General features: G+C 72.0%; 47 protein-coding genes and 4 pseudogenes (2 of these 51 only partly in view). 26 read left to right on the forward strand and 25 right to left on the reverse strand.

Translation table 11 applies throughout. The features are described from left to right. A protein-coding gene (locus ACVW19_RS27765) for a DUF2637 domain-containing protein (RefSeq protein WP_457462721.1) crosses the window boundary here: on the reverse strand, positions 1 to 491 show its 5' portion. The gene continues 553 nt to the left of window position 1, outside the view; only the first 491 of its 1,044 coding nucleotides appear in the window; the start codon lies at positions 489 to 491; its stop codon lies off the left edge, out of view. Between the two features lie 247 nt (positions 492 to 738). Next, on the reverse strand, positions 739 to 1,593 hold the full coding sequence (locus tag ACVW19_RS27770; protein WP_457462723.1) for a (2Fe-2S)-binding protein: 855 nt from the start codon (positions 1,591 to 1,593) through the stop codon (positions 739 to 741). A 191-nt stretch (positions 1,594 to 1,784) separates the two neighbouring features. Between ACVW19_RS27770 and ACVW19_RS27775 the strand changes: the two genes are divergently transcribed. Then, positions 1,785 to 2,648, forward strand: a complete 864-nt coding sequence (locus tag ACVW19_RS27775) for a GntR family transcriptional regulator (protein WP_457462725.1) — start codon at positions 1,785 to 1,787, stop codon at positions 2,646 to 2,648. Between the two features lie 16 nt (positions 2,649 to 2,664). Here the strand turns inward: ACVW19_RS27775 and ACVW19_RS27780 are convergent, their stop codons facing one another. Further along, positions 2,665 to 3,432 carry a hypothetical protein gene (locus ACVW19_RS27780; RefSeq protein WP_457462726.1) on the reverse strand — a complete coding sequence of 256 codons (768 nt, stop codon included), beginning with the start codon at positions 3,430 to 3,432 and terminating at the stop codon, positions 2,665 to 2,667. A gap of 239 nt (positions 3,433 to 3,671) precedes the next feature. Beyond that, positions 3,672 to 5,387, reverse strand: a complete 1,716-nt coding sequence (locus tag ACVW19_RS27785) for a PucR family transcriptional regulator (RefSeq protein WP_457462727.1) — start codon at positions 5,385 to 5,387, stop codon at positions 3,672 to 3,674. A 453-nt stretch (positions 5,388 to 5,840) separates the two neighbouring features. Here ACVW19_RS27785 and ACVW19_RS27790 point away from each other — a divergent pair, with 453 nt between their 5' ends. From ACVW19_RS27790 to ACVW19_RS27805, 4 genes are all read left to right on the forward strand, one after another. Further along, on the forward strand, positions 5,841 to 6,731 hold the full coding sequence (locus ACVW19_RS27790; RefSeq protein ID WP_202278551.1) for an FAD binding domain-containing protein: 891 nt from the start codon (positions 5,841 to 5,843) through the stop codon (positions 6,729 to 6,731). Beyond that, on the forward strand, positions 6,731 to 7,336 hold the full coding sequence (locus ACVW19_RS27795; protein WP_457462729.1) for a (2Fe-2S)-binding protein: 606 nt from the start codon (positions 6,731 to 6,733) through the stop codon (positions 7,334 to 7,336). Before ACVW19_RS27790 ends, ACVW19_RS27795 begins: the two co-directional genes overlap by 1 nt. Further along, positions 7,333 to 9,756: a xanthine dehydrogenase subunit D gene (gene pucD / locus ACVW19_RS27800; protein ID WP_457462731.1), complete on the forward strand. Its 2,424-nt coding sequence runs from the start codon at positions 7,333 to 7,335 to the stop codon at positions 9,754 to 9,756. Before ACVW19_RS27795 ends, pucD begins: the two co-directional genes overlap by 4 nt. Before the next feature lie 72 nt (positions 9,757 to 9,828). Next, complete coding sequence (locus tag ACVW19_RS27805) at positions 9,829 to 11,013, forward strand: XdhC family protein (protein WP_457462733.1); 1,185 nt, start codon at positions 9,829 to 9,831, stop codon at positions 11,011 to 11,013. A gap of 42 nt (positions 11,014 to 11,055) precedes the next feature. Here the strand turns inward: ACVW19_RS27805 and ACVW19_RS27810 are convergent, their stop codons facing one another. The 4 genes from ACVW19_RS27810 to ACVW19_RS27825 form a co-directional block, all read right to left on the reverse strand. Further along, positions 11,056 to 11,496, reverse strand: a complete 441-nt coding sequence (locus tag ACVW19_RS27810) for an SRPBCC family protein (protein ID WP_457462735.1) — start codon at positions 11,494 to 11,496, stop codon at positions 11,056 to 11,058. A gap of 80 nt (positions 11,497 to 11,576) precedes the next feature. After that, the gene (locus tag ACVW19_RS27815) at positions 11,577 to 11,834 is read right to left on the reverse strand and encodes a hypothetical protein (protein ID WP_457462737.1); all 258 of its coding nucleotides are present in this window, start codon (positions 11,832 to 11,834) and stop codon (positions 11,577 to 11,579) included. Between the two features lie 271 nt (positions 11,835 to 12,105). Then, positions 12,106 to 12,897: a S1 family peptidase gene (locus tag ACVW19_RS27820; protein WP_457462739.1), complete on the reverse strand. Its 792-nt coding sequence runs from the start codon at positions 12,895 to 12,897 to the stop codon at positions 12,106 to 12,108. Between the two features lie 205 nt (positions 12,898 to 13,102). Further along, a complete protein-coding gene (locus ACVW19_RS27825) occupies positions 13,103 to 15,979 on the reverse strand; it encodes an AAA family ATPase (RefSeq protein WP_457462741.1) in 2,877 nt (958 codons plus the stop codon). 363 nt (positions 15,980 to 16,342) lie between these two features. Here ACVW19_RS27825 and ACVW19_RS27830 point away from each other — a divergent pair, with 363 nt between their 5' ends. The 4 genes and pseudogenes from ACVW19_RS27830 (at position 16,343) to ACVW19_RS27845 (ending at position 20,405) form a co-directional block, all read left to right on the forward strand. Beyond that, positions 16,343 to 18,013: an AMP-binding protein gene (locus ACVW19_RS27830; RefSeq protein WP_457462743.1), complete on the forward strand. Its 1,671-nt coding sequence runs from the start codon at positions 16,343 to 16,345 to the stop codon at positions 18,011 to 18,013. A gap of 449 nt (positions 18,014 to 18,462) precedes the next feature. Further along, positions 18,463 to 18,994 (forward strand): annotated as a pseudogene (locus ACVW19_RS27835) (hypothetical protein). Between the two features lie 285 nt (positions 18,995 to 19,279). Next, the gene (locus ACVW19_RS27840) at positions 19,280 to 19,975 is read left to right on the forward strand and encodes a type 1 glutamine amidotransferase domain-containing protein (RefSeq protein ID WP_457462744.1); all 696 of its coding nucleotides are present in this window, start codon (positions 19,280 to 19,282) and stop codon (positions 19,973 to 19,975) included. Between the two features lie 124 nt (positions 19,976 to 20,099). Next, on the forward strand, positions 20,100 to 20,405 hold the full coding sequence (locus tag ACVW19_RS27845) for a muconolactone Delta-isomerase family protein (protein ID WP_457462745.1): 306 nt from the start codon (positions 20,100 to 20,102) through the stop codon (positions 20,403 to 20,405). 70 nt (positions 20,406 to 20,475) lie between these two features. Here ACVW19_RS27845 and ACVW19_RS27850 read toward each other — a convergent pair whose 3' ends face one another. Together ACVW19_RS27850 and ACVW19_RS27855 are read right to left on the reverse strand one after the other, a co-directional pair. Further along, complete coding sequence (locus ACVW19_RS27850; protein ID WP_457462747.1) at positions 20,476 to 22,227, reverse strand: MOSC domain-containing protein; 1,752 nt, start codon at positions 22,225 to 22,227, stop codon at positions 20,476 to 20,478. Positions 22,228 to 22,854: 627 nt separating this feature from the next. Further along, the gene (locus ACVW19_RS27855; protein ID WP_457462749.1) at positions 22,855 to 23,601 is read right to left on the reverse strand and encodes a hypothetical protein; all 747 of its coding nucleotides are present in this window, start codon (positions 23,599 to 23,601) and stop codon (positions 22,855 to 22,857) included. A gap of 264 nt (positions 23,602 to 23,865) precedes the next feature. On the opposite strand from ACVW19_RS27855, the gene gcl reads away from it, so the two are divergent. Continuing rightward, the gene (gene gcl / locus ACVW19_RS27860; protein ID WP_457462751.1) at positions 23,866 to 25,650 is read left to right on the forward strand and encodes a glyoxylate carboligase; all 1,785 of its coding nucleotides are present in this window, start codon (positions 23,866 to 23,868) and stop codon (positions 25,648 to 25,650) included. 247 nt (positions 25,651 to 25,897) lie between these two features. On the opposite strand, the gene ACVW19_RS27865 is transcribed toward gcl, so the two are convergent. The 4 genes and pseudogenes from ACVW19_RS27865 to ACVW19_RS27880 form a co-directional block, all read right to left on the reverse strand. Then, complete coding sequence (locus tag ACVW19_RS27865; protein ID WP_109378915.1) at positions 25,898 to 26,134, reverse strand: hypothetical protein; 237 nt, start codon at positions 26,132 to 26,134, stop codon at positions 25,898 to 25,900. Between the two features lie 309 nt (positions 26,135 to 26,443). Continuing rightward, a complete protein-coding gene (locus tag ACVW19_RS27870; RefSeq protein WP_457462753.1) occupies positions 26,444 to 27,337 on the reverse strand; it encodes a 2-hydroxy-3-oxopropionate reductase in 894 nt (297 codons plus the stop codon). A 66-nt stretch (positions 27,338 to 27,403) separates the two neighbouring features. Then, positions 27,404 to 28,261 (reverse strand): TIM barrel protein, encoded by an 858-nt coding sequence (locus ACVW19_RS27875; RefSeq protein WP_457462755.1) that lies wholly within the window; start codon positions 28,259 to 28,261, stop codon positions 27,404 to 27,406. A gap of 200 nt (positions 28,262 to 28,461) precedes the next feature. Continuing rightward, positions 28,462 to 28,584 (reverse strand): annotated as a pseudogene (locus tag ACVW19_RS27880) (CoA-transferase); the annotation flags it as partial. A gap of 399 nt (positions 28,585 to 28,983) precedes the next feature. On the opposite strand from ACVW19_RS27880, the gene ACVW19_RS27885 reads away from it, so the two are divergent. Together ACVW19_RS27885 and ACVW19_RS27890 are read left to right on the forward strand one after the other, a co-directional pair. Then, positions 28,984 to 30,471 carry a glycosyltransferase gene (locus ACVW19_RS27885; protein ID WP_457462756.1) on the forward strand — a complete coding sequence of 496 codons (1,488 nt, stop codon included), beginning with the start codon at positions 28,984 to 28,986 and terminating at the stop codon, positions 30,469 to 30,471. 6 nt (positions 30,472 to 30,477) lie between these two features. Continuing rightward, positions 30,478 to 32,055, forward strand: a complete 1,578-nt coding sequence (locus ACVW19_RS27890) for a DUF6056 family protein (RefSeq protein ID WP_457462758.1) — start codon at positions 30,478 to 30,480, stop codon at positions 32,053 to 32,055. A gap of 45 nt (positions 32,056 to 32,100) precedes the next feature. On the opposite strand, the pseudogene ACVW19_RS27895 reads toward ACVW19_RS27890, so the two are convergent. The 3 genes and pseudogenes from ACVW19_RS27895 to ACVW19_RS27905 form a co-directional block, all read right to left on the reverse strand. Then, positions 32,101 to 32,319: pseudogene (locus ACVW19_RS27895) on the reverse strand (class I SAM-dependent methyltransferase); the annotation flags it as partial. A gap of 99 nt (positions 32,320 to 32,418) precedes the next feature. Next, complete coding sequence (locus ACVW19_RS27900; RefSeq protein WP_457462759.1) at positions 32,419 to 33,501, reverse strand: TerC family protein; 1,083 nt, start codon at positions 33,499 to 33,501, stop codon at positions 32,419 to 32,421. 373 nt (positions 33,502 to 33,874) lie between these two features. Further along, the gene (locus ACVW19_RS27905; protein ID WP_457462761.1) at positions 33,875 to 35,257 is read right to left on the reverse strand and encodes an APC family permease; all 1,383 of its coding nucleotides are present in this window, start codon (positions 35,255 to 35,257) and stop codon (positions 33,875 to 33,877) included. A gap of 445 nt (positions 35,258 to 35,702) precedes the next feature. On the opposite strand from ACVW19_RS27905, the gene ACVW19_RS27910 reads away from it, so the two are divergent. The 7 genes from ACVW19_RS27910 (at position 35,703) to ACVW19_RS27940 (ending at position 39,999) form a co-directional block, all read left to right on the forward strand. Continuing rightward, positions 35,703 to 35,864 (forward strand): hypothetical protein, encoded by a 162-nt coding sequence (locus tag ACVW19_RS27910; RefSeq protein ID WP_457462762.1) that lies wholly within the window; start codon positions 35,703 to 35,705, stop codon positions 35,862 to 35,864. A 38-nt stretch (positions 35,865 to 35,902) separates the two neighbouring features. Beyond that, positions 35,903 to 36,154, forward strand: coding sequence for a hypothetical protein (locus ACVW19_RS27915; RefSeq protein ID WP_457462764.1), 252 nt, complete (start codon positions 35,903 to 35,905; stop codon positions 36,152 to 36,154). Then, positions 36,151 to 36,519: a helix-turn-helix domain-containing protein gene (locus ACVW19_RS27920; RefSeq protein ID WP_457462766.1), complete on the forward strand. Its 369-nt coding sequence runs from the start codon at positions 36,151 to 36,153 to the stop codon at positions 36,517 to 36,519. Before ACVW19_RS27915 ends, ACVW19_RS27920 begins: the two co-directional genes overlap by 4 nt. Positions 36,520 to 36,673: 154 nt before the next feature. Continuing rightward, positions 36,674 to 37,183 carry a 2-oxo-4-hydroxy-4-carboxy-5-ureidoimidazoline decarboxylase gene (gene uraD / locus ACVW19_RS27925; protein WP_457462768.1) on the forward strand — a complete coding sequence of 170 codons (510 nt, stop codon included), beginning with the start codon at positions 36,674 to 36,676 and terminating at the stop codon, positions 37,181 to 37,183. 14 nt (positions 37,184 to 37,197) lie between these two features. Further along, positions 37,198 to 37,608: a hydroxyisourate hydrolase gene (uraH, locus tag ACVW19_RS27930; RefSeq protein ID WP_457462770.1), complete on the forward strand. Its 411-nt coding sequence runs from the start codon at positions 37,198 to 37,200 to the stop codon at positions 37,606 to 37,608. 4 nt (positions 37,609 to 37,612) lie between these two features. Then, on the forward strand, positions 37,613 to 38,548 hold the full coding sequence (gene pucL, locus ACVW19_RS27935) for a factor-independent urate hydroxylase (RefSeq protein WP_457462771.1): 936 nt from the start codon (positions 37,613 to 37,615) through the stop codon (positions 38,546 to 38,548). 26 nt (positions 38,549 to 38,574) lie between these two features. Beyond that, on the forward strand, positions 38,575 to 39,999 hold the full coding sequence (locus ACVW19_RS27940; RefSeq protein WP_457462772.1) for an 8-oxoguanine deaminase: 1,425 nt from the start codon (positions 38,575 to 38,577) through the stop codon (positions 39,997 to 39,999). A gap of 15 nt (positions 40,000 to 40,014) precedes the next feature. Here the strand turns inward: ACVW19_RS27940 and ACVW19_RS27945 are convergent, their stop codons facing one another. The 4 genes from ACVW19_RS27945 to ACVW19_RS27960 form a co-directional block, all read right to left on the reverse strand. Further along, positions 40,015 to 40,716, reverse strand: coding sequence for a peptidoglycan recognition protein family protein (locus ACVW19_RS27945; protein WP_457462773.1), 702 nt, complete (start codon positions 40,714 to 40,716; stop codon positions 40,015 to 40,017). A gap of 131 nt (positions 40,717 to 40,847) precedes the next feature. Continuing rightward, a complete protein-coding gene (locus ACVW19_RS27950; RefSeq protein ID WP_457462775.1) occupies positions 40,848 to 41,732 on the reverse strand; it encodes a lysozyme in 885 nt (294 codons plus the stop codon). A 311-nt stretch (positions 41,733 to 42,043) separates the two neighbouring features. Beyond that, complete coding sequence (locus ACVW19_RS27955; protein ID WP_457462776.1) at positions 42,044 to 42,466, reverse strand: acyl-CoA thioesterase; 423 nt, start codon at positions 42,464 to 42,466, stop codon at positions 42,044 to 42,046. 58 nt (positions 42,467 to 42,524) lie between these two features. After that, a complete protein-coding gene (locus ACVW19_RS27960) occupies positions 42,525 to 43,151 on the reverse strand; it encodes a hypothetical protein (RefSeq protein WP_457462778.1) in 627 nt (208 codons plus the stop codon). Between the two features lie 130 nt (positions 43,152 to 43,281). On the opposite strand from ACVW19_RS27960, the gene ACVW19_RS27965 reads away from it, so the two are divergent. Continuing rightward, positions 43,282 to 44,073, forward strand: coding sequence for an IclR family transcriptional regulator (locus ACVW19_RS27965; protein ID WP_457462779.1), 792 nt, complete (start codon positions 43,282 to 43,284; stop codon positions 44,071 to 44,073). Between the two features lie 289 nt (positions 44,074 to 44,362). Continuing rightward, positions 44,363 to 45,691 (forward strand): MFS transporter, encoded by a 1,329-nt coding sequence (locus ACVW19_RS27970; protein ID WP_457462781.1) that lies wholly within the window; start codon positions 44,363 to 44,365, stop codon positions 45,689 to 45,691. Positions 45,692 to 45,833: 142 nt separating this feature from the next. On the opposite strand, the pseudogene ACVW19_RS27975 reads toward ACVW19_RS27970, so the two are convergent. Continuing rightward, positions 45,834 to 47,041, reverse strand: a pseudogene (locus ACVW19_RS27975) (pyridoxal phosphate-dependent aminotransferase). 91 nt (positions 47,042 to 47,132) lie between these two features. Between ACVW19_RS27975 and ACVW19_RS27980 the strand changes: the two are divergent. Continuing rightward, a complete protein-coding gene (locus ACVW19_RS27980) occupies positions 47,133 to 47,771 on the forward strand; it encodes a winged helix-turn-helix transcriptional regulator (RefSeq protein WP_457462782.1) in 639 nt (212 codons plus the stop codon). Between the two features lie 90 nt (positions 47,772 to 47,861). On the opposite strand, the gene ACVW19_RS27985 is transcribed toward ACVW19_RS27980, so the two are convergent. The 3 genes from ACVW19_RS27985 to ACVW19_RS27995 are packed head-to-tail and all read right to left on the reverse strand — an operon-like array spanning position 47,862 to position 51,554. After that, on the reverse strand, positions 47,862 to 48,692 hold the full coding sequence (locus ACVW19_RS27985) for a hypothetical protein (RefSeq protein WP_457462784.1): 831 nt from the start codon (positions 48,690 to 48,692) through the stop codon (positions 47,862 to 47,864). Beyond that, the gene (locus ACVW19_RS27990) at positions 48,692 to 49,972 is read right to left on the reverse strand and encodes a VWA domain-containing protein (protein WP_457462786.1); all 1,281 of its coding nucleotides are present in this window, start codon (positions 49,970 to 49,972) and stop codon (positions 48,692 to 48,694) included. The genes ACVW19_RS27985 and ACVW19_RS27990 overlap by 1 nt, the downstream gene beginning before the upstream one ends. A 55-nt stretch (positions 49,973 to 50,027) precedes the next feature. Next, entirely contained in the window at positions 50,028 to 51,554 is a 1,527-nt protein-coding gene (locus ACVW19_RS27995; RefSeq protein WP_457462787.1) for an IucA/IucC family protein, read from the reverse strand. A 100-nt stretch (positions 51,555 to 51,654) separates the two neighbouring features. On the opposite strand from ACVW19_RS27995, the gene ACVW19_RS28000 reads away from it, so the two are divergent. The 4 genes from ACVW19_RS28000 to ACVW19_RS28015 all read left to right on the forward strand — a co-directional run. Then, positions 51,655 to 53,220 (forward strand): IucA/IucC family protein, encoded by a 1,566-nt coding sequence (locus ACVW19_RS28000; protein WP_457462789.1) that lies wholly within the window; start codon positions 51,655 to 51,657, stop codon positions 53,218 to 53,220. Positions 53,221 to 54,561: 1,341 nt separating this feature from the next. Beyond that, positions 54,562 to 55,344: a CoA transferase subunit A gene (locus ACVW19_RS28005; protein WP_457462791.1), complete on the forward strand. Its 783-nt coding sequence runs from the start codon at positions 54,562 to 54,564 to the stop codon at positions 55,342 to 55,344. Between the two features lies 1 nt (position 55,345). Then, positions 55,346 to 56,005 carry a CoA transferase subunit B gene (locus ACVW19_RS28010; protein WP_457462794.1) on the forward strand — a complete coding sequence of 220 codons (660 nt, stop codon included), beginning with the start codon at positions 55,346 to 55,348 and terminating at the stop codon, positions 56,003 to 56,005. 180 nt (positions 56,006 to 56,185) lie between these two features. Continuing rightward, on the forward strand, positions 56,186 to 57,479 hold the 5' portion of the coding sequence (locus ACVW19_RS28015) for an extracellular catalytic domain type 1 short-chain-length polyhydroxyalkanoate depolymerase (RefSeq protein ID WP_457462795.1). Its footprint extends 263 nt past the window's final position; 1,294 of the gene's 1,557 nt are visible here — the first part of the coding sequence; it begins with the start codon at positions 56,186 to 56,188; its stop codon lies beyond the right edge, outside the window.

Below are 57,479 nucleotides of genomic sequence, written 5' to 3' on the forward strand. Positions count from 1 at the left end.
GACATGCCCGCGAAGAAGTGCGGGGCGCCCGCGTGTCCGATGCCCCGGGGAGCGTGCACCCAGTTGAACCAGGCCGCGGCGAACGCGAACGTCCACACGAGTATGCGGGAGCCGAGCGCCGCGTCACCGTGGCTCGCCTCGCGCACGGCGAGCACCGAGCAGAACATCGCCGCGCCGTCCAGACCGAAGGGGACGAGGTACTGCCAGCCGCCGGACAGGCCGAGGTTCTGCTCACCGAAGCCGACCAGGCCGTGGAAGGAGAGCGCCGCCGCCACCGCCGCACAGCAGAACAGCAGGACGTAGGAGACGGTGCCGTAGACGGCCTCCTTGCGCCTGCGGCGCTCCTCGCTGCGCTCCCAGGAGTCGTCCGCACTCGTGTCCTTGACCGAGGAGCGCTTGCCGCGTGCGAGCACCGCCACCGCCGCCAACATGCCCAGGAGCAGCACGGCGCCCGGAAGCAGCCAATTCAGCGATATATCGGTCAGTCTCATCTAGGGGTCCCTTGCATTGGGATAGGGCGTAACGCCCGCCATAGTGGCCCAATCCCGCCGTCCCTCAGGGGATTTCGGAGCAAGTGGCGGCCATCGAAGCGCGAGGGGACACCCAGGGCGTCATTCTGCTCGAACTGACGCTTGAGTCATGGGAGTTGGGTTCGAGTGAGACTACCCGTACGAGTGGTTCCGTGGAGGGTTCCCGCGATGAGTGAGGGAATTGTGAATCGCCTGTGACCTTCGGGCGTCAACTCGCCTTTGCCAGCTGCCTGGTGACGGCCTTCGCGCCCCCGCAGGTGCGCGGACAGGTGGCGCAGATGTCCTCGGGGCGCAGGGTGTAGAACATGCAGCAGCTGATCCGGTCCCGGGTGTGCGTCGGTTCGCCCTCCGGCCCGCTCACCCGGCGGAACCCCGCCGCGCCGACGTACGGCTTGGTCGCGCCGGGCAGCAGGAGTTCCAGCTCCCGCAGGGCCCGCTCCTCCTCGCCGAGCAGTTGGCCGATGTACCGCAGGCTCTCCACGATCTCGTCGGTCGCCATGCCCCACAGGGCGCGGCCGCGCCGCCGCATCCGCGGGCCGAAGCCCGTCAGGACGGGTCCGAGGTGCTCGGCGACGGCGGTTCGCACCTCGGCCCGCAGCGCCTCCTCGTGCGGGACCACGCGGGCGCCGGGCAGCGAGGCCGCCGGGTCGTCGGGAAGGCAGGCGAAGGTGTCCGGCCGTACGGCCATGCGGCCCACGGCGAGTCCGGCGGCGGTGCGGTCGAAGGAGACGTGCGTCACGGGGTAGCGCGGCACGCGGCGGTGCAGGAACCACGGCACGGTGATCAGCAGGCAGGCGGGCCAGGCGTAGCGGTGCAGGCCGAAACTGGCGACCACGTCCGGGCGGGCCCGCTGCTCGTAGTCCCGCAGTATCTGGTTCTCGTCCCAGTCCAGGAAGGCGTCCAGCGCGCTCCCGCCGTCCCCTTCGGCCAGGGCGTCGGCGGTGACCCAGGCGCCGTCCCGGGGAGTCTCCTCGCCGGGGGCGAGTTCGGTGACGGCGAGTGCCGGGAAGACCTCTGCCAAGCGGGCGTACGCGTCCGCGACGGCCGAACCGGGCACTGCCATGGGACCACCCCTCCACGTCTCGTCGAGCCGGACGGACGCCCGCCCGACACCGGGCCAATAAAGGTAAGCCTCACCTTACCCAAGATCGCCGGGATGTGAACCGGAGGGCCCGGTGCCCTTAAGGTGCTTGACGAGCGAGTGACAAGCCGCCGTAATGACCCCAAGTACCGATACATCCGGAGGAGGACCCGGTGAAGCAGGGCACGAAGGGCTTTGTCGGGGTGGACGACGCGGGGGCCGGGCAGGGAGGCGCGGGCAGGGCCAGGGTGCCCGCCCAGCCCGGCGCGGAGGACGTGGACCGGCGACGGAACCGGCCGCGAGGTGCGGGGACCGGCGCCGCCGCACCCGGCGGGACCGGGGTCGACGGCGTGCGCGGTGAGCACACGCACAGCGAACCGGCCCTTCCCCTGCCCCTGCCCCGACGGCCCGTCCAGCGGTCCTCCGTACGCGGGCAGATCCTCGCCGCGCTGCGCACCGCCCTGGTGAGAGGTGATCTGCGGCCCGGTGCGGTGTACTCCGCGCCGGTGCTGGCCGAGCGGTTCGGGGTCTCCGCGACACCGGTCCGCGAGGCCATGCAGCAACTCACGCTGGAGGGCGCGGTCGAGGTGGTGCCGAACCGGGGGTTCCGGGTCGTGGAGCGGGGCGACCGGGAGCTGGCCGAACTGGCCGAGGTCCGGGCGCTGATCGAGATCCCGGTGGTGCTGCGGCTGTCCCGTACGGTGCCCGCCGAACGCTGGGCCGAACTGCGCCCCCTAGCCGAGGCCACGATCCGCGCCGCCTCCTCCGGCTGCCGTGCCACGTACGCCGAGTCCGACCGCGCCTTCCACCGCGCGGTGCTCGCCCTGGCCGGCAACGAACAGTTGCTCCGGATCGCCGAGGACCTGCACCGCCGTGCACAGTGGCCCCTGATCGGCTCCGCCCCCGGGGCCGGGGGCGGAGCGGCACGACTGGTGGCCGACGCCCACGAACACACCGCCCTGCTGGACGCGTTGATCGCGGATGACCCGGACACGGTGCGGTCACTGGTGGAGGAGCACTTCACCGGGGTGGTCTGAGAACGTCGGGGCGCCACTACGCCGGGGCCACTCCCGGCGCCGGCGGGGCCAGTTGGCGGGACAGCCAGGTGGGGACCCCGCCGAGCAGGCGCAACAGGCGGCGGGCCTCCTCCCGCAGGCGGGACGCCTCCGGGTCGGTCTCCGCGTCGGCGAGGGAGACCAGGGCCGGGGCCGTGCCGACCAGATAGCCCAGCTCCTCGCGGATCCGCAGTGATTCGGCGAAGCCGTGCCGGGCCTCCGCCAACTCGCCTTCTCTCAGGGCGAGTCCGGCGAGGTGACGCCAGGTGCCGGAGAGCAGCAGCGGATCGGCGTGCGCGGTGGCGGCCGCGTGGGCGCGGTGGTACGCGGCGCGCGCCGACTGCGGGGACCGGGTCAGGTTCTCGGCGATCAGCCCGCGCCGGAAGTCCAGCAGCGCCCGCGCCGCGGCCCCCGGCGGGATCAGCGCCGCCGCGCGTCCGAGCGCGGCCCGTGCCTCGTCGGCGCGGTCCCGCACGCCGAACAGGGTGGCGGCGTAGGCCAAGTACCCGCGTTCACAAGCGGCGGCGCCCCGCTCCTCGTCGCTGTCGGCCAGCGCCTCGGCCGTACGCAGCGCGTCCTCGGCCTCCTCCCACCCCGCCTCGGTGTACAGGCACCGCTCCACCAGGAGCGACGCCCGCTGCAGCGCGGTGGCCGGGGTCACCGGCGTGAGCAGGGCGGCGGCGTCGACCCAACAGGCGCGTGAGCGCAGCCGCCATACCGCGGTCTGGAGAGGATCGTCACCAGCGGTCGTTCCGTTACCAGACATGGCGGTATGCGCCACGTTGCCCTCCCCGAGCACGCCTTCGAGCTGTTGAGTGGTGGCCGCATCTCAGCACGAACAACGGGGCCGGGCCAAGAGGGTGGGTGAAGGATTTCACAAAGTCATGGATCAACGGGCACGAACGGTCAACTCCCTGACGGCGCCCGCGAGTCCCGACCGGCGCGCGACTCCACCGCACGCCACCCCCGCCCCGGGCGGCCCCGGCTCCCGCCGGCGGCCCGCCGTCAGCTCATGCGGAGGGCCAGGAAGAAGTCCAGCTTGTCCTCCAGGCGGGACAGGTCGCGGCCCGTCAGCTGCTCGATGCGGCCCACCCGGTACCGCAGGGTGTTGACGTGCAGATGCAGCCGGGAGGCGCAGCGGGTCCAGGAGCCGTCGCAGTCCAGGAAGGCTTCCAGGGTGGGGATCAACTCGGCGCGGTGGCGCCGGTCGTACTCCCGCAGCGGGTCCAGGAGGCGGGCGGTGAAGGCCCGTCGTACGTCGTCGGGGACGAAGGGGAGCAGCAGGACGTGCGAGGCCAGCTCGTGGTGGCCGGCCGCGCAGACCCGGCCCGGACGGGCCGCGGCCACGCGCCGCGCGTGCCGCGCCTCCTCCAGTGCCCCGCGCAGCCCCTCCGCCGAGTGCACGGCCGCGCTGACCCCGAGCGTGAGCCGCCCGTCGCCGTCCAGACCGGCCGTCAGCGGGTCCCGTACGGACTCCAGCAGGGTCTCCGCGAGGATCCCGCTCTCGTCGGAGCCCTCGTGCTCGCCCGCCACCGCCGGCAGCGGGACGAGCGCGATCGCCTCCTCCCCGGTGTGTGCCACCGCGAGCCGGTCGGACTGCTCGGGCCCCGTCGACGCCGGGTCGACCAGGATCTCCTCGAGCAGCGCCTGCGCGGCCGGGCCGCCCTCGATCCCGCCGCCGTCCCAGTCGACGCGGGCCACGACCACCTGCCAGTGCGGCGCGGCCCCGAGTCCGGGCAGCAGCACCGGCGCCGCCACCCGCAGTCGGGCCGCGACCTCGGCCGGCGCGGCTCCCGCCTGCACCAGCTCCAGCACCTCGTGCGCGAGCCGGCGGCGCACCGTGCGCGCCGCGTCCCGGCGGTCCCGCTCGACCGCGATCAGCTGGGTGACGCCGTACAGCAGGTCCAGCCGTTCCTCGGCCCAGTCCCCGGCGTCCGCCTCGACCGCCAGCAGCCAGTCCGACAGCACCGCCCCCCGGCCGTCCGGGCCGTCCTGGGCCCCGGGGGCGTCCCGCCCGTCCCGCGGGGTCCGCGCGGAGTGCCCGCCGCCGCGCACCGGGAAGAGGCTGTACGTGGTCCGGTCGTCCAGCGTCACCCGGTGCGGTCCGGGCCGGCCGGAGCGCGCGGCCGCCAGCTGCTCCGCCGCGAGCCGTGCGCCCACGTCCGCGGGCAGCCCCGGCCCCGCCGCCTTCGAACCGGCGATCAGCCGCCCGGTGGGCGAGAGCACCCACGCCCGCAGGTCCAGGTCGGTGCCGAGCAGATCGAGCACCACGTCCGGACCGCCGCCCGCCGGGCCCGACGTCATCATCCGCCGGTGCCGGTCCACCACGGCCGCGAGGTCCCCGGCCCGCTCGCCGGACACCTTCCGCACGACGTGCTCGGTGACGGTCGCGAAGGCCACCGACTCGTGCACCGCGAACAGCGGCAGCCGGTGCCGCGCACAGGCCGCGATCAGGTCGTCCGGGATGTCGCCCAGCTCGGCCTCACCGGCCGCCAGGGCGGCGATCCCCGCCCGCACCATGCGCCGTACGAACGGTTCCGAGTCGGCGGGGTCCCGGCGCCAGGCCAGGCCCGTGAGCACCAGTTCCCCGCCCGAGAGATAGCGGCTGGGGTCCTTGAGGTCGGTGGTCATCACCCCGTGCACGGTGCGGTCCAGCTCGTCCTCGCCGCCGAGCAGCCTGAGGCCCAGCGCGTCGGTCTCCAGCAGTGCGCGCAGCCGCATTCTCGTCGCCGCCGTTCCTTTTGTCGATATGTACGTCGATATGTGCGTCGATGCCTACGATGGGCCGTGGGGAGGGTTCCGCGGTTTCGGTGCAGCGTCCGGCATCCGGCTGATCGGTTGCGGTCGGCCGGTTACCAGAAGAGCGCTCTCCGTGTCCTCCGGATCCGTTGTTCCTGGAGGAAGACATGGGAATCACTGAGATCGCCGAAGTCGTCGAGGTCGCTGAAGCCCTCCCTTCATATGAATCTACAAGATGACCGCGCTGGCCAGCCAACTCCTTCATGGCTTCCGTGACTGACCCGGGTGGAGCAACGGACGGTGTACTGAGGCGCACTCCGAGTGAATCCCCCATGGACGAGCCGGGCCCGCCGGACACGGATCGGCTCGATCCCGTACGACTCACGGGAGGAACAACCCGACGCGCACGACACGAGACGAAGAAGAGAGTCGGTCATGGACTTCCTTCGCCCAGCCAGCTGGGAGGAGGCGCTCGCCGCGAAGGCCGAGCACCCCACCGCCGTACCGATCGCGGGCGGCACCGATGTGATGGTCGAGATCAACTTCGACCACCGCAGACCCGAGTACCTCATGGACCTCAACCGCATCGGCGACCTCGCCGAATGGGAGGTCGGCGAGGACACCGTACGGCTCGGCGCCTCCGTCCCGTACTCGAGGATCATGGAGCACCTGCGGGCCGAGCTGCCGGGTCTCGCCCTCGCCTCCCACACGGTCGCCTCCCCGCAGATCCGCAACCGCGGCGGGGTCGGCGGCAACCTCGGCACCGCCTCCCCGGCGGGCGACGCCCACCCGGCGCTGCTCGCCGCCGGTGCCGAGGTCGAGGCCGAGTCGGTGCGCGGGTCCCGCCGCATCCCGATCGACGCCTTCTACACCGGGGTGAAGCGCAACGCGCTGGCGCCGGACGAGCTGATCCGCGCCGTGCACATCAAGAAGGCCGACGGTCCCCAGCAGTTCTCCAAGGTCGGCACCCGCAACGCGATGGTCATCGCCGTGTGCGCGTTCGGCCTGGCACTGCACCCCGGGACCCGTACGGTCCGCACCGGCATCGGCTCCGCGGCACCCACGCCCGTACGCGCCACGGCCGCCGAGGAGTTCCTGAACGCGGCGCTCGACGAGGGCGGCTTCTGGGACAACGGGAAGATCGTCACACCGTCCGTGGCCAAGCAGTTCGCGGACCTGTGTGCCGCCGCCTGCAACCCGATCGACGACGTCCGGGGCACCGCGGGTTACCGCCGGCACGCCGTCGGCGTCATGGCCCGCCGCACGCTGACCTGGACCTGGGAGTCGTACCGCGGCGCCCGCCGTAGCACCGAGGGAGCCGCGTGATGCGTATCGACTTCACCGTCAACGGACGGCCCCAGCAGGCCGACGACGTGTGGGAGGGCGAGTCCCTGCTGTACGTGCTGCGCGAGCGGCTCGGCCTGCCCGGCTCCAAGAACGCCTGCGAACAGGGCGAGTGCGGCTCCTGCACGGTGCGCCTGGACGGCGTCCCGGTGTGCTCCTGCCTCGTCGCGGCCGGCCAGGTCGAGGGCCGTGACGTCGTCACGGTCGAAGGGCTGGCGGACTTCGCCCGGCAGCGTTCCCGCGGTGCCGGTACCGGACACGGTGCCACTCCCGCGGAAAGCGGCACCTCCTTGAACGAGGCCCACCGGTGGCAGGCGGCCCAGGGCGCCGACTCGCAGACCGGCGAGGGCGCCGAACTCGCCCCGATCCAGCAGGCGTTCATCGACGCCGGCGCCGTCCAGTGCGGCTTCTGCACCCCGGGCCTGCTGGTCGCCGCCGACGAGATGCTGGAGCGCAACCCCAGCCCGAGCGACGCGGACATCCGCGAGGCGCTGTCGGGCAACCTGTGCCGCTGCACGGGTTACGAGAAGATCATGGACGCGGTCCGCCTCGCCGCCGCCCGCCAGTCCGAGGGGGCCCGCGCATGACCACCCACGAGCCTCCCACGGCGCCCGGACCGGCCGGCACCCCCCTCGGCGCGCCCGCCACCCTCACCCAGGGCGCGCAGACCAGGGGCGGCATCGGAGAGTCCACCCTCCGCCCCGACGGCATCCTCAAGGTCACCGGTGAGTTCGCGTACTCCTCCGACATGTGGCACGAGGACATGCTATGGGGCCAGATCCTGCGCTCCACGGTCGCGCACGCCGAGATCGTGTCGATCGACACCTCCGAGGCCCTCGCGCTGCCGGGCGTGTACGCCGTCCTGACCCACGACGACCTGCCGACCGAGGTGAAGAACTACGGCCTGGAGATCCAGGACACCCCCGTCCTCGCCCACGGCAAGGTCCGCCACCACGGCGAGCCCGTCGCCATGGTCGCCGCCGACCATCCGGAGACCGCGCGCCGCGCCGCCGCCAGGATCAAGGTCGAGTACCGCGAACTCCCGGTCGTCACCGACGAGGCCTCCGCGCTCGCCCCCGACGCGCCCCTCGTCCACGAGAACCGGCAGGACCACCACGCGGGCCACGTCCCCCACCCCAACATCGTCCACCGCCAGCCGATCGTGCGCGGCGACGTGGCACGGGCCCGCGAACGGGCGGACGTCGTCGTCGAGGGCGAGTACACCTTCGGCATGCAGGACCAGGCGTTCCTCGGCCCCGAGTCGGGACTCGCCGTCCCCGAGGAGGACGGGGGCGTCCACCTCTACATCGCCACCCAGTGGCTCCACTCCGACCTGCGCCAGATCGCGCCCGTCCTCGGCCTGCCCGAGGACAAGGTACGGATGACCCTGTCCGGCGTCGGCGGCGCGTTCGGGGGCCGCGAGGACCTGTCCATGCAGATCCACGCCTGCCTGCTCGCCCTGCGCACCGGCAAGCCCGTCAAGATCGTCTACAACCGCTTCGAGTCCTTCTTCGGCCACGTCCACCGCCACCCGGCCAAGCTCTTCTACGAGCACGGCGCCACCCGCGACGGCAGACTGACCCATGTGAAGTGCCGCATCGTGCTCGACGGCGGCGCGTACGCCTCCGCCTCCCCGGCCGTGGTCGGCAACGCCACCTCCCTCGGCATCGGCCCCTACCGGGTCGACGACGTCGAGATCGAGGGCCTCGCCCTCTACACCAACAACCCGCCCTGCGGCGCCATGCGCGGCTTCGGCGCGGTCCAGGCGTGCTTCGCCTACGAGGCGCAGATGGACAGGCTGGCGCGGGAACTCGGCATGGACCCGGTGGAGTTCAGACAGCTCAACGCCATGGAGCAGGGCACGGTCATGCCCACCGGACAGCGGGTCGACTCCCCGGCGCCGGTCGCCGAACTCCTGCGCCGCGTCAAGGCGATGCCGATGCCGCCCGAGCGGCAGTGGGAGAGCAGCGAGGGCGCCGACGTACGCCAGCTGCCGGGCGGCCTGTCCAACACCACCCACGGCGAGGGCGTCGTCCGCGGCGTCGGCTACGCGGTCGGCATCAAGAACGTCGGCTTCTCCGAGGGCTTCGACGACTACTCCACCGCGCGCGTGCGGATGGAGGTGGTCGGCGGGCAGCCCGTGGCCACCGTGCACACCGCGATGGCGGAGGTCGGACAGGGCGGTGTCACCGTCCACGCCCAGATCGCCCGCACCGAGCTCGGTGTCGCCCAGGTGACCATCCAACCGGCCGACACCCGGGTGGGCTCGGCCGGTTCGACCTCCGCCTCCCGGCAGACCTATGTCACCGGAGGCGCCGTGCGCCACGCCTGCGAACTCGTCCGCGAGCGGGTGCTCGAACTCGGCCGGCGCCGGCTCGGCTCGTACCACCCGGCGTGGGCGACGGCCGAACTCCTGCTGGAGGGCGGCAAGGTCGTCACCGACGGCGGCGAAGTCCTCGCCGACCTGGTGGACGTCCTCGGCGACGAGGCCGTCGAGGTGGAGGAGGAGTGGCGGCACCGGCCGACCGAACCCTTCGACCTGCGCACCGGCCAGGGCAACGGGCACGTCCAGTACACGTTCGCCGCGCACCGCGCCGTCGTCGAGGTCGACACCGAACTCGGCCTGGTCAAGGTGATCGAACTGGCCTGCGCGCAGGACGTCGGCAAGGCGCTCAACCCGCTGTCCGTCATCGGCCAGATCCAGGGCGGTACCACCCAGGGCCTGGGCGTGGCGGTCATGGAGGAGATCCTCGTCGACCCGAAGACCGCGAAGGTCCGCAACCCCTCCTTCACCGACTACCTCATCCCCACCATCCTCGACACGCCGACCATCCCCGTCGACGTGCTCGAACTCGCCGACCACCACGCGCCGTACGGGCTGCGTGGCGTCGGCGAGGCCCCCACCCTGTCGTCCACCCCGGCGGTCCTCGCGGCCGTCCGGAACGCGACCGGGCTGGAGCTGAACCGCACGCCGGTACGACCGGAGCACCTGACCGGCACCGCATGACAGACCCTCCGGGCGGCGCACGAACGGCCACAGCACGCGCCGCCCGGAGCACCCGGCTCAGGAGGCCGAGAGATGCTGGACATCGCCGAGGAACTGCACCGGTGGGCCGAGCAGGGCCGCGACTTCGCGGTCGCCACCGTGGTGGCGGTCGCCGGCAGCGGGCCCCGCGGGCCCGGCGCCGCGCTGGCGGTGGACACCGACGGCACGGCGATCGGCTCGGTCTCCGGCGGCTGCGTGGAGGGCGCGGTGTACGCGCTGTGCGAGCAGGCGCTCCGGGACGGCGAAACCGTCCTGGAACGCTTCGGCTACAGCGACGAGGACGCCTTCGCCTCCGGTCTGACCTGCGGCGGCGTCATCGACATCCTGATCACACCGGTACGGGCCGCGGACCCCGTCCGCCCGGCGCTGACCACCGCGCTCGCCGCCGCCGCGCGAGGCGAGGCGGCGGCCGTGGCGCGGATCGTGAGCGGTCCCGCCGACCTGATGGGCCGCGCGCTCACGGTGCGCCCCGACGGCTCGTACGAGGGCGGTTTCGGCGACCGTCCGGGGCTCGACCGCACCGTGGCGGGGGAGGCGGGCGCGTTCCTGGACGCGGGCCGCACCGGCACCCTGGAGATCGGCGCGGAGGGTTCACGCTGCGGAGCCCCGGTGACCCTGCTGGTCGAGTCGGCGGTCCCGCCGCCCCGGATGATCGTCTTCGGCGCGATCGACTTCGCGTCGGCACTGGTCCGGGCCGGCGCGTTCCTCGGCTACCGGGTCACGGTGTGCGACGCGCGCCCCGTGTTCGCCACCCGGGCACGCTTCCCGGACGCCGACGAGATCGTCGTCGACTGGCCGCACCGGTACCTGGAACGCACCGACGTCGACGCCCGTACGGTCCTGTGCGTCCTCACCCACGACACGAAGTTCGACGTCCCCCTGCTCCGGCTCGCCCTGCGCCTCCCGGTCGCCTACGTCGGGGCGATGGGCTCCCGCCGCACCCACCTGGACCGCGAGGCCCGCCTGCGCGAGGCCGGCGTCACCGACCCGGAACTGTCCCGCCTGCGCTCCCCGATCGGCCTCGACCTCGGCGCCCGCACCCCGGAGGAGACGGCTCTGTCCATCGCCGCCGAGATCGTCGCCGTCCGTCGGGGCGGCACCGGCGTCCCCCTCACCGGCGCCCACACCCCGATCCACCGCGACGTCGAACCCACGCCGCCCGCAGTCGCACCCGCAGCCGCACCCGAGCCCGCGGGCAGGACCGGCTCGAGGGCGTGACGGTGGTGCCGCCGACGCGGTGATCACCCGCCGCTTCGGCCGTCAGGGCTGCCGCAGCAGGGTGTTCACCGCTCGTCCGAACACCTGGCGGGAGACCGACCGCAGTGCGGGGTCGCAGAAGGCGGGGAGGAAGCGGACCCGCAGGTCCTCGCGCCACAGGACGCGGGTGCGGCCGCCCGGCCCCGGGCGGACCTCGATCTCCGCCCAGCCCCGGACCACACGGCCCCGCTTCTCCAGGCGGCACAGGCCCGGGGAACCGGGGCCGGGAGGCTGCCACACCGTCACCTCCATCGGGTCGTCGAAGGTGAACGGGCCGAGACCCGAGCGGGCGACGACGACCGTGCCCTCGCCGGTGGGCGGGGGAGGGGTCACGGTGATCCGGGTGAGCGGGACCGCCGCTCCGTGGCGGTGCCACTCCGTGAGCCGACGCCAGGCCTCGTCGATCGGGAGGGGCGCCGTGCGCTGGAGCTGGAAGGTGGCCACGGAAGGATCCTAGGGAATCCCGCCCGCCCGGTCGCCCGGGCGGGAAGGGCTCACCCGCCTGGCCCAACCGGGGCGCGACATCACCGGGGGGCCGGGGCCGGCTGGGCGCGGAGGCGGAAGGCCGGCACCTGACGCAGCTCGAACTCCGTGCGCTCGGCCACCTCGCGGGCCTCCGCCACGACGTCACCCCGTTCGCGCACCAGGCCCTCGTAGACCGGGAGACCTTCGGTTCCCCCGAAGCTGCCGGCGTTGGTTCGAGGGCTCTGGGCGCTCTGGTGCTCCTGAGGGGTCTGCGCGGTCTGTGTGGTTCCACCGTTCTCGGTGGGGTGGGGATTCACTGGGGGCGGCCCTTCGTTGTGGGGTTGTTCCGGGGTGGTGCCCGACTGCATGAAAAAGGGCCGCTTCTCGCGTCCCGTACGGATCAGCGTCCGGTGGCCGCCACGGTGTTACACGTCTCGAGGAAATGTCCTGAATGGGCCTTGATGGGAAGGGCCGCCTCCCAGGCATGGAAAGGGGGCGTTGCGGGCTGCTCGTGGAAGCTCGCAACGCCCCCTGGCAATCACCTGAGGGGTGCTCAGGAAATCCGGTGCCTCACATCAACCCGTGGAACTACGAGTTGATCTGGGCCGTGACCTCCCCGGAGAAGGTGGTCAGCCGGGTGTACACGCCCGGGGATCCGGCCGCCGCGCAGCCGTCGCCCCAGGAGGTGATGCCCGCGAGCCGGCCGCCTATGAGCAGCGGTCCGCCGCTGTCGCCCTGGCAGCTGTCCACGCCGCCGGAGGAGTGGCCGGCGCACACCATGTCGCTCCGGACGAACCGGGAACCGTACGAACTGCCGCAGCTCGCGTCGGACACCGTCGGGACGGTCGCGGTGCGCAACTGGTTGGAGGAGCTGCCGCCCGAGGAGGTGGTGCCCCAGCCCAGGATGCGGGCGGTGGTGCCGGCCGCGTACACCGAGGTGTCCGAGGAGGAGACGTAGCCCGCCGTGGAGTACGGCATCGACGTCGACAGGGTCAGCACCGCGACGTCGTCGCCGCGGGTGACGCTGCGGTAGTCCGGGCTGATCCAGATCCTGCTGACGCGCGCCACCGTACCGTTGGTGCCGTTCAGGTAGGTGCGCCCGCCGACCACGCGCACACTGCCGGTGGTCTCGCCGACCATGCAGTGGGCGGCCGTGACCACCTTCGTGGGCGTGACCAGGGTGCCGCCGCAGAACTGGTTCTGTGCGGCGTCGGTGATCTGCATGACGAACGGGTACGCGGACGTCGTGGTCGTGGTGCCGCCGACGATCGGCTGGGGAGCGGCGGCGGCGGAGGGGGCGGTGAGCAGTGCGGTCGCGGCGGCGGCTGCGGTCGCCGCGACGAGCGCGGCGGCCTTCTTGGCGCGGGTGAGCCCGGACATCGGTCTCCTCGTCGGTTGCCGGTGGGGGGTCGCACGGGGTGGGGGGTTCAGCACGGGGACCGGGCCACCGGTCTCCGTGTGCCCGGCGAGCGGCACGGATTACGCTACGAGCCGGAGCGCCAGCCCCCAATGAGGGAAGCCCCTACGGGAGCCGGACAGGGAAAACCCTCGGTTGTCGGCACCCCGAACTCCCCCTCCGCCCCGGTTACTTCGTACGGCGGCCCGCCGCCAGTCGGACGATGTCCACCCGTGACCGGATACCCAGCTTCCGGTACACCCGGGTGAGGGTCGCCTCGACGGTCTTCACGCTGATGAACAGCCGACCGGCGATCTCCCGGTTGGTGGCCCCCTCCATCACCAGTGAGGCGACCTGCCGTTCCATCGAGGCGAGACCGTCCAGCGCGGCCGGGGTCGCCGGGGCGGCGGGCGCGGTCTCCGGTGCCACCGGACCGGCGGCCACGGCCGCGTCCACCTGGCGCAGCCAGGGCAGCGCGCGGCAGCGCCGGAACAGCCGTGCGGCCTCGTCGTACGGGGCCGGACCCGGGCCCCGGGCACGCAGCCGGGCCAGCGCGAACGCGGCCCGCGCCTCCTCCAGGCCGAGGCCCAGTGCGGCGAGCCGGCCCTGTGCCGACGTCAACTGCACCCGGGCGGCCTCGTGTTCGCCACGCGCCGCGCGTACCAGCGCCTCGGCGCGGTCGAGTACGGCCAGCACGCTCAAGCGGTTCAGACGCCGCGCGTGCACCCGTGTGACGTTGATGAGTTCCTGCGCCTCGCCGGGTTCACCGATCCGCACCAGCGCCTCGGCGAGATCGCCGTGCCAGCGGCCCCGCGCCGGGTCGTTGATGCCCATGCCGTGCTCCAACTCCCGCACCCGGCGCAGCGAACGGACCGCGGCCGCGGCGTCCCCGGCGACCAACCGGGCGTAGCCCAGGGCGGCCAGGGCGAGGGAGAGATACAACTGGTCGCCGTCCACCTCGGCGTGGTCCGCGGCCTCCCGGGCCAGCGCGAGCGCCCGGTCCACGTCCCCGCCGGAGGCCTCCGCGAGGGAGGCGAGCATGGCCGAGGCGCTCTCGCCGATCCCGGAGTCCCGGGCCAGCCGCAGGCTCTCGCGGGTCAGGTCCAGGGCCCGGCCGCAGTGTCCGGAACGCAGTTCGGTGTCGGCGAGCAGCCGCAGGAAGTGCATCTCGCTCTCGACCATGCCGCGCCGCCGGGCCTCCCGCAGCAGCCCGGTGATGCTCCTCCGGGCCTCGGGCAGCTGGTCGCTCATCAGCAGCCAGCGGAACCTGGCCGACGCGGCGCCGTTGTGGTGGCAGGCCACATCGGGGTCCTGGGGTTCCTGCAGGGCCCGCTCGATGGTGGCGGGCGCGTCCGGGTGGCCCATCAGGGTCTCGGTGGAGGACTGGAAGGCGAGCGCCATCAGCTCCGTACGCCGGTCCCCGCCGCGTGCGGCCAGTTCCGCCGCGTGCGCGGTCTCCAGCCGGGCCTTGGCGAAGTCGCCGTCCACCACCACCTCCCGCCAGGCCAGCTGGTAGTGGACCAGGGCGAGCAGCCGCGGGTCGTCGCCGGCGTCCGCCAGCACCTGCGGGTAGACCGCGTCGACCTCACCGAGCGCCTGCCCGGCCGCCTCGATGACCACCATCCACGCCCGCACCCGCTCCGCGGGCACCGTGGCCCGGGTCAGCACCTCGCGCGCGATGTCCCGGGCGAGATCCACCTCACCGGCGGTGATGGCGTCCTCGGCGGCCTGCAGCCGCCGCTCGTCCGGACTCGGCACGCTGCGGCCCGGCTCACCGCCGGCCGGCACCGTGTCCGCCTGCGTGCCGTCGGCCGACGGGGCCGCCGGCGTGTGGCGGGCGGCCAGCAGCCCCAGCGAGGCCGCGACCGAGGGCGCCCCCCGGTCCCGGGCCAGTGCGGCGGCCTCGGCGAGCCGGGCCGCCACCTCCGGATCGGTGCCGGTCGTGGCCAGGGCCAGATGCCGGGCCCGCTCGATGGGGTCGGAGGCCGCCGTGGACAGCGCGGCGTGCGCGGCCCGCCGCTCGTGCGCCGGGGCCTCCGCGTACAGCGCGGCCGAGATCAGCGGATGCGCGAAACGCAGGGCCGGCTCCTCCGGGTCCGTCGCCAGCAGCCCCAGCGCGGCGGCCTGGGCCGTCTCCTCCTCGGCGTGGTCCCGGCCGGCCGCGTGCAGCAGCGCCGGCGTGGGGCGGGCGCCGACGCTGGCCACCAGCAGGGTGCGGCGCGCCTCGTCCGACAGCATCTCCAGCCGGTTGAGCACCAGGGCCCGCAACGAGGTCGGCACCGGCAGCGGCTCACCGGGGCGGGGGCGGGTCGGGCTCTCGGCCAGGGCGCGGCCCAGTTCGAGCGCGAAGAGCGGGTTGCCGCCGCTGGTGCGGTGGATGTCACGGACGGTGGAACGGGACAGGCCCGTGTAGCCGCGGTGGTCGAGCAGCGTGGACACCTGGACACGGGAGAACGGGCCCAGCCGCACCACGCGCGTGTCCGGCGGGCAGGCCCGCAGATGACGGTCGTACTCCTCCAGGCCCTCCGTACGCACCGCGCACAGCATCTGCACGGGGGTGTCGCCGAGGCGCCGCGCGGCGAACCCGAGAAGCTCCGCGCTGGCCGGGTCCAGCCACTGCAGATCGTCGGCGACGACCAGGACGGGCCCCTCGGCGGCGAGCGCCCGCAGGGTGGACAGCACCGCCAGGCGCAGCGCGAGACCGTCCCGCTGGAGGGTCGACTCGCCGCGGCCGGTGAGCGCCGACTCCAGGGCGGTGCGTTGCGCGGCGGGCAGCGCACCGGAGACCCGGTCCAGGACCAGACCGAACAGATCGGCCAGCGCCAGGAACGGGAGATGGGATTCGGACTCGGTGGCCGAGCAGCGCAACACCGTGGGCGCCGCGCCGGCGTTTTCCGCCGCAAGTGCCCGCAGCACGGTCGACTTTCCTATTCCGGCGGGCCCGTGGAGCAGCACACTGCCCCCTCGGGCGAGCTGTTCGCGCGCCTCGGCGAACGGTTCCTCCCGGCCGATGACCAGGTCGGGGCGGCACCTGGCAGGCTCCTTGAAGTCCCCTCGCACGGTCACCGCTCCCCTTCTGTGTCGTGTCCTGGCCAATATTAGGCAACAGGCCCTTTCATTTCGGAGAGACGGCGTGGTGAGGGAAATAACAGCGTGCCGCGCGGATGAAATCCAAAGCCCCGGGACAGCGGTAAAGGCGGCCGTACGAGACCGCAGCACACCTGCCACCTACGGCAACCACCCCGCCCGGCGGGCCGCGACCACCGAGCCCGACCGCGCCGAGTGCTCCCGTCGGGCCGGCCGTCACCTGTTCGCCCCTTCGTCGCGGCTCCCGCGTGCCCACCCCCCGTTCGGGGGTAGTGGGACCTGCGTCACGGATTACACGATGGGGGAGAGCCGCCCGGCAAGGTTCGGCACCGAGGAGGACAGATGACGACGGCGACGGAGGAGTTCCGCAGGGCCCGGGACTTCCTGCTGGAACACCGCGACGACTACGCCACCGCCTACGAGGGGTTCCGCTGGCCGCGCCCCGAGCGGTTCAACTGGGCGCTCGACTGGTTCGACGTGATCGCGGACGGCAACGACCGCACCGCGCTGCACCTCGTCGAGGAGGACGGCGAGCAGACCGGACTGTCCTTCGCCGAACTGGCCCGCCGCTCCGACCAGGCCGCGAACTGGCTGCGCCAGCAGGGCGTACGCGCCGAGGACCGGGTGCTGGTCATGCTCGGCAACCAGGCCGAACTCTGGGAGACCGCGCTCGCCGCGATGAAACTGCGCGCCGTGGTCATCCCCGCCACCCCGCTGCTCGGCCCCGCCGATCTGCGCGACCGCGTCGACCGGGGCCGCGTCCGGCACGTGATCGCCCGCGCCGCCGACACGGCGAAGTTCGCCGAGGTACCCGGCGACTACACCCGGGTCGCGGTCGGCGCGGGAGCGGGCGACGCCTGGCTGCCGTACGAGGACGTCTACGGCGCCGCCGAGCACTTCGCACCCGACGGGCCCACCCTCGCCGACGACCCGCTGATGCTGTACTTCACCTCGGGCACCACGGCCCGGCCCAAGCTCGTCGAGCACACCCACACCACGTACCCCGTCGGGCACCTGGCCACCATGTACTGGATCGGGCTGAAGCCCGGCGACGTGCACCTGAACATCTCCTCACCCGGCTGGGCCAAGCACGCCTGGTCCAATCTCTTCGCCCCGTGGAACGCCGAGGCGACCGTCTTCCTGCACAACTACGCACGTTTCGACGCCGTCCGGCTGATGGCCGAGATGGACCGCGCCGGCGTCACCACCTTCTGCGCGCCGCCGACCGTGTGGCGCATGCTCATCCAGGCCGACCTCACCCGGTTGCGCACCCCGCCGCGCGAGGTCGTCGCCGCCGGTGAGCCGCTCAACCCCGAGGTCATCGAGCAGATCCGGCGCGCCTGGAACGTGACGATCCGCGACGGCTTCGGCCAGACCGAGACCGCCGTCCAAATCTCCAACAGCCCGGGCCAGCCCCTCAAGACGGGCTCCATGGGCCGCCCCAGCCCCGGCTACCGCGTCGCACTCCTCGACCCGGTCTCCGGCGAGCCCGCCGCCGAGGGCGAGATCGCGCTCGACCTGTCGCACCGTCCGGTGGGCCTGATGACCGGCTACCACGGCGACCCCGACCGCACCGCGGAGGCCATGGCCGGCGGCTACTACCGGACGGGCGACATCGGTGCGCGGGACGAAGACGGATACATCACGTATGTCGGGCGCGCGGACGACGTCTTCAAGGCGAGTGACTACAAGATCAGTCCCTTCGAGCTGGAGAGCGCCCTGCTGGAGCACGAGGCGGTCGTCGAGGCGGCCGTGGTGCCCGCCCCGGACGAGCTGCGCCTGGCCGTGCCCAAGGCGTACATCGTGCTCGCGGAGGGCAGGCAGCCCGGCCCGGACACCGCGAAGGAGCTCTTCGAGCACTCCCGCAAGGTGCTCGCCCCCTACAAGCGGATCCGCAGGCTGGAGTTCGGCGAGCTGCCCAAGACCGTCTCCGGCAAGATCCGCCGCATCGAGCTGCGCGAGGCCACGGCGGCGGGCTCCGGCGCCGAGTACCGCGAGGAGGACTTCCGGTGACGCCTTTGACTCCTTCCCCGCACCCCCCTCGCAGGCGGCTCCGGCCGCGTCGACGCCGGACCACGCGTCGCGTCATCCGGGGGTGACCCCGGTGGTCAGGGGGATCGGCGTCGACCGTCTCCCGTGAGACCGCCCGCAACGGCGGCCAGTGCCGGTACCGTGCCGTCGACCGGATACGAGAAGACCTCCGGCCCTGGACAGCGGGGCCGGAGGTCTTCTTCGCCGAGCGCCGGGCAGGCCTTGCACCTGCATCTCCCCGCAGGAAGCGGGGCGTCTTTCCTTGGACCACCGACGCATCACCCGCCACCGGCGAAGCCGGCGGCGTGTACAAGATCCACTCTACCGCAGTCGGAGCAGGCGGTACACCGCGCGTACGCAACCCGGCACTGATCTCCCGGGTCGTGCAACATTGCTGTGTTCCATGCCATTTCGGCGGAGAGTGCAGAGATGTGCCACCGTGCCCGTCGTTTCCCCGGTCGACTGCCCCGCAGCGGGCGCCGGGTCGGCGACCGCCAGAAACAACGCCGTTCAGCGGCGTCTGCGGGCTCGTCCTGGCCAGCGTGCCGGCAGCCCGCACTCGACTCCCCCGGTGAGGCGTCCGACCCCGGGTCGGACGCGCTGTGGGTCCTGCTCACCGCCCTCGCCTCCGCGCCCGCCCGCGGCTATGCCCACGTTGTGGCGCATCGGATGTCGGCGGACCGCGGCGGTGCCGGGGTCGGGCTGCGCGCGATGCTCGCCGAGTGGCCGGTCGTCGCGGCGGCTGTCCCCACCGTCGTGCTGCTGCTGACCGCGGTGCCCTCGTGGTGGACGGAGGCCGAGGCGGTGGACACCGCACTGGCGCTCAACGCCTTGCTGCTCGCCGGGTGGGGAGTGTGGAGCGCGCGCGGCGTGGGCCGTGGATCGGCTGCTTCGCTCCGGGCCGGAACCGGCGACATGCTGGTCGGCCTGATGGTCATCGTGGCCAACGCCCTGATCGAGTAGCGGCTGTGGCCGCCGGCGTCCGGGTCGCCGCTGAAAGCACCCCACCCGCGCAGGCCGCCACCGGCCATGCCGAGCGGCGGGCGCTGCTTCCCCCGGACCTTGCCGCCCGGCTCTGCTCAGGAGAACGGGCGGCTCATGTTCACGGGGACGGTCAACAGCACGCTGCACTCCGGGCCTTGGGCGACGAACCGCTGTCCGCAGGTGCCTGATGGCTCCTGTGCCTAGACTGGCCTTCAGTGCAAATCCCCTCAATTCGGCCAGACGGGGCTGAGGAGGTGATGTGTGATGGCGAAGGTACTTTTCGTGGTCACCGGAGCTGCGTACCTGGTCCTGAAGGACGGCACGAGGTACGCCACCGGCTACTGGGCGGAGGAGTTCGCGCAGCCGTACAAGGCGATCACGGAGGCAGGCCACGAGGTCGTCGTCGCGACGCCCAACGGCGTGACGCCGACCGTCGACATGATGAGTCTGCGCCCGGCCATGGCCGGCGGTGAGGAGGGAGCGCTCGAACTGGAATCCATCATCCGTTCCGCGGAGGTCATGCGCCGGCCGATCAAACTCTCGGACGTGCGGCTGCAGGACTACGACGCGGTGTACCTGCCCGGAGGCCACGGCCCGATGCAGGACCTGTCGGTGGACGCCGACGCGGGACGGATACTGACCGAACAACTCGCCTCGGGCAAACCGCTCGCAATCGTGTGCCACGCCCCTGCCTCGATGCTGGCCACCAGGATCCACGGCGAGTCGCCCTTCAGGGGCTACCGGGTCACGGGCTTCACCAATGAAGAGGAGGAGGCTGTCGGGCTGGCCGACAAGACGCAGTGGCTGCTCGAGGACGAGCTCAAGGAGAAGGTCGGCGTCGAGTACAGCCGGGGCGAGATGTGGAAGCCGTACGTGGTCGAGGACCGCAACCTGATCACCGGGCAGAATCCCCACTCCGCCGAAGTGCTCGCGGAACGGCTGCTGAAAACCCTCGTGTGAGAGCTCTGATGAGGTGAGGCGGCGTCCGACCCTGATCGCGGCCCCGCTCGGGGGAGACAGACGACCACCAGCGAACTCGCCCTTCCCGCCGTCCCCGGGACCTTCACCGAACGGAGCGGAACCGATGCAGGAGTTCCTCGTCGAAATCACCACGACGATCCCTGAGGGGACCAGCCAGGACGAGGTCGACCGGCGGAGGGCGGCCGAGGCGGTCCGCGCGGGGGAGCTCTCGACGACCGGCAACCTGGCCCGATTGTGGCGTCCCGTCGGCGAGTTGCGCAGTATCGGGGTCTGGCGGGCCGCGGACGAAAAGGAGCTCCGGGAGAAGGTGCTCGGCACACTGCCGCTGCGTCCCTGGATGACTCTCACCGTCACCCCGCTCGAACCCCACCCCAACGACCCCGGTCGGGCCACCGACGGCACGCGGTGATGGCAGAACTCCCACAGGCCACGGGCCGCCGGGCAAGTAGTGCCCGCGTGCCAGGGTGAGGCGCCGCTCCTCACAGGTCCAGGACGACCCCCTCGGTGGGCTTGGAGCAGCAGATGAGGATGTTGCCGTCGGCGGGGGGCTCGACCGGGTCGGGAGCGTACCGCACTGCCCCGGACATGAGGGCGAGTTCGCAGGTGTGGCAGACGCCGGTTCGGCACGACCATCTGACGGGGACATCGCAGGCTTCGGCGAGTTCGAGCAGGGACTCCCGGGCGTCGCTCCAGGGGACCTCGAGACCGCTGCGGGCGAAGGAGACCGGGGGACCGGTGCCCGCCCGCCCGGCGGGCTGGTGGGGTGCGGCTGTCGCCGCACCGTCGATCCCGGGAGTGAGGGACGGACCCGCGCCGAAGATCTCGGTATGGACGCGGGAGGCATCCAGGCCCGCGTCGACGAGGGCGGTGGTGATGCTGTCCATGAAGGCTCCGGGGCCGCACAGGTAGGCGTCGGCGTCGATGGGCAGCCCCAGGCCGGGAATACGGTCGCCCGACAGGTGGCCGGTGTCCGTGTAGTCGACGTCCCGGCAGTCTTCGGCGGTCGGTTTGCTGTAGTAGATCCTCGCCCGGGCACGCGGAAGCATGCCGACCAGTTCCCGGCTCTCCCGGGCGAAGGGGTGCTCCGTGCCGTCATGGGCCCCGTGCAGCCACCACACCTGGCGGCTGGAGCGGTCGCGGGCGAGTGCGTGCAGCATCGCCAGCACGGGAGTGACCCCGACGCCGGCCGACAGCAGGACCACCGGATTGTCCCCGGCGGTCAGGCAGAAGGTACCGCGGGGTGCCGCGACGTCGAGGTGGTCGCCGGTGGATACGTGGCTGCGCAGGCGGTTGCCGGCCGCGCCGTGGATTTCGGCCTTCACGCTGATCCGGTACGTTCCGGTGCCCGGCTCGCCGGACAGTGAGTAACTGCGGATCAGCGGCGGCGCGTCCCCCTCGGGCGGGACCTTGACCGTGACGAACTGCCCCGGCAGTGCCGTCGGCAGATCCGAACCGTCGGGGGCGGCCAGCGACAGGGAGAACACGCTACGGCTCTCGGGCCGGATGCGGGTGACGACCAGCGGGCGGAAGCCCGGCCAGGCCGGGCGCGGGGCGGTGGCCGCGGCATTCAGCCCGGCGCTGCCGGACGTCTTGGCGGCCTCGCCGTCCCCCTGGTCCAGCAGGGCCTTCATGGACGCCTGCCAGCCGGGGCTGAGCGCGGGGATCCGCAGCGCGCGTTCGACCTGTCGGCGGGTGTGCCCGGGCAGGTAGAGCACCCGGTCGATCTCCTCGACGGTCATCGCCTCGGGTCCGGTGGAGACCTTGACGATCTCCTGCCCGGCTTCGACCTCGCCTTCCTCGAGCACACGCAGATAGAAGCCGGGCCGGTGGTGTGCCACCAACAGGGCCGCCATCCGCGGCTCGCCCATCCGCAGGCCGACCCGGTAGCAGGTCACCCGCGGCTGGGTGACCTCGAAGAGAGCGTCGCCGATGCGGTAGCGGTCACCGATACAGACCTCGTTGTCCGGCAGGCCGTCGACGGTGAAATTCTCCCCGAACTGCCCTGGTCGGAGATCGTCGCGGCCGAGTTCGCGAGCCCAGAAACGGTAGGAATCGGTCTGGTACACGAGCACTGCCCGCTGCTCGCCTCCGTGACCGCCCTGATCGCCCTGGCCGTCACCGTCGATGTTCAGCCGCCGCGCCATCCGCGGCCCGGACACGGGCCTCTTGTAGACGCCGGTGTGCACGGTCTTGCCGTGCCAGGGGACGTCCTTCGGCATCCCGACGCTCAAGGCTCTCAATGTGGCCACCCTGCCACCTCCCTTGCGGGGAGCTGCTTCGGGAACTCCGCCGGGGAACACCTGCGGCCTCGCCCGGGTGCACACCGGCCTCAGGCTCTCGCCCGCACCGGCCGCCGCGCCCATGTCCTTCGAGGAGAGGCATCACGACCGTGTGGCCCGGCGCCACGATGGCAACGCGGCAAGCACCCCACCGGCTGCACACGGGCCCCACGGGCAAGCGTACCCACGCGAACCGGCACACCGCATCAGACCGACGAGGCACGACGTCTCCTCGTCGACGGCACCAGTGCCTGTACCCACTGTCGGCACTGTCGGCCGGCTCGGCGATCAGGTACGCGGCGGGCCGGTCCCGTGCGTCGGCCGCGACCCAGCAGTACCCCGCCCGCCGGTGGTGCTGGAGGGTGTCCAGGGCGGGCGGTTCGTCGTCGGCGATCTCCGCCATGCCCAGGGCACGGAAGGGGGGCGCCGGCGGCCCGTTCGACGTCCTGGAGGGCGGGCGGCTCGTCGGGGGCGGCGGGGCGGATGCGCATATGCCGAGTAGCCGAGTAGCCGAGTAGCCGAGTAGCCGAGTATCGGACGGTGGCGGCGGGCGCGTCGCCGGTTTTCCGGGGCCGGCTCTCAGGTCCGGGTGGCGTCCAGGGCGTCGGCCGGGGCGTTCACCGGCTGCGGGGTGCCGGTGAGGTCGAGCAGGAACAGCGGGACGCCGAGACGGTCGGCGCGGTCCCGGGCGTCCGGGGCGTACCCGGTGAGGGAGAAGTACAGGCACTGGGCGGACTCCGTCATGGCGGTCAGCCACAGGCACTCCACGTCCCGCGGGGTCGCCCGACGCGCGGACGGGTCCAGGAGGACGACGACACCCCGGCCGGCCAGCCCGATGCCGGACGGGGGACGCCGGTCGGCGCGGCGGATGTCCCCGTGGCCGAGCTGCCGCAGATAGAGCACGGTGGCGGTGACCGCGTCGCGGGCGCTGTGGATCGGCACGGAACGGAAGGCGGGGCGCGCAGCGGCGCCGGTCTCCCGGGGGCCGGGTGCGGGCGTGGCGTCCGGGCGGGGCATGTCGTCCGGCGCGGGTGTGGCGTCGGGGCCGGGCGGGGTGTCCGGGTCGGCCAACGGGATCCGCAGTAGTGTCCCGCACGGGCAACCGAGTTCAGGCCGCGGCCACTCGCCGGGCCGCCCGCAGTCCCCGCAGCGCACGGTGACCCAGTCGTCCTGCCAGACGCGGTGGACGACCGGGGTGGGCGCCGTGTTCCCGTCCAGCGGCAGGGCGACGGGCGCGCCGCACACACAGGGGTACGACGGCGCCGTGTAACGGTGCGCGCCGCGGCAGGCCGGACAGCGCACGGACACGGACACGCTCTCGGGCATGGCCCCACCACTTCCGTTCCTGGACGACTCGGCCTCAGACCGGCGTCCCCATCGTCCTCCCGCAGGCCCGCCCTGTCCGGCGGTTGCCACTCCCGGACGGCGCTCGTGCCGTCTCTTGGCGCCGTCGTTCCGCTCTCTTGACGGCCTTCGCCCACCCTGCCTACATTAATTCCAGATAGCAGAAGTTGTTTTCCGCAATCCGGAATAAACGCACCGCGGGGCGCGACGGGAGTGCGAATCCGACAGCTGAAGCAGGAGTACTCCATGGCTCGAATGACCGCTGCCCGCGCGGCAGTCGAAATCCTCAAGCGCGAGGGCGTCACCGACGCGTTCGGTGTCCCCGGCGCGGCGATCAACCCCTTCTACGCGGCGCTCAAGGCATCCGGCGGCATCACCCACACCCTCGCCCGCCATGTCGAGGGCGCCTCGCACATGGCCGAGGGCTACACCCGCACCCGACCGGGCAACATCGGGGTCTGCGTCGGGACCTCCGGTCCGGCCGGCACCGACATGATCACCGGCCTGTACTCCGCGACCGGCGACTCCATTCCGATCCTGTGCGTCACCGGCCAGGCCCCGACCGCGGTGCTCCACAAGGAGGACTTCCAGGCCGTCGACATCGCCGCCATCGCGAGGCCGGTCACCAAGATGGCGGTGACCGTCCTGGAGGCCGCGCAGGTCCCCGGCGTCTTCCAGCAGGCCTTCCACCTCATGCGCTCCGGCCGGCCGGGCCCGGTCCTCATCGACCTGCCGATCGACGTGCAGCGGACGGAGATCGAGTTCGACCCCGGGACGTACGAGCCGCTCCCCGTCCACAAGCCCGCCGCGAGTCGCGCCCAGATCGAGAAGGCGCTCGGCATGCTGAACGCCGCCGAGCGCCCCCTGATCGTCGCGGGCGGCGGCATCCTCAATGCCGACGCCGCCGAACTCCTCGTCCAGTTCGCCGAGTTGACCGGTACGCCGGTCGTGCCGACCCTGATGGGCTGGGGCGTCCTGCCCGACGACCACGAACTGAACGCCGGTATGGTCGGCCTGCAGACCTCGCACCGCTACGGCAACGCGACCTTCCTGGAGTCCGACTTCGTCCTCGGCATCGGCAACCGCTGGGCCAACCGCCACACCGGCAGGCTCGACGTCTACACGGCCGGCCGGACCTTCGTCCACGTCGACGTCGACCCCACCCAGATCGGCCGGATCTTCGCCCCCGACTACGGCATCGCCTCCGACGCGCGCGCCGCGCTGGAGCTGTTCGTCGAGGTCGCGAAGGAACTCAGGGCCGAGGGAGGGCTGCCCGACCGTTCCGCCTGGGCGGCCGCGGCACAGGAGAAGCGGGCCACGCTCCAGCGCCGTACGCACTTCGACGACGTCCCGATCAAGCCGCAGCGCGTCTACGAGGAGATGAACCGGGCCTTCGGCCCGGAGACGCGGTACGTCTCGACGATCGGCCTCTCGCAGATCGCCGGCGCCCAGATGCTGCACGTCCACCGGCCCCGGCACTGGATCAACTGCGGTCAGGCCGGCCCCCTCGGCTGGACCGTCCCGGCGGCGCTGGGCGTGGCCAAGGCCGACCCCGGAGCGCAGGTCGTCGCCCTGTCCGGCGACTACGACTTCCAGTTCATGCTCGAAGAGCTGGCCGTCGGGGCGCAGCACAAGATCCCCTACGTCCATGTCCTGGTCAACAACTCCTACTTGGGCCTCATCCGCCAGGCACAGCGGGCGTTCGACATCGACTTCCAGGTCAACCTGGAGTTCGAGAACGTCAACGCGCCCGAACTGGGCGTCTACGGCGTCGACCACGTACGGGTCGCCGAGGGACTCGGCTGCAAGGCGATCCGGGTGACCGAACCCGACGGACTGGGACCGGCACTGGAGGAGGCCAAGAAGCTCGCCGCGGAATTCAGGGTCCCGGTGGTCGTCGAGGCGATCCTGGAGCGCGTCACCGACATCTCCATGTCGACCACCAACGACATAAGCGACGTCGTCGAGTTCGAGGAAATCGCGACGGAGCCGTGGCACGCCCCGACGTCGATCAGGACGCTGAAGGTCTGACAGGTGTCGTACGGCGTCGGCGGACGTCGGTGTTGTCGCTGTCGCTGTCGCTGCCGTCGCCCGGGACTTCCCCTGAGCGGGGCCCGCCGCCCCCGTGTCGGCGGGTCCCGCGTACGAGGTGTGTGCCCGTCGGCGGGGGTGCTCGAAGCGTCCGAAGCCCGGTTCAGAGCTTGATTTGAGGGTGCCGTAGGCGGGCTACGGCCGCTGCCGTAGAACCGGTGTACCGGGAACGGCTGTACGCCCCCGCTCAGGCCTCGTGGTGCTCCGACAGGCCCGGCCAGTCGTCGGGGCCGCCGCCCTGCCACTCGATGAGGTCGGCCTCCTCGACATCGGTGACATAGAGGTCCGCCAGCCGCAGGATCTCGCCGACGTCGTCGACGTGCGAGGCGACGCCCAGCGTCTCGTCGCCCGAGGTGACCCGCCGCGAGCCGTCCAGGGCCGGCGCATGGACCACGATGTGCGGTTGCTCCGTGGGAGGTGCCATGCTCCCAGGCTCCTGCCCGCCGGGCGGATCCGCACCCCGGACGCCGGGAGGCGTGGCCGTCCGGCGGCGCGAGACCGGGCGCGACGGTGTGTTCGCGCCGCCGGACGGGGTCGGTGGGTCGGGCTCGGGACCGCGGCGGGTGCGACGGCGCCGGGCGCCCCTCCGCTCAGGTCGAAGGAGGTGTCCCGGCGGCCTTCACCACCGCACCGGCGCGCACGCCGCCGCGGCGCCCTCGCCCGCCCGCGGGGAAGACCCCGCGGGCCGCGCGTACGGCCTCACCCCCGTCGGCGGCCGTACGCGGGTCAGACCTCAGACCTGGGCACCGGACAGCCGCTCCACCGCGCGCAGCAGCGCGGAGTGGTCCAGGCCGCCGTCGCCCTGCGCGCGCAGGCTCGCGACCAGTTGGGCGACCACCGCGCCGACGGGCAGGGCCGCCCCGACGGTGCGGGCGGCGTCGGTGACGATGCCCATGTCCTTGTGGTGCAGGTCGATGCGGAAGCCGGGCGTGAAGTCACGGGCGAGGAGGTTGTCCTTCTTGCGGGTCAGTACGGTGGAGCCCGCGAGACCGCCGTTCAGGACGTCCAGCGCGGCCGTCAGGTCCACGCCGGACTTCTCCAGGAAGACCACGGCCTCGGCGCACGCCTGGATGTTGACGGCGACGATCAGCTGGTTGGCGGCCTTCACGGTCTGACCGGAACCGTGCGGTCCGCACCGCACGACCGTCCTGCCGAGTACGTCGAAGAGCGGCTTCGCCCGGTCGAAGTCGGCCTGTTCACCGCCGACCATGATGGACAGCACCGCCTCGACGGCGCCCGCCTCGCCGCCGGACACCGGGGCGTCGAGCACCCGGATGTCCTTGCCCCTCGCGGCGGCGGCCAGGTCGACCGAGGTCTGCGGGGTGATCGAGGACATGTCGATCAGCAGGGCACCGGGCCGGGCGTTCTCCAGGATGCCGTCGGGTCCGTAGGCGACAGCCTCCACCTGGGGGGACGCGGGCACCATGGTGATGATCACGTCCGCGTCGCGGACCGCCTCGGCGACGGAGGAGGCGGCGGTGCCGCCCGCGGCGGCCAACCGGTCCAGCTTCTCCTGCTCCAGGGTGTGGCCGGTGACGTCGTAGCCCGCCTTGATCAGGTTCTCGGACATGGGGGAGCCCATGATGCCGAGGCCGATCCAGGAAACCTTGGGAAGGTCGGTGCTCATGCGGGGGCCTCTCTTTCGCTCTGCGGTGTCTGCGGGCGTCCACTGCTCAGCGGGGCTACCCGCCGCTCAGCGGGGAGCGCGGGCCTCGGCCGGCAGCCAGTCGAAGGCCTCGGCGCTCGGCCGGTCGCCGGGTTTGTACTCCAGGCCGACCCAGCCCGCGTAGCCCGCCTTCCGCAGCCGTCCGAGGAGGTCCGCCAGCGGGAGCGAGCCGGTGCCGGGGGCACCACGGCCGGGGCTGTCGGCGATCTGCACATGACCGGTCCGCGCGGCATACCGCTCGATCACCGCGGGCAGGTCCTCACCGTTCATGGACAGGTGGTACAGGTCCATCAGGAACCGGGCGTTGCCCAGCCCCGTGGCCGCGTTCACCGCGTCGACGACCTGCACCGCCGCCGCCGCCGACACCAGCGGGTACCGCGGCGACTCGGGCCGGTTCAGCGCCTCGATCAGCAGGATCGCGCCGATCCGGTGGGCCGCGCGGGCGGCGAGGGCGAGGTTCTCCAGGGCGAGCGCGTCCTGTTCGGCGGGATCCACGCCGTCGACGCGGTTGCCGTACAGCGCGTTGAGGGCCGTGCAGCCGAGGGACTCGGCGAAGCCCGCGGCGACCTCGACGTTGGTACGGAACCGCTCCGACTCCTCGCCCGGGATCGACAGGGCGCCGCGGTCCGGGCCGGGCAGCTGCCCGGCGTAGAGGTTCAGGCCCGTGAGCCGGACACCCGCGTCCTCGATCGCCTTCCGCAGACCGTCCAGTTCGGACCGCTCGGGTGCGGGCGAGTCGACCCAGGGCCACCACAGCTCGACCGCGGTGAAGCCGGCCGCGGCGGCGGCCGCGGGGCGCTCCAGGAGCGGGAGTTCGGTGAAGAGGATCGACAGGTTGACGTCGAAGCGCTGCGCTGTGGCTGTACTCCACTCGACACCTGGCATCGGGGTCGCGCTCCTTTCCGTATAGTGGAAACCGTTTTCTGCTCAATGAAAGATTGCCGGTGGATCTGGAGGGCTGTCAAGAGGGGGCGCGCGGCCCTGATCCAGGCCACCCCCCAACGGCGGGGCGGTTCAAGCGGTGTTCAGCCTGCCGGCGCAGCCTCGAGTACCGTGGGTTCGGTCTGGCCCTGACCTCCTCGCTCGTCGACGCCGGCTTCCAGCAGGGCTCGGATCAGCACCGCCGGGATGCCGCACAGCCCGAAGCCGCCCACCGCGGGGGTGCTGCCGGAGTGGATGTCGGCGACCGCGGCCACGACCTTGTCCATCACGCCACCCCCGCGGCCGGAGCGAGACGTTCCCGCAGTGCCTGGGGGACCGGTGCCGGTCGGGCCGATGACGGCCCAGGTGCAGGTGATCGAGCTGTTCCCGACGTGCTCGACCTCGCGGCCGACGGTGCACTCGTCACCGGCCTTGTGACGGCAGGGGCCCCAGATCTGCTGGGCGCCCTCACGCAGCATGTGGCCGGTGCCGTACCTGACCGAGGCTCGTCGCGCCGGCACTCTGCCGATCCTGGGCACTGCCCGTGCACCGTTCGTGTGAAAGGGGGCGGCGGCTCGCGCGTCGGAGCGCCAAGAGGAGGACCTCACCGTTGGATGGGCCACTGTTGTGAAACGGAGCGATACGAGATCGCAGGTCCGAGTCCGAGGATGTACCGGAGGTGTCGCGTGACCGGCCTTCAGCTGTCGGTCGTCGTGCCCTGCTTCAACGAGGCCGAGGGCATCGGGTCTTTCCACGCGGCTCTGATCGCCGTCCTGGAAGGGCTCGGAGAAACCTTCGAGATCTGTTACGTGGACGACGGCAGTCTCGACCGCACCCGGCTGCTGCTCAACGCCTTCGCCGCGCAGGACGAGCGGATCCACTACACGGCGTTCAGCCGGAACTTCGGCAAGGAGGCCGCCATGCTCGCCGGTCTCCGCATGGCGCGGGGCGCCGCTGTGGTGATCATGGACGCCGACCTCCAGCACCCGCCCGGGCTCATCCCCCGCATGCTCGAACTGCACCGGCACGGATACGACCAGGTCATCCCGCGTCGCGACCGCTCGGGCGAGGGCGTGGTCCGCAGCATACTCAGCCACGCCTACTACGCGGTCGTGCGCCGGTGCGTGGACGTGGAGCTCCTCGACGGATCGGGTGACTTCCGGCTGCTGTCCCGGCGGGCGGTGGAGAGCGTCCTGTCCCTGCCGGAGAGCAACCGCTTCTCGAAGGGGATCTTCTCCTGGATCGGCTTCGACACGGTCAGCTTCCGCTACCGGAACAGCGAACGCGTCGCCGGCCGGTCGAAATGGGGGAGCAGGCGGCTGTTGAACTACGGCATCGACGGGCTCCTCTCCTTCAACAACCGTCCGCTCCGCCTGGCCATCTACACAGGACTCTGGGTCTTCCTGTCGGCACTGGCCTACGCGGTGTGGACCGTCGTGACCGTCGTGCTGCACGGCGCCGACACGCCGGGCTACGCCACCCTGCTCACCGCGGTGGTGGCCCTCAGCGGTATCCAACTGGTCACCCTCGGGGTCATCGGCGAATACGTGGGGCGCATCTATCACGAGGCGAAGCGCCGTCCGCTGTACGTGGTGCGGGAGACCGACGAGAACTGTCCGGTGCTGCCGAACCGCCCTCCGCATCCGGTCACATCGGAACTGATCGAGCTTGTCTCCCCCCGGATCGGGTTTGTCTCCGCCCGGGTCCGCACCGCGCACCAGTTCGGCAGTTTCGTCCTGGTGGGGTGTGTGAACACAGCCGTCTATCTCGGTGTCTACGCCGTCCTGAACCCATGGGTTTTCTACCTGGTCGCCCATGGCTTCGGATATGCGGTCAGCATCGTGTGCTCGTTCCTGCTCAACTCGTACGTCACCTGCCGGACGAGGCCGACGTGGCACGCGTTCGTGCGCTATCCCGTGTCGAGCCTCGCCAATCTCGTGGCATCGGGAGCGCTGCTCTACGGGGCGGTCAGCGGTCTCGGCATGGACAAGAACCTGGCTGCCCTCGTCGCCGGTGTCCTCGTCACCCCCGTCTCCTTCCTGCTGGCCCGGTGGGCGATCATGTCGGGCCGCCGCGAAGCCTCCGCTCCGGCCGGGGCGATCGCCCGGCCGCCGGAACGGCCGGTGGGCAAGCCGGTCGCCGACCGCCCTCTCCAGTCCTCCGTGGACCGGTGAGCACGGATGTCCGACAGCGCACCGGAATCCGCGGCCCCGGACCGGCCGGACGCCACGCGGCAGCACGACCCGCACGACCCGCACGACCCGCGGGGCATGCCGGGACGGCCGGAGCACGGCTCCCGGCCGCGCGCGCGGACCTCGCTCTGGGTGACCGCCCTCTCCCTCCCGCCCCTCGCCCTGCTCGCCGCGGCCGCGTGGTTCGGGCGGTCGGTCCGGCCGGGCGCGGACGACTGGTGCTTCCTGCCGGCAGTGCGGGACGACGGCATCACGGGCCTCATCAGCCGGTTCTACTTCGACGACAACGGGCGGGTCGCCAACGCGGTGCTGGTCGGTGCCTACGCGAAGTTCCAGGTCGCGGGCCACCAATGGTTCGGTCTGGTCAGCGGCGTGCTGACGCTCGCAGTGCTGTGGGCGGTGACGGTCCTCGCGCTGCGGCGGGCCGGGATCGCAGTGCCGCGCGGGCTGCCGCTGCTGGTCGCGGCCATGGCGACCGCCCTCTTCCTGTTCGTCACACCCAACACGTACAAGACGTTCTACTGGCCCGCAGCGTCGGTCTCGCACACGATGCCGCCGGTGGTGGCCTGCGCCGCGCTGCTCCCGTTCCTGATGGGGCGCTCGCGCCGGGGCAGGGGCGCGGCCCTCGCCGTCGCCCTGTTCGCCGGTCCGGCCATCGGTACTCTGTCGGAGGAGACCGCGATCGTCGTGACGGTGCTGCTGGTCACCGTCCTCCTTCTCAGCGGCCGTGCCGCCGCCGGTCCCTCCCGGCACTTCCTCCGCCTCTGGTGCGCAACGGGCATCGCCGGGATCGCGGCTGGGGTTCTTGTCCTGATCACCTCACCCGGCTCGAACGCCCGGCGGGACCGGTTCGGTGCGGGGACGACGTCCTTGGTCGCGCCGGAGTCGCTCGCCGCCTCGCTGCGCGGGTTCGCGGAGATCGCCCACACCGTCGTCACCACCTGGCAGTACGTCGGGGCGGTCGCGGTGGGAGTGCTCCTGGGCCTGTTGTGCCGACGCCCGGACGGGAGCCCGCCAGGCCCGCCCACCCACTGGCCTGTGACGGCCTGTGCCGGAGTGGCGGCGCTCCTCGTGTCCGGCTACCTCTGCACGGTCATCACCTACCCGGTCTTCCGGGATCGGGTAAGTGATCCCAGTGCCAACCGGCTCTGGAACGACTACCTCTTGGTGTACGTGGCCCTGCTCGTCGGAGCCGGGGCGCTGCTGAGCATGGCGGCCCGGCAGCGTGCGCGGCAGACCGGCCCCCTGCAGGCCGCGTGCGCGGTGCTCTGCGTCCTGGTCTGCTTCGGCCCGGCGGTCTCCCTGCTCGACCTCGACGCGAACATGCGCGCGCGGGCGGAGAAGTGGGATGCCCAGGACCGGCGGCTGCGCGCGGGTGCGAGTTCCGGTGCCAGGGTTCTCCCGTACGAGCGACTCGTGGTCAGCCAGATGCTGGAGCCGTTCAGTCGGCAGGGACGCTCCTACTGGCCCGGAGGGTGCGTCGCCGACTACTACCGGATCGATCGCGTCACCGACGCCACCCGGCCCCCGCGCCACACCGGTCCGTCCGACGCGCAACCTGGCTGAGCGCGCCCCTTCTTCCTTCACCGCTGACGCACAGGCATCGACGGTCAGGACGCGGTTGACGTGGGCGAGGCACTCCTCGATCACCTCCAGCGGCGAGTGGGAGAAGACGCTGTGCGCGTGCACGACGTCGAAGTGGTCGCCGGGCAGGAAGTCCAGGGTGAGGTCGCCGGTGAGCGTCAGGTGCGGCAGCTTTTCCTGGAGCCCGGGTTCGACGAGGGTTTTCTCGGCGGCGATCAGGATGTCCGGCGAGATGTCGATGCCGTACAGGTCGTCGAAGCCAAGGACGTGGCGCGGGTGGCAGGGCATCGAGGATCTGCTGCTGCCCGGCCGCCCCTGTCACGCCTCGACGAAGACGGTGCTCAGTCACTGTCCGGTGTGACCGGTGCGTCCGTCGGGGGGATCGTCCCGCTGCTCCGGCCCTGCGTGCGGAGGGCTGACGGGCCCCGGATTCCTGGCAGCCGTGTCTGGTCCTGGGGCCGCCTTCTCCTCCTGGACGGCGGGAGCCGGACGGGGTGGAGCGGGTCGCAGCAGGCTGAGGGCGACGGAGGCGGCCAGGACGACCACGATGACCGCGAGGCTGATCGGTGAGGGGATCTCCGGAATGCTCGGACTGATCAACTTGTGGGACGCCTGGAGAATCAGCTTGACGCCGATGAAGGCCAGGATGACCGCGAGCCCCATGTGCAGGTAGTGGAAGCGGTCCAGCAGGTCCGCGAGCAGGAAGTACAGTGCGCGCAGGCCCAGGATGGCGAACGCGTTGCTGGTGTAGACGATGAAGGCGTCGTCGCTGACGGCGAGGACGGCGGGAACGCTGTCGACGGCGAAGATCAGGTCGGCCGCCTCGATCGCGGCGACCACCGCGAGGAGTGGGGTGGCCACGCGTTTGCCGGCCTCCTTGACGAAGAACCTTGCGCCGGCGTACTCGTCCCGCACCGGGATGACCTTGCGGAGCATCCGCAGGGCGAGGCTCTTGCCGGGGTCGAAGCTGTCCTCCTCGTCCTTGAGGAGCTTGTAGGTGCTGTAGAAGAGAACCGCGGCGAAGGCGAACAGCACCGCGGTGAAGCGACTGACCACGGCGACACCGAGGGAGAGGAAGATCCCGCGGAAGACCAGGGCGCCCATCACGCCGAAGAACAGGACCCGGTGCTGGTAGGCACGGGGCACCTTGAAGTAGGCGAAGATCACCGCGAAGACGAACAGGTTGTCCACCGACAGGCTCTTCTCCAGCAACCACGCGGTGGTGTACTCGGTGCCGGCCGTCGTGCCGAGGACGAGGAAGACGACAGCGGCGAAGACCAGAGCGAGACCCACCCACACGGCGCTCCAGGCGGCGGCCTCCTTGACGCCGATGACGTGCGCGGTGCGATGAGCCAGCAGGTCCACCGTCAGCGACACCACCACGGTCGCGGCGAACGCTCCCCACAACCAGAGCGGGACCTCGAGCACGTCGGTCACCCTCTTCGCGGCCCGCGCCGATACGCAGACCCTCATACAGGAGTTTCCGGCATTCCGTCGCACCGGGCGACTCGCGCGCCGGAAGCGAACCGGGCGCTCGTACGTCGAGCACCGCTGACGCAGCACTCGGCCCCGCCGAGCCGAAGCCTGGCAGGGCCGAGAAGGGCCGGCCTCCGAATCGACCAACAGCGTCCGGTGGCGTCGAGGGGGTCGTGCAGGCCGCTGGTGGTGAAGGTGAGACTGCGTGCGGCGGGTGCGGTGCCCGGTGGGAGGAGGGCGAGGGGTGGAAGGCCCGGGAGACGAGGCCGGCCGCCGAGGAGGGGCTTTCCTGGGCTTGCCCCGGCTGCTCGGATGTTCCACCTCGTCAGGGAGACGGTGCGGCTCCCGTCTCGCCACGTACTTTCATCACCGTCTTGTTGAGCGCCCACAGCCCGATTCCGATGGCCAGCAGCACGCCCGCCCTGATGTAGACGTCGGCGGGCCGGTCGGACAGCGGGCTGGCCAGGACCAGGGCGGTGATCGCGCCGAGCACCGGCAGGGCGGTCGGTGTGCGGAAGTGCTCGTGCTCGACGCGGTCGCGGCGCAGGACGAGGACCGCGATGTTGACGACGGCGAAGACACACAGGAGCAGGAAGGCCGTGGTGTCGCCGAGACCCGCGATCTCCCCGGTGGAGACCAGGCCGATGGCGAGGAGCGAGACGAAGACGATGCCGGCGACCGGGGTGCGGCGCCGGGGGAGGACACGGCCCATGCCGCGGGGCAGGACGCGTTCGTTGGCCATGCCGTAGCAGAGGCGGGACGCCATCATGATGTTGATCAGGGCCGAGTTGGTGACGGCGAACAGGGCGATCAGCGCGAACAGCTTGGGTGGGAAGTCGATGCCGCCGGCCTTGACGACCTCCAGCAGCGGGCCACTGGAGTCCTCCAGCACGCGGTAGTCGACGAGCAGCGAGGTGACCAGGGCGACCAGGACGTAGACGGTGCCGGTGACGGCGACGCCGGTGAAGATGGCGCGCGGGAACGTACGCACCGGGTCCTTGGTCTCCTCGGCCATGTTGACGGAGTCCTCGAAGCCCACGAAGGCGAAGAAGCCGAGGGCCGTCGCCCCCAGCACGCTGGTGATCAGTGCGTAACCGGTGCCCTCCGCCTGGAACTCGCCGAGCCGGGAGGGTTCGCCGTCACCGGTCAGGACCGCCCAGGCGCCGATCGTGAGGATGACGAGCAGGCCGGTCAGCTCGACCAGGGTGAGGACCACATTGGTCTTCACGGACTCCGACACGCCCCGCAGGTTCAGGGCCGCCAGGGCGAGGATGAACAGGATCGCGACGAGGGTGGGCGGGAGGAAGTCCGTGAACTCGGCGAGGTAGTCGCCGCTGAAGGCGCGGGCCGCCGCACTGGCGGAGGAAAGGCCCGAGCACATGACCATGAAGGCGATGATGAAGGTGAGGAACGGGACCTTGAACGCCTTCTGGGTGTAGAGCGCGGCGCCGGCCGCCTTCGGGTACTTGGTGACGAGTTCGACGTACGAGGCCGCGGTCAGGATGGCCACGACGAACCCGATGACGAACGGCAGCCACAGCGCCCCGCCGACCTTGCCGGCGACCTGACCGGTGGTGGCGTAGATGCCGGTACCGAGGATGTCGCCGATCACGAACAGGATCAGCAGCCGGGGGCCGATGGCACGCCGCAGCGGGGTGTCGTCCCCCCTCCCCGGTGAAACCGCGGCATCGCTTCCGGCTGTGGACACGAGGGCTCCCCCTGAGGCTTTCTGCTGTGAACAACGTCTTGCCTGCCCGGCAGGCCGGTGAGTGATTCCTCGGCGTACTGCAATCGGAGTCAGGACCGTGCCCACGGCTTCGGGTTCTGGCCCACATCGCGCCGGCGAGAGTTCAGCTCACGCCTTCGGGCGTCGTTGAGCTGGGCCCTTGAACCACCGTCCGGAGCTCCCGGATCCTGAAGTCCATCGCATCCCCTGGGCTGGGGTGTTGCGACGAGCACTGGAACGGAAGGCAGCAGGAGCCGGTCCTTCGTCATCGGCAGGCGTGCCGTGGCAGCCCGTGCAGCATGCACGGGTCCAGGCCGTGTCCGACGCTGCGGACGCCATGAATCCCAGTACGGCTCACACCGGGTCCCATGCCCCACGGCATGCCTACGCGTCCCTGCTGATCGCCGCAGGGGAGTCCGTTAAGGTCGTGCCGGAGCGACTGGGGCGCACCGGCGCTGCGATGACCCTGAACGTCTACGGCCACCTCTTCCCCGAGCCGGAGGAACGGATCAGGGTGGCGGTGGACCAGGCGTTCGGTGCCCTGACGGGAGAATGCGCCCCGAAGGGGCTCTCTCAGCCGGGGGACTGAGGGAACGAGCAGGTCGGAGACGATGTCATGGGGGCGCAGTGCGATTGAGAGTGGAGTTCACGACCGAGCCCTTCGACCTGGACGAGGCGCCCGCGCACGCGGTGGCGGCCCGGGAGGTCGTGGAGGCGGCCGAGCTGGACTCGGTGGACGTCGGGCCGTTCGGGAACACCGCGGAGGGTGGTGCGGACGCGGTGCTCACCGCCGTCGACGCCCTGCTGCGCCGGTCCCTGGAGGCGGGTGCCACCCGGATCTCGCTCCAGGTCAACGTGATCGCGGAGGGCGAGCAATGAGCGGCGCGGCGGACGAGTCGTTCATCGCGGCCGTCAAGCCACTCGTCGACGCCATGGGCGGGCGGCTGCTCCCGCCCGACGAGGCCGGTCCCGACGACGTCGTACTCGTCTGGGAGGGGGTCGACGCCGTCGCCGTGCGCCTGCCCCAGTTCGCCGACTCCCTCGACCACATCCTCGCCGCCCTGGAACGCCGGCAGGGCGGGCCCCTCGCCGATCTGGACCGCAGGGCCAAGCAGGAGATCGTACGGAGCCTGGAGGCGCGCGGTGCCTTCGCCGTACGGCACGGCGTGGAGACCGTGGCGAGCGCGCTCGGCGTCAGCCGGTTCACCGTCTACAACTACCTCAACCGCGAGAAGGGCTCCTGAGCCCTGACCAGGGCGTACGAACCGCTTCCGGTGCTGCGTGGCGTGGTGGCCGTCCGCCAGTTTTCAACAAACTGTTGACGTGACGGTCCGCGGCGGCGTTAGCTGTCGGCACGCCCGTTCAGCACCGAGGCCGCTCGCGGCCGGGGAGGCCACCGTGACGTCCACTGCCACGCCGCCGGGCCTGGCCCGCTTCAACGCGTTGGAGGAGCCGGCGGCCCTCGCCGCCCTCCATGAGGCGTGTGCCTCCACGGCGTGGGCCCGCAGACTGCTCGCCGACCGGCCCTACGCCACCGCCGACGACCTGTACGCCGCCTCCGACGCCGCCATGAGCGGGCTGAGCGCGGCGGACCTCCAGGAGGCGATGGCCGGGCACCCGCCGATCGGCAGGCCCGAGCCCGGCGACCCGGCCTCGGCGCGGGAGCAGAGCGGCATGACCGCCGCGACGGACCGGCTCAAGGCGGAGATGCTCGAACTGAACCTGGCCTATCAGGAGAGGTTCGGCCAGGTGTTCCTCATCTGCGCCACCGGCCGGACCGGCGAGCAGCTGCGCGACGCGCTGACCGAGCGCATGGGCAACACGCCGGAGCGGGAGCGCGAGATCGTCCGCACCGAACTGGGGAAGATCAACCGCATCCGTCTGGCCCGACTCGTCGACGAGGACTGAGGACTGACGCAGGGATGAGCACCGACACCACCGCCTCCGTGTCCACCGCCTCCGTGTCCACGCACATCCTGGACACCAGCGTCGGCCGCCCCGCCCGGGGCGTCGCCGTCCACCTCTTTGCCCGCTCCGGCCGTCAGGCGCCCTGGCAGGAGCTCGGCGGCTCCGCGACCGACGCGGACGGGCGGTGCAAGGACCTCCCGGCGCCGCCGGAGGGAACCACCCACGTACGGCTCGACTTCGCCGTGGAACCGTACTTCACCGACCGGCGGGCCGAGGCGCGGCAGGACGTCCCCGCGAACCGGGACGGCGGCGCCGGGGTGTTCTTCCCGGAGGTGGCGATCACGTTCGCCGTCGTACCGGGCGAGCACTACCACGTACCGCTGCTGCTCAACCCGTTCGGCTACTCCGTATACCGAGGGAGCTAGCGAGATGCCCGACACCTCCCGCCCCGCCCGCCCCGCGGTTTTGGGCCAGAACCAGTACGGCAAGGCCGAGAACCGGGTCGTCAGGATCACGCGGAACGGCGCCACCCACCACATCAAGGACCTGAACGTCTCCGTCGCCCTGTCCGGCGACATGGAGGAGGTCCACTACTCCGGCTCCAACGCCAACGTCCTGCCGACCGACACCACCAAGAACACCGTGTTCGCGTTCGCCAAGGAGCACGGCATCGAGTCCGCCGAGCAGTTCGGCATCCACCTCGCCCGGCACTTCGTCACCTCGCAGGAGCCCATCCACCGGGCCCGCATCCGCGTCGAGGAGTACGCCTGGGAACGGATCGTCACCTCCGACGCCCACGAGGGCGAGCACTCCTTCGTCCGCAAGGGCCAGGAGACGCGGCTGGCACAGGTCACCTACGACGGCGAGCGGTGGGAGATCGTCTCGGGTCTGAAGGACCTGACGGTGCTGAACTCCACAGACTCCGAGTTCTGGGGCTACGTCAAGGACGAGTACACGACGCTGAAGGAGACCCACGACCGTGTCCTCGCCACCTCGGTCGCCGCCCGCTGGCGGTTCAACTGGACCGACGACGAGCAGCCGACGCCCGACTGGGAGACGTCCTACGAGCGGACGAAGCAGCACATGCTCCAGGCCTTCGCCGAGACCTACTCCCTGTCCCTGCAGCAGACGATGTACCAGATGGGCGCGCGGATCATCGACCACCGCGACGAGATAGACGAGGTCCGCTTCTCCCTCCCCAACAGCCACCACTTCCAGGTGGACCTGGAACCCTTCGGCCTCGAGAACGGCAGCGAGGACGGCGCCGTCTACCTCGCCGCCGACCGCCCCTACGGTCTGATAGAGGCCACGATCCTGCGGAACGGCTGTGAGGCGCTGATACCGGCGGACCTCACCAACCTCTGAGGGAAGAAGGGACGAACGGACGCATCATGACACCGGACCAGCACACCGCCACCGAACGCGTCGCCACCGCACGTGTCGTCACCGAACGCGTCGTCATCGAGAACTGCGCGATCGCGACCGTCGACGCGCAGGACACCGAGTACGCCTCCGGACACCTCGTCCTCGCCGGCCACCGCATCGAGTCCCTCGGCGCGGGCAGGGCGCCCGACGGCCTGGAGAACGTCGTCCGCCGTATCGACGCCACCGGGCATCTGGCGACCCCCGGCCTGGTCAACACCCACCACCACTTCTACCAGTGGCTCACCCGGGGCCTGGCCACCGACCACAACCTGTTCGACTGGCTCGTCGCGCTCTACCCGACCTGGGCGCGCATCGACGAGCCGATGGTGGACGCGGCGGCCCGGGGGTCCCTCGCGATGATGGTCCGCGGCGGCGTCACCACCGCCATGGACCACCACTACGTCTTCCCGCGGGGCACCGGCGACCTGTCCGGCACCCTCATCCGCGCCGCCCGCGACATGGGGGTGCGCTTCACCCTCGCCCGCGGCTCCATGGACCTCGGTGAGAAGGACGGCGGACTGCCCCCGGACTTCGCCGTGGAGACCCTGGAGGACGCCCTCGCCGCGACCGAGGACACCGTCCGCCGGCACCACGACACCTCCTTCGGCGCCATGACCCAGGTCGCCGTCGCGCCCTGCTCACCGTTCTCCGTCTCCACCGAACTGATGCGGCGGTCAGCGGAGTCGGCCCGCGGACTCGGCGTACGTCTGCACACCCACGGCTCGGAGACGGTGGAGGAGGAGAAGTTCTGCCACGAACGGTTCGGCACGGGCCCGACCGACTACTTCGAGTCCACCGGCTGGCTCGGCGAGGACGTGTGGATGGCGCACTGCGTCCACATGAACGACTCCGACATCGCCGCCTTCGCCCGTACGGGCACGGGCGTCGCCCACTGCCCCTCCTCCAACGCCCGCCTCGCCGCGGGCATCGCGCGCGTCCCCGACCTGCTGGCAGCCGGCGTCCCGGTCGGCCTCGGCGTGGACGGCACGGCGTCCAACGAGTCCGGCGAACTGCACACCGAACTGCGCAACGCCCTGCTCGTGGGCCGCCTCGGCCCGCACCGCGAAGCGGCCCTGACGGCCCGTCAGGCGCTGCGTCTGGGCACCTACGGAGGCGCCCGAGTACTGGGTCGTGCCACCGAGATCGGCTCGCTGGAGCCGGGCAAGCTCGCCGACCTGGTGCTGTGGCGGATGGACACCCTCGCCCACTCCTCCATCGCCGACCCGGTGGCCGCGCTGGTCCTCGGCGCGGCGGCCCCGGTCACCGCGTCGTTCGTGAACGGCCGTCAGGTCGTGGAGGACGGCCGGCTCCGCACGGCCGACGAGGACGAGATCGCCCGCTCCACCCGCGCACAGGCCCGGCGACTGGCCCGGATCACCGCTCAAGCCTGAGCACGGGCCGGACGGCTACGCCAGAGCCGTCCCGACCTCGTCGCGCAACCGGGGCAGCATGTCGTGGAACACCCCGGGGCAGAGGGTGTCGCCGTAGTCCTTGTGACCGTAGAGCCGCGTGGCGGGGATGCCGTAGCGCGCGCAGGTGTACGCGCACAGGGCGACCAGGACCTCCCACTGCGCCTGCGGAGGTGTGGCGCCCGCGTGGTAGGCGCCCTCGTTGGCGATCCCGACGGCCTGGTCGTTCTGCCCGGAGGTGTGGGCGCCGAGGACGAAACCGCTCCCGCCGGTGAGGGCCTGGAGGCTGCCGTGCCGCCCCTCGGTGATCCAGCCGCCCCGGCTGACCAGGAAGTGGTAACCGGTGTCGACCCATCCGTTCTTGTCCATGTGCAGGTCCTGGACCCAGTGGGCGTGGGAGTGGGCCTGGGCGCGGGAGAAGTCGGAGGTGTTGGCGCTCACCGTGTGGTGGACGATGATCCGGCTCGGCCGGTACGCCAGCCGGCTGATGCTTCCGCGCGGTGAGCGGGCGCCCCAGGCACGGGTGTTGTCGATGTCCGGCTCGACGGCGTCGGCGGCCTTCGCGCCACCGGCGCCCCGCGCCCGGGCGGCGCCGGTGCTCTGTGCGTGGGCGATGCCCGGCAGGGTGGCGGTGGCGGCGGCCAGGCCGGCCGCACCGGCGAGCAGGAGGCGGCGCCGGAGCGCGTTCTCGGCGTTCACGATCGCTCCTCGGGGGAGACGGTGGGGGGAAACGGAGGAGCCGACGGGGTCGGCCGTCGGCTCCACCGCGTGATCGCGTGCTGGGGGAGCGGCGAGGGGGTGTCCCCTGCCGGTGCCGAAGCGGGTGCCGATCAAGTGTTGTTGGCGAGGGCCAGGAGCCGGTCGCGTGAACCGTTGAACTGGTTGCGGTCCACGTTGCCCGAGACACCGCTGACCGAGCCGGTGCTGGTGTACTGCCACACCGTCCAGGTCGGGAAACCGCTCGGGATGGTCGGGGACGACGCCGAGGTCCAGTGGGCCACCCACAGCGGGCTCTTGCCGGACATGCCGGTCCAGTTGCCGGTGCAGGTGTTCCACCACCCGGACGTCGTGTAGATCACCGCGTCACGGCCGGTGCGGGACTTGTAGGTGGTGTAGAAGTCGTTGATCCAGGTGCGCATCTGTGTGGTGGACAGGCCGTAGCACATGGCCCCGTAGGGGTTGTGCTCGATGTCCAGTACACCCGGCAGGGTCAGGTTGTCCCGCGACCAGCCGCCGCCGTTGGAGGCGAAGTAGTTCGCCTGGATCGCACCGTTGGAGATGTCGGGGCGTGCGAAGTGGTACGCGCCGCGGATCACGCCGGCACCGTGTGCGGCCGGGTAGTTGGTGTTGAACCGAGCGTCCTTGTAACTGGTGCCCTCGGTCGCCTTGATCCAGGCGAACTGGATGCCGGCGTTGCGCACCGAGGTCCAGGTGATGGCGCCCTGCCAGTGCGAGACGTCGATGCCCTGGACGCCGTCGGTCGGGGCCATGGTGCCCATCGACGGCGGTTCCGCGGGGACGTCGTCGTGGACCTGGGCGCCCACGCCCATGTACGCCTGGCCCGGCTTGACCTTGACGCGGTCCTTGTCGGGCTGGGGCGCGGCGGCGGCGCCGGCCGCGGTGGTCGCCGTCAGTGCGAGAGCCGAGACGAGGACGCCGAGCGCCGTGGTCGCCCGTCTGCGGGTGCCGGTCGAACGGCTGGGGAACGAGAACATGACTGCCTCCGGTACGCATGTGGGGATGAGAGGAGGAGGTGGCGTCGGCCGGTGCCACCTGGGCAGAGCCGTGCTGTTCCGTGTTTTGACGTGCGCGCGTCATCAGTTAGGCACGGGGGTTCTACGCGTGTAAAGCCCTCACGGCCGCCTCTGGAGGTCTGGTCCACTGGAGGTTCGGGTGGCCTGGGGGATCGCCGTCCTGACGGCGGAAACTTTCATGCCGTGAAAACGCGGTGAGAGCGAAAGCGGCCTGGGCGTGGCGGCCGGATGCACGGGGCGAGCGGGGTACCGCCCCGTGCGCCGACGCTGCCCTACAGCCCGAACACGCCCGGATCCTCGGCCAGTTTCCGGAAGATGTCCTGCGGGCTCGGCACCAGTTTGCGCTGCTTGAGGTCCAGTACGCCGCCGACCGCCGTGATCTCGGCGGCGACCGTGCCGTCCGCCTTGGTGATGGTCTGCTCGATGCGGAACGTCTTGCCGGTGCCCCAGGTGAAGGCGCAGCTCACGTCGACCTCGTCACCGGCGAGCAGCTCCCGCTTGTAGCGGATGGTGGTCTCCAGGGCGACCGGTCCCACACCCTGTCCGATGAGACCGGACTGCGTGATCCCGGCCTCCTGGAGCAGCGACCAGCGCGCGTGCTCCGCGTAGTTGAGGTACACGGCCTGGTTGAGGTGGCCCTGCACATCGGTCTCGTATCCGCGCACGGTCACCCGGACGGAAAACGGCTCGCTCACTGCATCCCCTTCAGACCTGCTCGACTCGTTGCCCTGACCACCGATCCTGGCACGCCCCTCACACCCGGCGCGGGGAGGCCAGCAGGTACCGTGCCCGCGTCCTCGGCTCCGTGTACTCCCCGACCTGCCAGCCGGCCCGCTCGAGCGTGCCGGCGCAGGCCCGCAGCGCCGCGCCGTCCGGCTCGTACACGGCGACCGCCTCCGGCTGCGGGGTCTCCCGCACCCGGTAGCCGCCCTCGGTGTCCCCGACGGCCGGATCGTGTCCGGCGGCCTCCAGGGCGAGCGCGGCGGCCTGCACCAGATGTGCGCGCTCCCAGCCGCACGGCCGGTCGGTGGCACCGTCGGGGTTGGTCATCCTGCGCAGCTCCAGCATGCCCTGCCAGGCACCGCGCACCTCCCGGAGCCGAGCCGGCCCGGTCCCGGGAGCCGTGTGCTCACCACCGACCCGTGCCGCGAACACCCCGGTGGCGGCGGGCTCGGGTGCGGGCTCGGCCTGCGCCTCCGTGTCCCGTGTCCGATGCCCCGCGGGCGTCAGGAAGTGGTGGTGCGGCGCCCGCGGGTGCCGGAAGGCAAGCCCACGCCTCACCAGCGCGGCAAACTGCGCCTCCGTCCCCTTCAGGCGCCCGGTCACCGGATCGGCACCCTCGATGACCCGCCGCAGCCCCGCACTCAACGCTCTCGTCACCACAGCCCCCCCCGATCCCCGACCATCCCTTTGCGATCTCTCGAAGAGTACGACCGAGCACTGACACTCCCGGCGTCCGGAGCCTCGGCGCGATGCGTGCCGCTCCATGAGCCGGTCGTAGGATTCCGCTGTGGAGAACTCAGATCGTACGTCGCAGTCCGGAGCGGAACCGCGGAGCGCGGGCGGCAAGCCCGCGCAGGGCCTGGAATCCGTGGAGAACGCCCTCTCCCTGCTGCTCCTGCTCCGCAAGCAGGGGCGCGTGCGGCTGAGCGAGGCCGCCGGCGAGCTGGGTGTGGCCCGTTCCACGGCCCATCGGCTGCTCTCCACCCTGCGCGGGCGCGGCTTCGCGGTGCAGGGCGCCGACAAGGTGTACCGGCCCGGCCCCACGCTCTACCGTCTGGGGGTCTCCCAGCGCTCCGAGTACGACCTCGTGGAAACCGCCCGGCCGCACATGCTGTGGCTCAACGGACAGCTCGGTGAGACGGTGCACCTGGCGGTCCGGGCCGGGGCCGAGTCGCGCGTCCTGCACAGCATCGAGGGGACGCACGCACTGCGTGTCGGCAGCCGCGTCGGCGTGAATCTGCCCGCGCACCTCTCCGCCGGCGGCAAGGCGCTCCTCGCCGACCTGGGCGTCTCCGAGCTCGCCGACATCTACGGCACCCGGCACGCGGCGCAGGCGGACACCGACCCCGAGACACTGCACCGCATGCTCGCGACCGTCCGCAGGCGGGGCTACGCCGTCAATATCGGGGGCACCGAGCGCGGCATCTCCGCGGTGGGCGCCGCCGTGCGGGAGCCGGGCGGCCGCGCCGTGGCGGCGATGATCGTCTCGGCCCCTTCACTGCGCTTCACCCGCGCCCGCCTCGGTGACGCGGCCGCTGTGCTCGGGGAGGCGGTGCGCCGCATGGAGGCGGCACTCTGAGCCGGCGGCCGGTGTCCGCGTACGCACACGGCCGGAGCGGGGGAGCATGGTACGGCGGCAGGCCCGTGGTGCAAAGGGGCGCTCTCCCCTGTGCCGCAGAGCGGAATTACTGGACAGTTTTATTGCTCTCTGCGTAACAGAGCTGCTTCCATTCTGGTCACCGATGGGTCATTCGCTTGTCGCCGGAAGGACACCGGGGTCTGCGGAGCCGCCCACCGTGTCGGTGCTCCGCCTCGCGGCCCGCCCGGCTCCCTTCCCCCCCCACCTCTCCGCGACAGGACGTGGCCGCATGACCACCGATGTTCAAGCTCCCGCCTCCGCCCGAGTCCCCGCTCCAGCCCCGACGGACCGGCGTACCCGCGCCCTGACCCGTGCGGTCGTCGCCCTGTGTACGGCGGCGATCACGGTCGAGGGTTTCGACCTCATCGTCTACGGCGTGGCGATGCCGTCGATGCTCGCCGACTCGAATCTGGGCCTCGACAAGTCCCTCGCCGGAACTCTCGGCAGCCTCGTCTATCTGGGCATGCTCATCGGCGCCATCGTCTGCGGGCCCCTCGCCGACCGTTTCGGCAGGCGTCGGCTCGTGCTGGCGTCGGGAGTGATCTTCACCCTGTTCACCGTCGGCTGTGCCGTCGCCGCCGCGCCCTGGCAGTTCGGTCTCTTCCGGCTGCTCGCCGGCATCGGCATGGGCGGTGTGATGCCGTCCTGCGTGGCCCTGGCGAAGGAGTACGCGCCGCGCGGCCGCTCCGCGCTGGTGGCGACCATCGTCCTCGCGGGCGTTCCGGTCGGCGGTGTGCTCGCCGCGCTCACCGCCGCCGCCTGGGGCGAGACCCTCGGTTGGCGCGGCCTGTTCGGTGTCGGCGCGGCACTGTCGACGCTGGTGTTCGCCGGCGTGTACGCCCTGCTGCCGGACTCGCGGCCCGGAGCGGCCGACGCCCCCGGCCCCGGAGCCACCCCCTCGACGGCGTCCGTCAATGGCCCCGAGTCCGGCGGCGGCCTCGCGTCCGGCGGCCTCGCGGCCGAGGGGAAGAACCTCTCGCCGGCCCGTTCCGTGCTGTCGGACGGCCGCGCCCGCACCACCGTGCTGTTCGTCGTCGCCAACTTCGCGGTGCTCCTGTCCTGGTACGGCCTGAACACCTGGCTGACCCAGCTGATGCGCGAGATGGACTACCCGCTCGGCTCGGCGCTGCAGTTCACGCTCGTGCTCAATCTGGGTGCCGTGATCGGCTCGTTCGCCATCGCCGCCGTCGCCGACCGGGTCGGCCCGCGCTTCGTCACCATCGGCAGTGCGGCGCTCTCCGCGGTCGCCGTCGTCGGCCTGACGTGGGGCGGCAACACCGTAGTCGTCCTCTGTCTGACCGCGCTCGCCGGTGTCGGTGCCCATTCGGCCCTGACCGTGCTCAACGACTGGGTGGCGTCCAGCTACCCGGCCTCGATCCGGGCCACGGCACTCGGCTACGTCTCGGGCTTCGGGCGCGGCGGCGCGATCGTGGCGCCGCTGCTCGGCGGCTGGATCCTGACGGCCTCTCTCGGCCCGACCACGGTCTTCTACGTCTTCGCCGCAGCCGCCGCCCTGAGCGCCGCGGCCCTCCTCGCCATCCCCCACCGCCGGGCCTGACGCCCCGCCGTGAAGCGCCGCGACGCCCCGTCTCCAGCAGGAGGCGGGGCGTCCTCGTCAGGTGGGAGGAGTCTCACCGACGGCGACCCGGCCGGACCGTACGGGAAGCCGTGCACGGCCCGAGCACGGCCGACCGGCCGCGCTACTGCCGGTAGCCGCTCAGGAAGCGGCCGATGCGGCCGATCGCCGCCTCCAGGTCCTCCGCGTGGGGGAGGGTGAGGATGCGGAAGTGGTCGGGGGAGGGCCAGCTGAAGCCCGTGCCCTGGACGACCTGGATCTTCTCCCGGAGCAGCAGGTCCAGGACGAACTTCTCGTCGTCGTGGATCCTGTGCACCTTGGGGTCCAGACGGGGAACGCGTACAGCGCTCCCTTCGGCTTCACGCAGCTCACGCCGGGGATCTCGTTCAGCTTCTCCCAGGCCACGTTCCGCTGCTCGTGCAGCCGCCCGCCGGGCGCGGTCAGTTCGCGGATGGACTGGCGGCCGCCGAGCGCGGCCTGGATGGCGTACTGGGCGGGCGCGTTGGCACACAGGCGCATGGAGGCCAGCATGGTCAGGCCCTCCAGGTAGTCCCTCGCGTGCTGCTTGGGGCCGGTGACCACCAGCCAGCCGGAGCGGAAGCCCGCCACGCGGTGGGTCTTCGACAGCCCGCAGAAGGTGAGGACCACCAGGTCGGGGGCGAGCGCGGCGGCCGAGTGGTGCACGGCGTCGTCGTAGAGGATCTGGTCGTAGATCTCGTCGGCGAGGACCATCAGACCGTGCCGGCGGGCCAGGTCGAGGATGCCCTCGACGACCTCCTTCGGATAGACCGCGCCGGTGGGGTTGTTGGGGTTGATGATGACCACGGCCTTCGTACGGTCCGTGATCTTCGACGCCATGTCGTCCAGGTCCGGGTACCAGTCGGCCTGCTCGTCGCACAGGTAGTGCACCGCCTTGCCGCCCGCGAGGGTGGTCACCGCCGTCCAGAGGGGGAAGTCCGGAGCGGGGACGAGCACTTCGTCGCCGTCCTCCAAGAGCGCCTGGACGGCCATCGAGATCAGCTCGGAGACGCCGTTGCCGAGGAAGACGTCGTCGACGTCGACCTCCAGGCCCAGGGTCTGGTAGCGCTGGGCCACCGCGCGGCGGGCGGAGAGGACGCCCCGCGAGTCGGTGTAGCCGTGCGCCTGCGGCAGCATCCTGATCATGTCCTGGACGATCTCCTCCGGCGCCTCGAAGCCGAACAGGGCCGGGTTGCCGGTGTTCAGGCGCAGCACACTGTGCCCCGCCTCCTCCAGCGCGTTCGCGTGCTCGATGACCGGGCCGCGGATCTCGTAACAGACCTCGCTGAGCTTGCTCGACTGCCGGAACTCCATGCGCCGCTTCCCCTCAAGTGTCCGGTGTTGCTTGCTTGGTTTTACCAAGTGACCACTTGGAAAGTCCAACAACTTGTCTACACTGCGTCGCATGTCACCTCGCCGAAGCTACGACCAGTACTGTTCCGCCGCCCGCGCGCTCGACGCCGTCGGCGACCGCTGGACCCTGCTGATCGTCCGGGAGTTGCTCGCCGGCCCGAGGCGCTACACCGACCTGCACGCGGACCTCCCCGGCGTCAGCACGGACGTACTGGCCTCGCGGCTGAAGGGCATGGAACGCGACGGGTTGACCAGTCGTCGGCGGCTGCCCCCGCCCGGCGCGGCCTTCGTGTACGAACTCACCGATCGAGGGCGTGAGTTGCTGCCGGTACTCCAGGCCCTCGGCGCCTGGGGACAGGGCGCGCTGGGGGAGCGGCGGCCCACCGACGCGGTACGGGCGCACTGGTTCGCGCTGCCGCTGCTGCGCGTCCTTGAGGGCGAGGGGCAGGGTGGGGGACTGGTCGAAGTCCGGCTGGACGAGGGGCGGTTCCACCTGCACGTCGGAGCCGGGGGCGGGGCCGTCTACGGCGACGGGCCCGCCCCCGGTGAGCCCGACGCCACCCTGGCCCTCGACGCCGACACCTGTACGGCGATCAGCCGCGGCGAGTCGGCCGTGGCCGACGCGGTGCGGGACGGGCGGATCGAGGTGGGCGGCGACGGCCCACTCGCCAAAGCGCTCCGGGAGGCATGACGGGGAGGGGCGGCGGCAACGAAAGGAGGCCCGCACAAGGCGGGCCTCCTGGGCAGACGTCACGCGCTGCCGATGGTCACCTGCCGACCGTCACGCGCCCGGCGGCACCCGGGACGGCCGTCCCGACCCGCGGGTCAACCGGTAGCCGGCGACACCCGCCAGCGAGGCCAGCGCACCGCCCACCGCGGTCCACACCCAGCGGTCGGACCACCAGCCGGAGGTCCAGCCGTCCTCGGGCTCGAGAGCGGCGAGTACGGCCGAGGACGACTTCTCCTCGCCGTCCCCGTCGCCCTCGCCGTCCGTCTCCGTCCGCAGCGCGATGCCCGGCACCAGCGGCTCGGCGAGTGAGCCGTCCACCGCCGCGGCGCCACCCATGTCCTTGGAGTCGGCCCGGACTTCGACGTCCACCGACTGGCCCAGGTCGGACGCCGAGAGGTTCACCGCGGTGAGCCGGATGTAATACGTGCCCGGCAGTGGGTCGTTGGCCCACGGCTCCGACCAGGCGCGGACCGTGCGCAGCACGCAGGCGAGCTCCACGGAGGCCGCGTCCGCCGGTGCCGTGCGGGTCTGGGCGCCGTACTGGCAGGCCTGGCGGCGGCGCAGACCGTCGTACACGTCGACCCGCCAGGTCTCGGCGGCGTGCGTCTCGGGCAGCTTCACCGTCGCCCGCACGGTGGGGCGTTGCCCCGCGTCCGCCGGGAACGACCAGTACAGGTAGTCGCCGACGGAGGCACGTGCCGTGGCGGTCTGCCCCTGCTCGAACTCCGTCGCGGTACGGAACGAGGTGCCCGCGCGGGTCGGTCCGGCGGCGTCCTCGGACGCGCCGGGGGAGGGGCTGGAGTCGGCCGCCGCGGGGGCCACGGCAGCCGCGGCCAGCCCGAGCGTGAGCAGGGCGGCGACCGGCAAGCGGGTGATACGCATCAGTGGGTCCTCCAGACCGCGAGCCGCCAGCGGGACAGCCAGCCCCAGACGAGACCGGCGAGGAAGCCGGTGAGGACCAGCGCGCCGAGCAGCCACCAGCCCCGGCCCAGGCCGAAGGAGGCCACGTCACTCGATTCGCCCGGACCCTCGACGACGTCGATGGTCAGTTCCAGCGGCAGACCGGGCGTGGTCTTCACGCCGGAGCCCGGCGAGAACGAGTTGGTCACCGCCAGGCACACCGTCTCGGTGGCCGGCTTGTCGCCGTCGTCGCCGTCGTCGTCCGATTCGGGCTTCGGGTAGCGCAGGCCGGTGGACAGGACGTCCGTACGGCCGTTGCCCGTGGCCTCGCCGCGGACGATCTCCCGGTCGTGCACCGTGACGGCCCGCAGCAGCACGCCGTAGTCCGGGTTCACCGCCCGGTCGGCCGCCACGCTCACCGACGCGCGCAGTTCCTGACCGGCCTGCACGTCCACGCGGTACCAGCGCTGCTGCCCGAACTCCTCGCGGTCCGTGTAGAGACCGGACTTCAGCGTCGGCGCCTTGGCACAGGACGCGGCACCCTCGGTCGCGACCGGCGTCACCACCGGTTCGGCCGCGCGGTCCACCAACTCATTGACCCGGTCGGTGAGTTCGTCCTGGTGCTGGACCGAGGTGTAGGTGCCGCCGGTCGCCTCGGCGATGCAGCTGAGCTGCCGGCTCAGCTTGGCGTTCGGCACCAGGCCCAGGGTGTCGATGGTCAGGCCGATGCCCTTGGCCGCGATCTCCCGGGCCACCTCGCACGGATCGAGCGGGGCACAGGTGTCCTCACCGTCGCTGATCAGCACGATGCGCTTGGAACCGTTGCCGTCCTTGAAGTCGCCGGCCGCCTGCAACAGGGCGGGGCCGATGGGGGTCCAGCCGGTCGGGCTGAGCGTGGCCACCGCCGTCTTGGCCTCCGTACGGTCCAGCGGGCCGACCGGGTAGAGCTGCGCGGTGTCCTTGCAGCCCTCCTTGCGGTCGTCGCCGGGGTAGTCGGCGCCGAGGGTCCGGATCCCCAGCTCGACCTCCTCCGGCGTCGCGTCCAGCACCTCGTTGAACGCCTGCTTCGCCGCCGCCATCCGGGACTGGCCGTCGATGTCCTTGGTCCGCATCGAACCGCTCACATCGAGGACGAGATCGACCTGTGGCGCGTCCTGGCCCGTGGGTTCGCCGGCGGCCGCCGCGGTCGGGAAGGTGAGCCCGGCCGTCAGGGCGGCGAGCAGGACACCGACGCCCGCTGCCGGCCATTTTCTTCTGATCATCAAGGGATCCTATTGATCGGGGACGGCCCGCTCCGAAGCGGGGCCCACAAGGCCCCTAGACCCGCAGGGGATTGGGCAGTTCCGCCCATTCGTCCCCGGCCGGGCGCGGTGCCAGCCGCATCAGCGTCAGGGCCTTCGCGGGCAGTGGTCCGCCGAGCAGGGCGGCAAGGTCCGGGGTGCGCGGCAGATCCCGTACGGCCGTCTCCAGCGCGGCCCGAAGCGCCGGGCCCGAACCCGTCGTACCGGCCAGCGCACCCGCGACCAGCGACCCGAACAGCTTCCGTCGCAGGGCGCGTTCATCGTCCGTGACCATACGGGCGGGCAACTCGGGCACCGGGACGCCGTGTCGCGCCAGCCGCTCGGGGCTGACCCGCAGATCGGCCAGATCGCGGTAGACCAGCCGCACCGGCTCCCCGTCCGGCTCCAGCACCACCAGGAGGTTCTGACCGTGCGCCTCCAGAGCCACGCCCAGATCGAGCAGTCGCAGCCCGACCGTGAGGGCGAGCCGCGCGAACCGGGCCGCCCGGGCGGGGGAGCGGAGCACCTCGGTGGTCGCCAGCGCCGCCACCGGGACCACCCGCTCCCCGGCAGACACGTACTCCTGCGGCGACTCGCGCACCACGGCCGCCAGATCGGGGGAGCCGGCCGCCGCGGCACCCAGGGTGCGGGTGATGTGCAGCAGTCCGCCGGTCCGCGAGGCCACCGACTCCCCGAAGTCGGACAGCACCGCGGACGCGGCGACCGAACCGAGCGAGATGTCCCGCACCGAGGACGTCAGCCGCGTACTCAACGCCGTTTTGACATGAGGGCCTTCGGGCAGGGCGAGGGTGCGCAGCGCCATCAGCGGATGCGCGGCGATCCGCCGGACAGGGCCTCCCCACCCCTCTTCTCCGGGTTCTCCCCGCTTGAGCACATGCGCCGCCTGCCACGGGTGCACGGGGATCAGCGTCCGCCTCCCGTCCCGCAGCCACTTTGGCCAGACTCCCGTCACCAGACAGTCGTCGGCCGGTACCGGCACCAGCCCCAACTCCACGACCGGTCGGTGCTCGGGCCCGTACGCCAACTGCTCGGCGACCGAGAAACCTGGCCGGGAACGGCAGTTGGGATGGAACGGATGCCCGTCGACCACCCGCTGTTCCCACTCCCAGTCCCACCGGGGCCACCGGTCCGGGCCACCCTCCGGCTCGCCCGCCCGGGACAGGGCCAACGAGGCGACACTGTGCGCGAGTTCGACGGCGAAGGCCGCCGAGCGCGGCACGGCGAGCCGCGTCATCAACCGCGCCGGATCGTCGTACGCCACCTCGTCCAGGTGGACGACGGTGACGTACGCGGCGGTCGCATACGGGTCCGGTCGCGGGCCGTGCAGCCGCCGCCCGTCCGCCAGCCGCAGGGTGAGCCCGTCCCGGTCCGGCTCCCGGCCGGTGATCCACGGCAGCGGATCGTGCGCGAGGCCACGCCACAGCCGGGTCAGCACAGCCGCACGGGCCCCTGGCAGCGCTGCCGCGTACCGGGGCGCCAGAGCCGGCCGTACGGCGGCCAGCTCGTCGGCGATCTCGGTCTCGGCGGTGGGGGGACGGTGCACGGGCGGGCTCCTCGGGTACGACGCACAGCGTTGCGGGACGAACAGGCGGCCCGCGACGGACATACTGATCGTCCTCGCCCGGACAGACCGTTGGGAAACAGTGGAACGCGTGGACCTCATGCCCCCGCCCGCAGACGACGACGCGGCGACCCGCGCCCACCACTTGGCCGGACTCACCGCCCGCGCCGACGCGTACGCGGCCGTACCGCTGCTGAACTGCCTGCTGCGCGAGGTGGCACAACCCGTGCCGGCCACGGACGTGAATGGCGACGGGGAGGGGGACGTCCGGACGTACCGCCTGCCCGGCGTCGACCGCCTGCTGCGGGTCCGCGGCACCCGGCGCCCCGCCGCACCCGAGGTGCGCGTGGACGGCGCCTGGCACCGCGTGAACCACACCGAACTGGTGAAACTCGTCGCGGAGGAACTGCGCCGGCACACCGGCCTGCCGAACCACGAACTGCCCGCCGAGATGATCGACAGCAGGGACGCGGTGGCCGCGCTGCTCGCGGCACGGGCCCGGACGGCCCCGCCCGTCGACCCCTACCTCCGCTCCGAACAGTCCCTGCTCACCGGCCACACCCACCACCCCGCCCCCAAGGCGCGCGGCGGCGGCCCCGCGGCGAACTGGCTGCCGTACGCGCCGGAGGCGTACGCCCGCTTCCCGCTGACGCTGCTCGGACTGCGCGAGGACACGGTCCTCGAGGAGGGCGACACCTCGGCCCTCGACCGGCTCGGCACCGCCCCGCCCGGATACCGCCTGCTGCCGGCCCACCCCTGGCAACTGGAGCTGACGGCCCGGGACCTCGCCCCCGCCTTCGCCGACGGCCGTCTGATCAGGCTGGGCGCGACCCCGTTCCCGGCCTGGCCCACGGCCGCGATCCGCACCGTGTACGCACCCGCACGCGACCTGTTCCTGAAGTTCAGCCTCGACGTACGCATCACCAACGACATCCGCCGCCTGTGGCGCCACGACCTGCTGAAGCTCCGCAGGACCGACACGGCCGTACGCGAGGCGTTCGCCGCCTTCGACGGCCCGGCGGCCTGGCTCAGCGACCGCGGCCACCGCACCGCGGACTTCGCCTTCGAGGAACTGGCCGTCGTCGTCCGTGACGGCCTGCGCGACCGCCTCCTGTCCGGCGCGACCCCCCACCTGGCCGCCGCCCTGGCCGAGGAGTACGACGGCAACCCGCTCGTCACGACCACCACCCCCGCCGCCTGGTGGGAGGCCTACCTGGCCCAGGTCGTCCCCCCGGCCCTGGCCGCCTTCGCCCGGCGCGGAGTCGTCCTGGAGGCACACCTGCAGAACACCGTGATCGCCGTCGACACCGGCGGCACGCCCGTACAGGCCCTGTACCGGGACGCCGAGGGCGTGAAACTCCTGCCGGAGGTGCCCAGGGAGGCGGGCTGGGAACGCCTGGTGTACTGCCTGATCGTCAACCACCTGACCGAGATCGCCGCCGCCCTCGCCGAACACCACCCCGGCCTCGACCCCTGGCCCGCCGTTCGCCGAGAACTGGCCCGCCACGACCTCCCCGAGATGCCCGCCCTCCTCACCGGCCCCACCCTCCCCGCCAAAACCAACCTCCTCCTCCGCTGGACCAACGCCGACGGCGCCGCCGCCCGCTACCGCCCGGTCCCCAACCCGCTGGCGGACACCCGGCCATGACCGCCCCCGCCCCCGCCCCCGCCCTCTCGCCCGTAGCGGATGGTGTCCCTGCGGATGGTGTCCCTGCGGGTGGCGCAAGGGACCTGAAGGCGGCGTCGCGGGTCGGGGACGGTGGTGCTGCCCGACGGGCGTGAGATCGAGCGACGGTGCATCGGGGTCTTGCCGGGGGGCGGTCAGCTGCTCGTGCTGACGGTTTTCCCCGACCGCGCGGCGGGACGGCGGCCTCAGCGTGTGCGATGCCGGGACACTCACCCACGCCCCGGGAACGACACACCGTCCCAAGGCGTGAGCACTTCGGCCGCATCTGTCCTGATGCTGCTCATCTGAGCGCTTGAGGGACACATGGCCGCCGACTGCTCACGCTTTTCCGCACGGCATCCGTCTCCGGCCCCGCAGCCTCGGGACCGCGGAGATCCCCTGCACCACCCGCAGGGGCACCGGGCCGTGGCGCGAACACGCCACGGCCCGGTACCGGTCGGGTGCAACGGAAGCGTTCGGCGAGCCCGGGGCGTGCATCACCAGTGCGAGGCGTCCCGGGTGGCTGTCCGGTTGCGCCGGGCGCAGTGGCCCGTGAGGAAACGGCACGGGCTGTCGAAGTCGACGGGCCGATTCCAGGTCATACCGTCCGACGGAGTCGCCGGACATCGCGCACCAGGCAGTTGGCCTCCCCTTGAGAGGGCGCGCCCGCTCGACGGCCCGGACCGGTGACACGCGTCCTGCGTTCCCCGCCTGCGCGAGGACCACTTCCACGACAGGGTGTGCGCGATCCCCGCCCACGGAACACCCCAGCCTGCGCGGGGACTTCGTGACCTGGGACGTTAAGAGGGCTTTGCCGTTCCTTGGCTGTTGGCGAGCTTTGTCGGCATGGGTGAATTTCGCCAGAGTCGCCGTCTGGTGCGTGGGCGTATGGCGGTTGAGTGGCTTCCCCGGTGTGAAAGTCGCTCGGTCTGTTTCATGCCGCAGGCTGGAGGGCCGTGGGGCGACGCAAGTGGTGGGCCGGCGTGGAGGACGGGCTGCTCGGGAAGGGGCGTGCTCTGCGAACGGTCTGAGGGTGGCTGTCGAGCGGGCACGGTGAGGGCGTGGATGGCGGCTGCGGGTGTGGTTGCCGATGCCATATCGGCCGGGTGTGCGGCTGGGGTGCTCGCGTGCATGTCGGGCTTCCGTGCCTGGTCGCGAGCCACACACTGACCGTGCGGTAGGTGTCGGAGGCAGCCATATCGGTCGGCTCCCGTGCGTCCTTAGGGTCGTCACGTCGATGGATGCCGGGGCGCGCGAAGGGCACACCCTCTGCGTGCCCCGGCTGCTCGGGGCGGGACGCGCCCCTTGATGGAGAGGGGCCGTATGGGGCTGGACAAGACGGTCGGCAGCGTGGACGAGGCAGTGGCGGACATCCCCGAGGGGGCGTCGCTGGCCGTCGGCGGGTTCGGCCTGTGTGGCATACCGAGTGCCCTGATCGCCGCACTGCTGCAGCGGGAGGCGGGCGGGTTCAAGGTCGTCTCCAACAACTGCGGGGTGGACGACTGGGGGCTGGGGCTCCTGCTGCGGGCCGGCCGGATCGCGCGCATGACCAGTTCGTACGTGGGCGAGAACAAGGAGTTCGCCCGCCAGTACCTCAGCGGGGAACTGGAAGTGGAGCTGGTGCCGCAGGGCACGCTGGCCGAACGCCTGCGGGCCGGCGGGGCGGGCATCCCGGCGTTCTACACACCGGCCGGGGCCGGGACGCAGATCGAGCAGGGCGGGCTGCCCTGGCGGTACGGCGCGGACGGACAGGTCGCGGTGGCGTCGCCGCCGAAGGAGACGCGGGTCTTCGACGGGCGTGAGTACCTGTTGGAGGAAGGCATCAGGACCGATTACGCCCTGGTGCGGGCGGCCGTCGGGGACCGTCACGGCAACCTGGTGTTCCGCTCCTCGGCCCGCAACTTCAACCCGCTGGCAGCGATGGCCGGGCGGGTCACCATTGCCGAGGTCGAGCACCTGGTGGAGCCGGGTGAACTGGACCCGGACGAGGTGCACCTGCCGGGGGTGTTCGTGCAGCGGGTGGTCCGGGTCCTCCCCGACGACCCGACCGCCACCCGGCGGATCGAACGACGGTGCGTGCGGACCGAACAGGAAGGCGGTGCCTGACATGGCGCTCACTCGCGAGCAGATGGCGGCCCGGGCGGCCCGTGAACTGGTGGACGGCACCTACGTCAACCTCGGCATCGGGCTGCCCACACTGATCCCGAACCACCTCCCGCCGGGAGTCGAGGTGGTGCTGCAGTCCGAGAACGGGATCCTCGGCGTCGGCCCCTACCCGCTCGAGGAGGAACTCGACGCGGACCTGATCAACGCGGGCAAGGAGACGGTGACCACCCTGCCCGGGGCGTCGTTCTTCGACTCCGCGCTGTCCTTCGGCATGATCCGCGGCGGGCACATCGACGCCGCGGTGCTGGGCGCCATGCAGGTGTCGTCCTCCGGGGACCTGGCGAACTGGATGATCCCGGGGAAGATGGTCAAGGGCATGGGCGGTGCCATGGACCTGGTGCACGGGGCGCGCCGGGTCATCGTGCTGATGGAGCACACCGCCAAGGACGGCAGTCCCAAGCTCGTCGAGCGGTGCGATCTGCCGCTGACCGGCACCGGGGTCGTCCAGCGCGTCATCACCGATCTCGCCGTCATCGACATCACGCCGGAGGGTTTCTCGCTGGCCGAACTCGCTCCCGGCGTCGGCGTGGAGGAGGTGCGCGCCGCGACCGGGGCCGAGCTGCGGGTTCCCGCGCGGTTGGAGACGGTGGCAGGCGTCTGATTAGCAGATGTCACCCGGCGGCACAACCTGTTCGGGTCCACATGCTGTCAGGCAGGCTGTGGTGCTCCCTGCCATATCGTTGCGTGTTGAACAGACCCTACGGTGCCGAGCACCGGGCCGCTCCGGCCGACCCACGCCCTCGGAGCGGCCCGGCGTCCCCCACAGCACCGAGGAGCCGCCATGCAACTGCCGCGTTTCCGGGGAACCACCGCCCGGCTGTCCCGCACCCCGTCCGCACCGCCCGCCGATCCCCTGCCGCGCACGGCGGGGCGCGGGCGGCGCGGGCCGCTGTCTCCGCTCGTGTCCGTCCTGTCCGTCCTGACCGTCGTGGCACTCGCCCTCGCGGCGGCCCTGGCCGGTCCGGCGCCCACGGCCCACGCCGCGGTCGGCCTGACCAAGGTCACCGGCTTCGGCGCCAACCCGGGCCAGTTGAACATGTACGTCTACCGGCCCGCGTCCCTGTCCGCCGAACCGGCGGTGGTGTTCGCCCTGCACGGCTGCACCCAGAACGCCCAGACGTACGCCGACAACTCCGGTCTGCCGGAACTCGCCGACCGGCACGGATTCCTCGTGGTGTTCGCCGAGACCACGAGTTCGAACAACCTGAACAAGTGCTTCAACTGGTTCCAGACCACCGACAACCGCCGGGGCCAGGGCGAAGCCGCGTCGATCCGGCAGATGGCAGCGCACAGCGTCTCCGCCTACGGCGCCGACGCCGGACGGACCTACGTCACCGGCCTGTCCGCCGGCGGTGCCATGACGTCGGTGATGCTCGCGACCTACCCGGACGTCTTCCAGGCCGGCGCGGTCGTCGCGGGGCTGCCCCACGGCTGTGCCGACGACGTCAGCGCCGCCTTCACCTGCATGAGCCCCGGAGTCGACCGGACCCCGGCCCAGTGGGCCCAGAAGGTCCGCGACGCCCACCCCTCGTGGTCCGGTCCCTGGCCGCGCGTGGCCGTCTGGCACGGCGACAAGGACACCACGGTCGTACCGCGCAACGCCGACGAACTGCGCGACCAGTGGACGGCGCTGCACGGACTGTCCCAGACACCGACCCGCACGTCCGCCATCGGCCCGAACTCCACCCGGCACGAGGAGTACGCGGCGGCGGACGGCTCGGTGGCCGTCGAGGTGAACCGGGTCCCCGGCATCGGACACGGCACGCCGGTCGATCCGGGCAGCGGGGCCGAGCAGTGCGGCAGCACCGGCACCGCACACTTCCCGGACTCGATCTGCTCCAGCCACTGGATCGCCCGGTTCTTCGGCCTGGACGACTCCGACCCCGGGCGTGAAGGGCTGTCCGCTCCGACCGGCCTGGCCCCGACCGGCGTCACGGACACCACCGTCGGGCTGAGCTGGGACGCCGTCGACGGCGCCGGGAGCTACGCCGTCCACCGCGACGGTGTCCTGATCGGCACGGCGGACTCCACGTCCTACACCGACACCGGTCTGACCCCGGGCTCCTCCCACACCT

The sequence above is a fragment of the Streptomyces sp. TE5632 genome (genome assembly GCF_054061295.1).

Excerpts from the sequence above, each read along its gene's own strand:
- ACVW19_RS27770 (WP_457462723.1), bottom strand. The coding sequence starts at position 1,593 with ATGGCAGTGCCCGGTTCGGCCGTCGCGGACGCGTACGCCCGCTTGGCA.
- ACVW19_RS27780 (WP_457462726.1), bottom strand. The coding sequence starts at position 3,432 with ATGTCTGGTAACGGAACGACCGCTGGTGACGATCCTCTCCAGACCGCG.
- ACVW19_RS27785 (WP_457462727.1), bottom strand. The coding sequence starts at position 5,387 with ATGCGGCTGCGCGCACTGCTGGAGACCGACGCGCTGGGCCTCAGGCTG.
- ACVW19_RS27790 (WP_202278551.1), top strand. The coding sequence starts at position 5,841 with ATGGACTTCCTTCGCCCAGCCAGCTGGGAGGAGGCGCTCGCCGCGAAG.
- ACVW19_RS27795 (WP_457462729.1), top strand. The coding sequence starts at position 6,731 with ATGCGTATCGACTTCACCGTCAACGGACGGCCCCAGCAGGCCGACGAC.
- pucD (WP_457462731.1), top strand. The coding sequence starts at position 7,333 with ATGACCACCCACGAGCCTCCCACGGCGCCCGGACCGGCCGGCACCCCC.
- ACVW19_RS27805 (WP_457462733.1), top strand. The coding sequence starts at position 9,829 with ATGCTGGACATCGCCGAGGAACTGCACCGGTGGGCCGAGCAGGGCCGC.
- ACVW19_RS27820 (WP_457462739.1), bottom strand. The coding sequence starts at position 12,897 with ATGTCCGGGCTCACCCGCGCCAAGAAGGCCGCCGCGCTCGTCGCGGCG.
- ACVW19_RS27830 (WP_457462743.1), top strand. The coding sequence starts at position 16,343 with ATGACGACGGCGACGGAGGAGTTCCGCAGGGCCCGGGACTTCCTGCTG.
- ACVW19_RS27840 (WP_457462744.1), top strand. The coding sequence starts at position 19,280 with ATGGCGAAGGTACTTTTCGTGGTCACCGGAGCTGCGTACCTGGTCCTG.
- ACVW19_RS27845 (WP_457462745.1), top strand. The coding sequence starts at position 20,100 with ATGCAGGAGTTCCTCGTCGAAATCACCACGACGATCCCTGAGGGGACC.
- ACVW19_RS27855 (WP_457462749.1), bottom strand. The coding sequence starts at position 23,601 with ATGCCCGAGAGCGTGTCCGTGTCCGTGCGCTGTCCGGCCTGCCGCGGC.
- gcl (WP_457462751.1), top strand. The coding sequence starts at position 23,866 with ATGGCTCGAATGACCGCTGCCCGCGCGGCAGTCGAAATCCTCAAGCGC.
- ACVW19_RS27865 (WP_109378915.1), bottom strand. The coding sequence starts at position 26,134 with ATGGCACCTCCCACGGAGCAACCGCACATCGTGGTCCATGCGCCGGCC.
- ACVW19_RS27870 (WP_457462753.1), bottom strand. The coding sequence starts at position 27,337 with ATGAGCACCGACCTTCCCAAGGTTTCCTGGATCGGCCTCGGCATCATG.
- ACVW19_RS27875 (WP_457462755.1), bottom strand. The coding sequence starts at position 28,261 with ATGCCAGGTGTCGAGTGGAGTACAGCCACAGCGCAGCGCTTCGACGTC.
- ACVW19_RS27890 (WP_457462758.1), top strand. The coding sequence starts at position 30,478 with ATGTCCGACAGCGCACCGGAATCCGCGGCCCCGGACCGGCCGGACGCC.
- ACVW19_RS27920 (WP_457462766.1), top strand. The coding sequence starts at position 36,151 with ATGAGCGGCGCGGCGGACGAGTCGTTCATCGCGGCCGTCAAGCCACTC.
- uraH (WP_457462770.1), top strand. The coding sequence starts at position 37,198 with ATGAGCACCGACACCACCGCCTCCGTGTCCACCGCCTCCGTGTCCACG.
- pucL (WP_457462771.1), top strand. The coding sequence starts at position 37,613 with ATGCCCGACACCTCCCGCCCCGCCCGCCCCGCGGTTTTGGGCCAGAAC.
- ACVW19_RS27940 (WP_457462772.1), top strand. The coding sequence starts at position 38,575 with ATGACACCGGACCAGCACACCGCCACCGAACGCGTCGCCACCGCACGT.
- ACVW19_RS27950 (WP_457462775.1), bottom strand. The coding sequence starts at position 41,732 with ATGTTCTCGTTCCCCAGCCGTTCGACCGGCACCCGCAGACGGGCGACC.
- ACVW19_RS27970 (WP_457462781.1), top strand. The coding sequence starts at position 44,363 with ATGACCACCGATGTTCAAGCTCCCGCCTCCGCCCGAGTCCCCGCTCCA.
- ACVW19_RS27980 (WP_457462782.1), top strand. The coding sequence starts at position 47,133 with ATGTCACCTCGCCGAAGCTACGACCAGTACTGTTCCGCCGCCCGCGCG.
- ACVW19_RS27985 (WP_457462784.1), bottom strand. The coding sequence starts at position 48,692 with ATGCGTATCACCCGCTTGCCGGTCGCCGCCCTGCTCACGCTCGGGCTG.
- ACVW19_RS27990 (WP_457462786.1), bottom strand. The coding sequence starts at position 49,972 with ATGATCAGAAGAAAATGGCCGGCAGCGGGCGTCGGTGTCCTGCTCGCC.
- ACVW19_RS28005 (WP_457462791.1), top strand. The coding sequence starts at position 54,562 with ATGGGGCTGGACAAGACGGTCGGCAGCGTGGACGAGGCAGTGGCGGAC.
- ACVW19_RS28010 (WP_457462794.1), top strand. The coding sequence starts at position 55,346 with ATGGCGCTCACTCGCGAGCAGATGGCGGCCCGGGCGGCCCGTGAACTG.